The organism is Gordonia gummivorans (genome assembly GCF_022513585.1).
Taxonomy (GTDB): Bacteria; Actinomycetota; Actinomycetes; order Mycobacteriales; family Mycobacteriaceae; genus Gordonia.
Map to the genome: position 1 here is coordinate 57,672 of NZ_JAKWBF010000017.1, position 53,937 is coordinate 111,608.

Annotated in this window: 53 protein-coding genes (1 of these 53 cut by a window edge); 35 read left to right on the forward strand and 18 right to left on the reverse strand. The window is 66.3% G+C overall.

Going from position 1 to position 53,937, the window contains the following annotated elements; all coding sequences use genetic code 11:
* Both MKW15_RS13850 and MKW15_RS13855 read right to left on the reverse strand, forming a co-directional pair.
* A protein-coding gene (locus MKW15_RS13850) for a hypothetical protein (RefSeq protein WP_240859108.1) crosses the window boundary here: on the reverse strand, positions 1 to 796 show its 5' portion. The gene continues 65 nt to the left of window position 1, outside the view; only the first 796 of its 861 coding nucleotides appear in the window; it begins with the start codon at positions 794 to 796; the stop codon falls past the left edge of the window.
* A gap of 268 nt (positions 797 to 1,064) precedes the next feature.
* Positions 1,065 to 1,925, reverse strand: coding sequence for an Rv1157c family protein (locus MKW15_RS13855; RefSeq protein ID WP_374247150.1), 861 nt, complete (start codon positions 1,923 to 1,925; stop codon positions 1,065 to 1,067).
* Positions 1,926 to 2,416: 491 nt separating this feature from the next.
* On the opposite strand from MKW15_RS13855, the gene MKW15_RS13860 reads away from it, so the two are divergent.
* Genes MKW15_RS13860 through MKW15_RS13870 form a run of 3 tightly spaced genes read left to right on the forward strand, consistent with a single transcriptional unit; the run spans position 2,417 to position 6,114 of the window.
* Positions 2,417 to 3,472 (forward strand): thiamine ABC transporter substrate-binding protein, encoded by a 1,056-nt coding sequence (locus MKW15_RS13860; RefSeq protein ID WP_374247152.1) that lies wholly within the window; start codon positions 2,417 to 2,419, stop codon positions 3,470 to 3,472.
* A complete protein-coding gene (locus tag MKW15_RS13865) occupies positions 3,472 to 5,097 on the forward strand; it encodes an ABC transporter permease (RefSeq protein WP_240859227.1) in 1,626 nt (541 codons plus the stop codon). The genes MKW15_RS13860 and MKW15_RS13865 overlap by 1 nt, the downstream gene beginning before the upstream one ends.
* Positions 5,098 to 6,114, forward strand: coding sequence for an ABC transporter ATP-binding protein (locus MKW15_RS13870; RefSeq protein WP_240859110.1), 1,017 nt, complete (start codon positions 5,098 to 5,100; stop codon positions 6,112 to 6,114).
* Positions 6,115 to 6,743: 629 nt separating this feature from the next.
* Here the strand turns inward: MKW15_RS13870 and MKW15_RS13875 are convergent.
* A complete protein-coding gene (locus tag MKW15_RS13875) occupies positions 6,744 to 6,920 on the reverse strand; it encodes a hypothetical protein (RefSeq protein ID WP_240859112.1) in 177 nt (58 codons plus the stop codon).
* Positions 6,921 to 7,070: 150 nt separating this feature from the next.
* On the opposite strand from MKW15_RS13875, the gene typA reads away from it, so the two are divergent.
* The 7 genes from typA to cofG all read left to right on the forward strand — a co-directional run bounded on the left by typA (position 7,071) and on the right by cofG (position 16,173).
* Complete coding sequence (typA, locus tag MKW15_RS13880; RefSeq protein ID WP_240859117.1) at positions 7,071 to 8,981, forward strand: translational GTPase TypA; 1,911 nt, start codon at positions 7,071 to 7,073, stop codon at positions 8,979 to 8,981.
* A gap of 61 nt (positions 8,982 to 9,042) precedes the next feature.
* Positions 9,043 to 10,893 (forward strand): ABC transporter family substrate-binding protein, encoded by a 1,851-nt coding sequence (locus MKW15_RS13885; protein WP_240859119.1) that lies wholly within the window; start codon positions 9,043 to 9,045, stop codon positions 10,891 to 10,893.
* A gap of 36 nt (positions 10,894 to 10,929) precedes the next feature.
* The gene (gene mshB / locus MKW15_RS13890) at positions 10,930 to 11,814 is read left to right on the forward strand and encodes an N-acetyl-1-D-myo-inositol-2-amino-2-deoxy-alpha-D-glucopyranoside deacetylase (protein ID WP_240859120.1); all 885 of its coding nucleotides are present in this window, start codon (positions 10,930 to 10,932) and stop codon (positions 11,812 to 11,814) included.
* Positions 11,814 to 12,179, forward strand: a complete 366-nt coding sequence (locus MKW15_RS13895; protein WP_240859122.1) for a facilitated glucose transporter — start codon at positions 11,814 to 11,816, stop codon at positions 12,177 to 12,179. The genes mshB and MKW15_RS13895 overlap by 1 nt, the downstream gene beginning before the upstream one ends.
* Before the next feature lie 57 nt (positions 12,180 to 12,236).
* On the forward strand, positions 12,237 to 13,364 hold the full coding sequence (locus tag MKW15_RS13900; RefSeq protein WP_240859124.1) for an FO synthase: 1,128 nt from the start codon (positions 12,237 to 12,239) through the stop codon (positions 13,362 to 13,364).
* A 92-nt stretch (positions 13,365 to 13,456) separates the two neighbouring features.
* Positions 13,457 to 14,935: a flavin-containing monooxygenase gene (locus MKW15_RS13905; protein ID WP_240859229.1), complete on the forward strand. Its 1,479-nt coding sequence runs from the start codon at positions 13,457 to 13,459 to the stop codon at positions 14,933 to 14,935.
* Complete coding sequence (cofG, locus tag MKW15_RS13910) at positions 14,935 to 16,173, forward strand: 7,8-didemethyl-8-hydroxy-5-deazariboflavin synthase CofG (protein ID WP_240859126.1); 1,239 nt, start codon at positions 14,935 to 14,937, stop codon at positions 16,171 to 16,173. The genes MKW15_RS13905 and cofG overlap by 1 nt, the downstream gene beginning before the upstream one ends.
* 154 nt (positions 16,174 to 16,327) lie before the next feature.
* Here the strand turns inward: cofG and MKW15_RS13915 are convergent, their stop codons facing one another.
* On the reverse strand, positions 16,328 to 16,750 hold the full coding sequence (locus tag MKW15_RS13915) for a rhodanese-like domain-containing protein (RefSeq protein WP_240859128.1): 423 nt from the start codon (positions 16,748 to 16,750) through the stop codon (positions 16,328 to 16,330).
* Positions 16,747 to 17,379: a cysteine dioxygenase gene (locus tag MKW15_RS13920; RefSeq protein WP_240859129.1), complete on the reverse strand. Its 633-nt coding sequence runs from the start codon at positions 17,377 to 17,379 to the stop codon at positions 16,747 to 16,749. Before MKW15_RS13920 ends, MKW15_RS13915 begins: the two co-directional genes overlap by 4 nt.
* A 436-nt stretch (positions 17,380 to 17,815) precedes the next feature.
* Between MKW15_RS13920 and fdxA the strand changes: the two genes are divergently transcribed.
* Together fdxA and dapC are read left to right on the forward strand one after the other, a co-directional pair.
* The gene (gene fdxA / locus MKW15_RS13925) at positions 17,816 to 18,145 is read left to right on the forward strand and encodes a ferredoxin (RefSeq protein ID WP_240859131.1); all 330 of its coding nucleotides are present in this window, start codon (positions 17,816 to 17,818) and stop codon (positions 18,143 to 18,145) included.
* A 38-nt stretch (positions 18,146 to 18,183) separates the two neighbouring features.
* On the forward strand, positions 18,184 to 19,272 hold the full coding sequence (gene dapC / locus MKW15_RS13930; protein ID WP_240859140.1) for a succinyldiaminopimelate transaminase: 1,089 nt from the start codon (positions 18,184 to 18,186) through the stop codon (positions 19,270 to 19,272).
* 462 nt (positions 19,273 to 19,734) lie between these two features.
* Here the strand turns inward: dapC and MKW15_RS24665 are convergent, their stop codons facing one another.
* The 3 genes from MKW15_RS24665 to dapD form a co-directional block, all read right to left on the reverse strand.
* Positions 19,735 to 19,848: an RCC1 domain-containing protein gene (locus MKW15_RS24665; protein ID WP_355274702.1), complete on the reverse strand. Its 114-nt coding sequence runs from the start codon at positions 19,846 to 19,848 to the stop codon at positions 19,735 to 19,737.
* Positions 19,845 to 20,435 (reverse strand): serine/threonine-protein kinase, encoded by a 591-nt coding sequence (locus tag MKW15_RS13935; protein ID WP_240859142.1) that lies wholly within the window; start codon positions 20,433 to 20,435, stop codon positions 19,845 to 19,847. Before MKW15_RS13935 ends, MKW15_RS24665 begins: the two co-directional genes overlap by 4 nt.
* A gap of 106 nt (positions 20,436 to 20,541) precedes the next feature.
* Positions 20,542 to 21,510: a 2,3,4,5-tetrahydropyridine-2,6-dicarboxylate N-succinyltransferase gene (gene dapD / locus MKW15_RS13940; protein WP_240859144.1), complete on the reverse strand. Its 969-nt coding sequence runs from the start codon at positions 21,508 to 21,510 to the stop codon at positions 20,542 to 20,544.
* A 36-nt stretch (positions 21,511 to 21,546) separates the two neighbouring features.
* On the opposite strand from dapD, the gene MKW15_RS13945 reads away from it, so the two are divergent.
* On the forward strand, positions 21,547 to 22,269 hold the full coding sequence (locus MKW15_RS13945) for a helix-turn-helix domain-containing protein (RefSeq protein ID WP_240859146.1): 723 nt from the start codon (positions 21,547 to 21,549) through the stop codon (positions 22,267 to 22,269).
* Positions 22,270 to 22,427: 158 nt separating this feature from the next.
* On the opposite strand, the gene MKW15_RS13950 is transcribed toward MKW15_RS13945, so the two are convergent.
* Entirely contained in the window at positions 22,428 to 22,835 is a 408-nt protein-coding gene (locus MKW15_RS13950) for a VOC family protein (RefSeq protein ID WP_240859148.1), read from the reverse strand.
* A gap of 137 nt (positions 22,836 to 22,972) precedes the next feature.
* On the opposite strand from MKW15_RS13950, the gene MKW15_RS13955 reads away from it, so the two are divergent.
* The 10 genes from MKW15_RS13955 to MKW15_RS14000 all read left to right on the forward strand — a co-directional run bounded on the left by MKW15_RS13955 (position 22,973) and on the right by MKW15_RS14000 (position 31,903).
* Positions 22,973 to 23,542, forward strand: a complete 570-nt coding sequence (locus MKW15_RS13955) for a DM13 domain-containing protein (RefSeq protein ID WP_240859149.1) — start codon at positions 22,973 to 22,975, stop codon at positions 23,540 to 23,542.
* Between the two features lie 94 nt (positions 23,543 to 23,636).
* Positions 23,637 to 24,737: a succinyl-diaminopimelate desuccinylase gene (gene dapE / locus MKW15_RS13960; protein WP_240859152.1), complete on the forward strand. Its 1,101-nt coding sequence runs from the start codon at positions 23,637 to 23,639 to the stop codon at positions 24,735 to 24,737.
* 35 nt (positions 24,738 to 24,772) lie between these two features.
* Positions 24,773 to 25,597 carry an LOG family protein gene (locus MKW15_RS13965; protein ID WP_240859153.1) on the forward strand — a complete coding sequence of 275 codons (825 nt, stop codon included), beginning with the start codon at positions 24,773 to 24,775 and terminating at the stop codon, positions 25,595 to 25,597.
* The gene (locus tag MKW15_RS13970; protein ID WP_240859155.1) at positions 25,594 to 26,166 is read left to right on the forward strand and encodes an LOG family protein; all 573 of its coding nucleotides are present in this window, start codon (positions 25,594 to 25,596) and stop codon (positions 26,164 to 26,166) included. The genes MKW15_RS13965 and MKW15_RS13970 overlap by 4 nt, the downstream gene beginning before the upstream one ends.
* A gap of 74 nt (positions 26,167 to 26,240) precedes the next feature.
* Entirely contained in the window at positions 26,241 to 28,019 is a 1,779-nt protein-coding gene (locus MKW15_RS13975) for a long-chain-acyl-CoA synthetase (RefSeq protein WP_240859157.1), read from the forward strand.
* A gap of 194 nt (positions 28,020 to 28,213) precedes the next feature.
* A complete protein-coding gene (folP, locus tag MKW15_RS13980) occupies positions 28,214 to 29,095 on the forward strand; it encodes a dihydropteroate synthase (RefSeq protein WP_240859160.1) in 882 nt (293 codons plus the stop codon).
* Complete coding sequence (locus tag MKW15_RS13985) at positions 29,092 to 30,123, forward strand: glucosyl-3-phosphoglycerate synthase (RefSeq protein ID WP_240859161.1); 1,032 nt, start codon at positions 29,092 to 29,094, stop codon at positions 30,121 to 30,123. Before folP ends, MKW15_RS13985 begins: the two co-directional genes overlap by 4 nt.
* Before the next feature lie 106 nt (positions 30,124 to 30,229).
* Positions 30,230 to 30,697 (forward strand): DivIVA domain-containing protein, encoded by a 468-nt coding sequence (locus tag MKW15_RS13990; protein WP_240859163.1) that lies wholly within the window; start codon positions 30,230 to 30,232, stop codon positions 30,695 to 30,697.
* A gap of 86 nt (positions 30,698 to 30,783) precedes the next feature.
* Entirely contained in the window at positions 30,784 to 30,951 is a 168-nt protein-coding gene (locus MKW15_RS13995) for a DUF3117 domain-containing protein (RefSeq protein ID WP_004019232.1), read from the forward strand.
* A 40-nt stretch (positions 30,952 to 30,991) separates the two neighbouring features.
* The gene (locus tag MKW15_RS14000) at positions 30,992 to 31,903 is read left to right on the forward strand and encodes a putative RNA methyltransferase (protein WP_240859165.1); all 912 of its coding nucleotides are present in this window, start codon (positions 30,992 to 30,994) and stop codon (positions 31,901 to 31,903) included.
* A 27-nt stretch (positions 31,904 to 31,930) separates the two neighbouring features.
* On the opposite strand, the gene glgA is transcribed toward MKW15_RS14000, so the two are convergent.
* Positions 31,931 to 33,097: a glycogen synthase gene (gene glgA / locus MKW15_RS14005; RefSeq protein WP_240859167.1), complete on the reverse strand. Its 1,167-nt coding sequence runs from the start codon at positions 33,095 to 33,097 to the stop codon at positions 31,931 to 31,933.
* A gap of 120 nt (positions 33,098 to 33,217) precedes the next feature.
* On the opposite strand from glgA, the gene glgC reads away from it, so the two are divergent.
* A complete protein-coding gene (glgC, locus tag MKW15_RS14010) occupies positions 33,218 to 34,432 on the forward strand; it encodes a glucose-1-phosphate adenylyltransferase (protein ID WP_240859169.1) in 1,215 nt (404 codons plus the stop codon).
* An 85-nt stretch (positions 34,433 to 34,517) separates the two neighbouring features.
* Here glgC and MKW15_RS14015 read toward each other — a convergent pair whose 3' ends face one another.
* The 3 genes from MKW15_RS14015 to cofD are packed head-to-tail and all read right to left on the reverse strand — an operon-like array spanning position 34,518 to position 37,485.
* Positions 34,518 to 35,090: an NUDIX hydrolase gene (locus MKW15_RS14015; RefSeq protein ID WP_240859171.1), complete on the reverse strand. Its 573-nt coding sequence runs from the start codon at positions 35,088 to 35,090 to the stop codon at positions 34,518 to 34,520.
* Positions 35,087 to 36,457: a coenzyme F420-0:L-glutamate ligase gene (locus MKW15_RS14020; protein ID WP_240859173.1), complete on the reverse strand. Its 1,371-nt coding sequence runs from the start codon at positions 36,455 to 36,457 to the stop codon at positions 35,087 to 35,089. Before MKW15_RS14020 ends, MKW15_RS14015 begins: the two co-directional genes overlap by 4 nt.
* Complete coding sequence (gene cofD / locus MKW15_RS14025) at positions 36,454 to 37,485, reverse strand: 2-phospho-L-lactate transferase (RefSeq protein WP_240859175.1); 1,032 nt, start codon at positions 37,483 to 37,485, stop codon at positions 36,454 to 36,456. Before cofD ends, MKW15_RS14020 begins: the two co-directional genes overlap by 4 nt.
* Positions 37,486 to 38,083: 598 nt before the next feature.
* Between cofD and MKW15_RS14030 the strand changes: the two genes are divergently transcribed.
* Entirely contained in the window at positions 38,084 to 38,341 is a 258-nt protein-coding gene (locus tag MKW15_RS14030) for a WhiB family transcriptional regulator (RefSeq protein WP_240859231.1), read from the forward strand.
* Between the two features lie 211 nt (positions 38,342 to 38,552).
* Here the strand turns inward: MKW15_RS14030 and MKW15_RS14035 are convergent, their stop codons facing one another.
* Positions 38,553 to 39,062, reverse strand: coding sequence for a metallopeptidase family protein (locus MKW15_RS14035; protein ID WP_240859176.1), 510 nt, complete (start codon positions 39,060 to 39,062; stop codon positions 38,553 to 38,555).
* Positions 39,063 to 39,133: 71 nt separating this feature from the next.
* Here MKW15_RS14035 and MKW15_RS14040 point away from each other — a divergent pair, with 71 nt between their 5' ends.
* The 3 genes from MKW15_RS14040 (at position 39,134) to manA (ending at position 42,174) form a co-directional block, all read left to right on the forward strand.
* Entirely contained in the window at positions 39,134 to 39,646 is a 513-nt protein-coding gene (locus tag MKW15_RS14040; RefSeq protein WP_240859178.1) for a DUF3499 domain-containing protein, read from the forward strand.
* Between the two features lie 93 nt (positions 39,647 to 39,739).
* The gene (locus MKW15_RS14045; RefSeq protein ID WP_240859180.1) at positions 39,740 to 40,897 is read left to right on the forward strand and encodes a hypothetical protein; all 1,158 of its coding nucleotides are present in this window, start codon (positions 39,740 to 39,742) and stop codon (positions 40,895 to 40,897) included.
* Positions 40,894 to 42,174: a mannose-6-phosphate isomerase, class I gene (gene manA, locus MKW15_RS14050; protein ID WP_240859182.1), complete on the forward strand. Its 1,281-nt coding sequence runs from the start codon at positions 40,894 to 40,896 to the stop codon at positions 42,172 to 42,174. Before MKW15_RS14045 ends, manA begins: the two co-directional genes overlap by 4 nt.
* 16 nt (positions 42,175 to 42,190) lie before the next feature.
* Here manA and eccE read toward each other — a convergent pair whose 3' ends face one another.
* On the reverse strand, positions 42,191 to 43,948 hold the full coding sequence (gene eccE, locus MKW15_RS14055; RefSeq protein WP_240859187.1) for a type VII secretion protein EccE: 1,758 nt from the start codon (positions 43,946 to 43,948) through the stop codon (positions 42,191 to 42,193).
* Positions 43,949 to 44,119: 171 nt separating this feature from the next.
* On the opposite strand from eccE, the gene eccB reads away from it, so the two are divergent.
* On the forward strand, positions 44,120 to 45,610 hold the full coding sequence (eccB, locus tag MKW15_RS14060; protein ID WP_240859233.1) for a type VII secretion protein EccB: 1,491 nt from the start codon (positions 44,120 to 44,122) through the stop codon (positions 45,608 to 45,610).
* A gap of 45 nt (positions 45,611 to 45,655) precedes the next feature.
* Here eccB and hpxO read toward each other — a convergent pair whose 3' ends face one another.
* Together hpxO and MKW15_RS14070 are read right to left on the reverse strand one after the other, a co-directional pair.
* The gene (gene hpxO, locus MKW15_RS14065; RefSeq protein WP_240859194.1) at positions 45,656 to 46,816 is read right to left on the reverse strand and encodes an FAD-dependent urate hydroxylase HpxO; all 1,161 of its coding nucleotides are present in this window, start codon (positions 46,814 to 46,816) and stop codon (positions 45,656 to 45,658) included.
* A gap of 87 nt (positions 46,817 to 46,903) precedes the next feature.
* Positions 46,904 to 47,509 carry a TetR/AcrR family transcriptional regulator gene (locus tag MKW15_RS14070; protein WP_276614992.1) on the reverse strand — a complete coding sequence of 202 codons (606 nt, stop codon included), beginning with the start codon at positions 47,507 to 47,509 and terminating at the stop codon, positions 46,904 to 46,906.
* Between the two features lie 106 nt (positions 47,510 to 47,615).
* Here MKW15_RS14070 and MKW15_RS14075 point away from each other — a divergent pair, with 106 nt between their 5' ends.
* From MKW15_RS14075 to nrdF, 6 genes are all read left to right on the forward strand, one after another.
* The gene (locus tag MKW15_RS14075) at positions 47,616 to 48,185 is read left to right on the forward strand and encodes an NAD(P)H-dependent oxidoreductase (RefSeq protein WP_240859198.1); all 570 of its coding nucleotides are present in this window, start codon (positions 47,616 to 47,618) and stop codon (positions 48,183 to 48,185) included.
* A 420-nt stretch (positions 48,186 to 48,605) separates the two neighbouring features.
* Positions 48,606 to 48,839 carry a redoxin NrdH gene (locus tag MKW15_RS14080; RefSeq protein WP_240859200.1) on the forward strand — a complete coding sequence of 78 codons (234 nt, stop codon included), beginning with the start codon at positions 48,606 to 48,608 and terminating at the stop codon, positions 48,837 to 48,839.
* A gap of 157 nt (positions 48,840 to 48,996) precedes the next feature.
* A complete protein-coding gene (gene nrdI, locus MKW15_RS14085) occupies positions 48,997 to 49,470 on the forward strand; it encodes a class Ib ribonucleoside-diphosphate reductase assembly flavoprotein NrdI (RefSeq protein WP_240859241.1) in 474 nt (157 codons plus the stop codon).
* Between the two features lie 101 nt (positions 49,471 to 49,571).
* Positions 49,572 to 51,722 carry a class 1b ribonucleoside-diphosphate reductase subunit alpha gene (nrdE, locus tag MKW15_RS14090; protein ID WP_276614993.1) on the forward strand — a complete coding sequence of 717 codons (2,151 nt, stop codon included), beginning with the start codon at positions 49,572 to 49,574 and terminating at the stop codon, positions 51,720 to 51,722.
* 13 nt (positions 51,723 to 51,735) lie between these two features.
* Positions 51,736 to 52,479: a maleylpyruvate isomerase family mycothiol-dependent enzyme gene (locus tag MKW15_RS14095; RefSeq protein ID WP_240859206.1), complete on the forward strand. Its 744-nt coding sequence runs from the start codon at positions 51,736 to 51,738 to the stop codon at positions 52,477 to 52,479.
* A gap of 48 nt (positions 52,480 to 52,527) precedes the next feature.
* On the forward strand, positions 52,528 to 53,529 hold the full coding sequence (nrdF, locus tag MKW15_RS14100) for a class 1b ribonucleoside-diphosphate reductase subunit beta (RefSeq protein ID WP_240859210.1): 1,002 nt from the start codon (positions 52,528 to 52,530) through the stop codon (positions 53,527 to 53,529).
* On the opposite strand, the gene MKW15_RS14105 is transcribed toward nrdF, so the two are convergent.
* On the reverse strand, positions 53,526 to 53,937 hold a 412-nt coding region (locus tag MKW15_RS14105; RefSeq protein WP_240859216.1), incomplete at its 5' end, for a transposase. The two genes, nrdF and MKW15_RS14105, sit on opposite strands and share 4 nt — an antisense overlap.

Below are 53,937 nucleotides of genomic sequence, written 5' to 3' on the forward strand. Positions count from 1 at the left end.
CGAAGACTGCGGAGAGGATGGTGCCCTTACCCGTCTTGACCGGCGCCAGGCGCACACCGGACAGCATCCGCACCAGGGCCAGCGTGGCTGGGTCGGTCACCGGGCTCAGGTCGGCGAACCCGCCCTGGAACGTCGTGGTGTTGAACCACGCCACCTGCATCTTGCCGCCGGGACCGGAGTTGGTGGTCGCCGGCACGAAGGCGTAGGCGGTCTCGCCCTCGCCGACCAGGTTGAGCTTCTCGGGGACCTTGACGCCGGGGATCATGCGGATGATGGGTGCCAACGGTTGCAGCGGGTCCTGTTTCAACGGCCACGGTCCGGCGACCGCACCGGCTCCGGCAGTCACCAGGCCGAGTGGGTTGTCGGCGGTGGGTGTGGCGCAGAACGGGGCGACCGACGGGGTGAGAGTCTGGATACCCAGGGCCTTGAGCAGTGCGGTGGGATCCATGTCGGCAACCGGCCGCGCCTGCGCTGCCTGTGTCTTGTCGCCGGTCAGGGACAGGGCACCCGCGCGACTGAGGATGTCCTCGGGTGACAGTTTGCCGACCGCGCCGAGGACGGCCTGTGCGGCCTGCATCGCCATCTGGTCAACGCCTGCGGCCTTGAGCATGCGGACAGCGGACGCGAGTTCACCGTCGAAGGGGATTGCTTCCAGCGACAGCGAGTTGGGCGGGATCAGCGGTTCGGCCGCGGCTGAGGGAACGGTCGCCGTGACCGATGTGCCGACGACTGCTGCGGCGACGGCAGCACCGACGAGACCTGCACGCAGGGGCGTGAACCAACGACGAGAAACCATGACGCTCCTTCAACCGAGCAATCCGCCCCATGTGTCTCGTGGGGCGGATGTGACAGATGTTGTTCAAGTTAAAAGGGTGCACGGGGTTGGTGGATGCTGCAAGTGGCGAAGCCGAGCTGTGACTTCGGCGCGATCGGCGAGTGATGAATGTGGCGTGCTCCTGCTGTTCGGACGCTTGCTGTAGACAACGACACCCCGACCGTGCGGCCGGGGTGTCGCGATGGGGGATACGTCGTGGGTCTGCGACCGGGTCGTCGCAGGCTGGGCGTCAGATGATGGCCAGGCCGATCGTCGGCACGATGCCGCAGGTGTAGATGCGTCCCTTGGTCTTGGTGGTCACATCGCCATAGATGGTGGAGATGATGCGTCCCTTGCCGGTACGAGCGATGGCGGTGAAGGTGCCCGGGCCTTCCTTCACGTTGATCTTCGGATTGCGCTTGAGCTGTGTCTGACCGGTGCGGCCGGTGTCGATGTTGAGCCAGGTCACCCAGAGTTTGCGCGACGTCGGATTGTTGATGGCCGGGCCGGTGCCGAGGCTCGTGTACACATAGCCGGCCTCGCCGCGTCGAGGACCCGGTGCCGGGGCCTTCTGCGGGCCGGCGGTGACGAGTGCTCGGCCGAGCGAGTTACCACCCGGACCCATGCATCCGAAACCGAGTGTCGGATAAAGGAATTCCTGGATCTTGGGCTTGTTCGGGCCCTGGGGGATCTCCGGGTCACCGGGTTTGCGCTCGGCAGCCCGCATCTGGCGGACCACCGCCTGACGACCCGGTTCGCCGAGGAAGTCGATGACAGACTGCCAGATCGCCGACACCTGGGGTGGCAGTCCGGGCGCGGCGGCGAGGGTCTTGGCCTGGCGGAGTAGATCGGCGTTGATTCGACCGTCCGGTCCCGGCGTGGCGACCGAACCGATGATCGCCGGTGCAAAGGCGCCCAAGGAGTCCAAGACTCGCTGATCCACCTTGGGGGCCTGTGGCGTCGGTGCTGCGTGTGCGGCAACGGGCAGGGCCAGCGAGATGGCTGCGGCAACTGCGGCGGTTGCGGTCAGGACACGTGCCGAGGCAAACCGCCCCGGTTGACGTCCACTGAAACGGCGGGATCGCGGGGTCAGTGGCCCGGGGAAACGCACTGGTGGTGTCCTATCGATCGGGGCCTGAGAGCGGGAGTGACGGTCGCAGGCCGAACGTTTCGGGTGCCGCCTCGTGGTCTGCGACGGTGTGCAGAGGGTCGAGGCGGGTCGGTTGTCGCGGGTCATTCTATGCACCAGTTCACCGGCGATGTCCAGGTAGCCCGGTCGTTGTTGCTGTGATTACTGAGGTTATTGATGCAATTGTTACTAAAGTGGCGGTGCGTGGCGGTAGTCGTGCAGGTGGGGCGACAGCTGGTTAGATCGGTAGCAAATCCATCGACCGTGGCGCCGGGAGCGAAGCGAGCGGGCCACATGATGACCGTGGCGCCGGGAGCGAAGCGAGCGGGCCACATGATGACCGTGGCGCCGGGAGCGAAGCGAGCGGGCCACATGACGACCGTGGCGCCGGGAGCGAAGCGAGCGGGCCACATGATGACCGTGGCGCCGGGAGCGAAGCGAGCGGGCCACATGACATGTTCACGAGGAGCATGATGAGTGTTCGGCGACGTGGTGGACGGCTTCGCACGTGGTGGCGGCATGGCTTCGCGATGGTCGCGACGGCAGCACTCGCCACGTCGGTGCTGGCCGCGTGTGCCGACGATGCCCAGTCCGGTGCCGAGGTCACGCTGCTGACCCACGACTCCTTCGTGCTGCCGCAGTCGGTCTTCGACGCGTTCCGCCAGCAGACCGGGCTGACCCTCAAGATCATCAAGGCCGGCGATGCCGGGCAACTGGCCTCGACGGTGGCGCTGACGCCGGGAGCGCCGAAGGCCGACGCCGTGTACGGCATCGACAACACCCTCGCATCGCGTCCGATCAAGGCCGGCGCATTCGACGCCTACACGCCACCGGCCGCGGCCGACGGCGCCGCCGAGTATGCGGTGCCCGGTGCCGCCGACCAATTGACCGCCGTCGACCGTGGCGACGTGTGTCTCAACATCGACGACACGTGGTACACCGAGAATCGGGTGGCGCCTCCCGACAGTTTCCGAGATCTCACCGATCCGCGTTACGCGGGTCAGTCGGTGTTGATCGATCCCCGCACGTCGTCGCCCGGCATGGCATTTCTGCTCACCACGATCGGTGTGCTCGGCGGGGGGTGGCAGAACTACTGGAAGACCGTTGTGGCGGGCGGTGCGACGATCGTCGGTGATTGGGAGACCGCCTACAACGGACAGTTCACCGCGGGCACAGAGAACGGCACAAAGCCGATCGTGGTGTCCTACGCGTCGTCGCCGGCCGCAACCCCCGGAACGAAAGCTCTGCTCGACAGTTGCTTCGGCCAGGTTGAGTACGTCGGCATCCTCAAAGGCACCCGCAATCCCGACGGGGCCCGCAAGCTCGTCGACTTCATGTTGAGTCAGACTGTGCAGAAAGAACTTCCGGGGTCGATGTATGTGTACCCGGTGCAGAAGGGCACACCGCTGCCCGACGGCTGGGAGCAGAGTGCCCCGGTGCCCGCGTGGCGGGTGAGCCTGCCGCCCGAGTACATCGCCGCCAACCTCGAAAAGTGGCAGGACCAGTGGCGCACCGCCGTCGGGCGGTGATGGCCACCCGTTTCGGTGATGCGCTCGCGCGGCTGGCGCTGCGGCTGATACCAGCTGTCTTCATCGCCGTCCTCTTCGTGTGGCCGGTGCTCGCCCTGGTGCGGCGAGGGATGTCCGACGCGGGTGACGCCGAGGGCGGGATCTCGGGCATTCTCGAGCGCACCCACGCATGGCATCTGCTCGCGGTGACGGTGGGGCAGGCGGCCGCCTCGACCCTGCTTGCGCTCGTGGTCTCGATCCCGATCGTCTGGCTGTACGCGCGCGTGGGTGGCGCCGCTGCGCTCGTGCTCGCCGTCGTGGTCACCGTGCCCTTCGTCTTGCCGACGGTCGTGGTCGGAATCACCTTCCGCGCCGTGCTTTCCGGGCCTTTGGATTTCTTGGGAATCGGCTCGGGACTGGGTGCTGTGCTGATGGCGCATGCATTTCTGAACGTGGCGGTGGTGGTGCGGGTGGTCGGAGCCTCGTGGCGATCGCTCGATCCGCGGGTGGCCGACGTGGCCCGCACGCTGGGTGCGAGCCGCGTGCGTGCCTTCACCTCGGTGGTCCTGCCCCGACTGCTGCCGGCGGTCGCGGGGTCGGCGGGTTTGGTCTTCCTGTTCTGCTCCACCAGTTTCGGCGTGATCATCATCCTGGGTGCGGGTCAGTTGCAGACTCTGGAGACCGAGATCTACAGCCAGGCCATCGGGTACTTCAGGATTCCCGAGGCCGTCGTGCTGTCGATGGTGCAGATCGCGGTGGTGGTCGCGGCCCTGATACTCGCGCGGATGTTCACGAACCCGGCGGGTTCGGGAGCCGGTGGCATTTCCGGCAGATATCGAAACCGGGCCGAGGGCAGGTGGATTCGGGTGGCAACGGTGGGCGCGGCGCTGTGGACCGGGCTGCTGTTGCTCGGCCCCATCGTGGTCCTCGCCATCCGTTCGGTCTGTCCAGAGTCCGGTGGGGCCTGGACCTTCGACGGCTATCGCGCGCTGGGTCGTCCTGTCAACGGGATCACACCGCTGGACACGCTGCGGTATTCGCTCACGACGGCGCTGCTCGCGATGGTGATCGCGTTGGTGGTGGGGGTGCTCGCGGCTCTCGCCTTGCATTCGTCGCGCGGTGCCGTCGGTGCGATCGCGAACGTGATCGCCATGATTCCTCTCGGGATCAGTGCCGTGACATTGGGATTCGGCTATCTCATCGTGCTGGCCACCATGCCGTATGAGATCGCCGCGTCACCCGCTGTCATCCCATGTGTGCAGGCGCTGATCGCGATACCGCTGGTGATCCGGGTGATGGTGCCGGCTCTCGAGTCCATACCGCCACGACTCCGGGACGCCGCGGCGTCGCTGGGCGCCCGGCCGGTACGGGTCTTCGTCGACGTCGACCTGCCGGTCATCGGCAGATCACTGACTGCCGCAGGAGGTTTCGCGTTCGTGATGGCCCTTGGGGAATTCGGGGCGGCATCGTTTCTGCGCCGTGCCGACACCACCACGCTGCCGGTCCTCATCGGATCCGAATTGAGCCGACCGGGTGCCGACAACCTCGCCACCGCGATGGCGGCGTCGATGATCCTGGTGGCGGCCACCACGATCGCGGTGGTCGGAGTGGAAGTGTTCCGGCCGCGCGACGGGGTGCTGATCTAGATGCTCGAAATCACCGACGTCGCCGTGGGTTACGGCTCCGAGATGGTCATCGACGGACTGACCTGGACAGTCGGGGCGCAAGGCGGTGTCCTCACCGCTCTGCTGGGACCGTCCGGATGCGGGAAGTCCACCCTGTTGCGCGCGATCGCCGGTCTGGAACCGTTGGCGCGGGGCGACATTCGCTTCGACGGCGACGACCTCGCCGATGTGGCCGTGCATCGGCGCGATTTCGGTGTCGTGTTCCAGGACGGCCAGTTGTTCGGTGGTCGGACTGTGACGTCGAATGTTGCTTATGGTTTGCGGATGCGGCGCTGGCCACGCGCGCAGATCGGCGAGCGCGTGGCGCAGATGCTGGAGTTGGTGGATCTGCCCGGGTTTGCCGACCGTCGGGTGGGCGAACTGTCCGGCGGTCAGGCGCAGCGGGTTGCCTTGGCGAGGGCTCTGGCTCCGCAGCCACGGTTGCTGTTGCTCGACGAGCCGTTGGCAGCGCTGGATCGGGGGCTGCGAGATCAGCTCGCGGTCGACATCGCGGAGATCGTCCGCGAAGCTGCGACGCCCACCATCGTCGTGACCCACGACCACACCGAGGCGGCGCTGATGGCCGATTCGATCTCGGTGATGCGCGCGGGCGCGATCGTGCAGACCGCCCCGCCCGGCGAACTCTGGCGTCGACCGGCGGATGAATGGACCGCAGGCTTCCTCGGGTGTCGAACGATCGTCGACGCGCGGGTGAGTGGCGGTGTCGCCTCGTGCTCACTCGGGAGCGTGCGGCTGAATCTGCCGGACGGCGACCGGCGAATCGGACTGCGTGCGGATTCGGTGGTGGCGGTGCCGGAGGTGGACGGCACGGCATCAACCGCGACGGTGCTGCGCGCGATCGACCTGCCCACCGGGCGGCAGGTCCGCGTCGGCACCGACGTCGGGGAGATCGACGCGATGGCATCCGACGACGTCATGACCGGTGATCGAGTCGCTTTGCGGCTGGTGGGCGAGAGAGTGGCGGTGATCGGGGAGTGACCTTGTGGGCGTGAGTAGCTGCTCCGCCCTGCTATGTCGGGATGCGCCCCAACGCCGGCTGGGCGGTGAGCACGTGCTGAACCGCATGCTGGACGGGAGGGTGCCCCGCGGCTCGCACGATTTCCGGTGTGCGGCGGGCGGGGTCGCAGAGCGCGGAGTGTCACGCAGACGTCAATGCCGTAGATCCGTGCCACATATTGGCTGAAACCTACGGCGCAACTCGCGTTCGGCCACACGCGGACGCGAGTCGTCGTGGATCTGTAGCAATAGGACGCGCTGGGCGCGATCAATTCCTCAGGTCAGCGAGTGGTCACCGAACTCTTCGAGTATCCGCGGCAACCCACGGCGAGGTTGACGTCGACTGCCCGCAGGTCGTTCGGTTCGATCGCGGCGATGTCAGCAAGCGGTTCGAGGGTGCGATTGGACGCGAGGACGGCGATGCCGTGGAGGGCGGCCCAAAGAGTCGCAGTGCGTATCCACGAGTCTGGCCCGCGTGTCGCTGGTGGTCGGGCGGCCGCTGAGTGTAGATGCGCTTGTCGGTCAACAGCGTTCGGCGACCGATCGGTTGATGCATCATATTTCGGTGCTCGCGGGGCGTCCGTATGTCAGCGAGTACGCACCACGTCGGATCAGCGCGCCCGCGCCTTCTTGAGAGCTTTGCCGAGCTGCTTCTTGGACATGTCGGACGTGTCGAGTTTGCCCATTCGGTGGATCACGACGGGGCAGCGCATGCAACGCTTTGACGAGCGGCAACACTTCTTCTTGGGGCGCATCGAGCCCAGTTTCGCCGGATCGATCTTGCCCATGTGCGGAGGTTAGCACGGTGTTCACGTGCCTGTGATCGCGCTCTCACCGACCCAGCAGATACCCTGAGTGGTTGAGAATGCACAGGCGATCTCGGCGTTGGCCCGATGTCGTGGATCCCGGCTGCCGATTTCCACCATGAAAGAGAACCAGTGACTGCTGCCCCCAACTTCCGCAACGTCGCGATCGTCGCGCACGTCGACCACGGGAAGACCACCCTCGTCGACGCGATGCTCCGGCAGTCCGGTGTCTTCGGCGAGCGCGCCGAACTCGTCGACCGCGTGATGGACTCCGGTGACCTCGAACGCGAGAAGGGCATCACCATCCTCGCCAAGAACACTGCCGTGCACCGTCGTCAGCCCGACGGCACCGAGGTCGTCATCAACGTGATCGACACCCCCGGGCACGCCGACTTCGGCGGCGAGGTGGAGCGCGGCCTGTCGATGGTCGACGGTGTGGTGCTGCTCGTCGACGCGTCGGAGGGTCCGCTGCCGCAGACGCGATTCGTGATGCGCAAGGCGCTCGCGGCGTCGCTGCCGGTCATCTTGGTGGTCAACAAGACCGACCGCCCCGATGCGCGCATTCAAGAGGTCGTCGACGAGAGCCAGGATCTGCTGCTCGACCTCGCGTCGGACCTCGACGACGAGGCCGCGCAGGCCGCCGAGCTGGCTCTGGAACTGCCGGTGCTCTATGCCTCCGGTCGAGCCGGTGTGGCCAGCACCGAGCAGCCCGCCGACGGCGAGGTGCCCACGGGCGACAACCTCGATCCCTTCTTCGACGTCCTGCTCGAGCATGTCCCGCCGCCCAAGGGCGACCCGGCAGCGCCGCTGCAGGCGCACGTCACCAACCTCGACGCGTCGGCCTTCCTCGGTCGCCTCGCGCTCGTGCGTATCCACAACGGCACAATCCGCAAGGGACAGCAGATCTCCTGGTGCCGCGAGGTTGATGGCGAACCCGTCGTCGAGCGCGCCAAGATCACCGAACTCCTCGCCACCGTCGGCGTCGATCGTGCGCCCGCCGAGTCCGCCGTCGCCGGTGACATCGTCGCCGTCGCGGGTATGCCGGAGATCATGATCGGCGACACGCTCGCCGACCTCGACAACCCGGTTGCGTTGCCGCGCATCCACGTCGATGAGCCCGCCATCTCGGTGACGATCGGCACCAACTCGTCCCCGCTGGCCGGCAAGGTGTCGGGGCACAAACTGACCGCACGCATGGTCAAGTCGCGCCTGGACACCGAACTGATCGGCAACGTGTCGCTGCGCGTCCTCGACATCGGGCGCCCCGACGCGTGGGAGGTGCAGGGCCGCGGTGAGCTGGCGCTGGCCATCCTGGTCGAACAGATGCGTCGCGAAGGGTTCGAACTGACCGTCGGCAAGCCGCAGGTGGTGACCCGCAAGGTCGACGGCAAGGTGCAGGAGCCGTTCGAGCACCTCACGATCGACGTGCCCGAGGAATACCTGGGTGCGGTCACCCAGTTGCTCGCTGCCCGCAAGGGCCGCATGGAGCAGATGAACAACCATGGCACCGGCTGGGTGCGAATGGAGTTCATCGTGCCCTCGCGTGGCCTGATCGGCTTCCGCACCGACTTCCTCACCGAGACCCGTGGCACCGGGATCGCGAACGCGGTCTTCGACGGTTACGACGGTTGGGCAGGCGAGATCCGCGCCCGTCACACCGGCTCGCTCGTCAGTGATCGTCAGGGTTCGGTCACGCCGTTCGCAATGATCCAGCTCGCCGACCGCGGCACCTTCTTCGTCGACCCCGGCGACGCGACCTACGAGGGTCATGTGGTGGGTATCAACCCGCGCCAGGAGGACCTCGACATCAACGTGACGCGCGAGAAGAAGCTGACCAACATGCGTCAGTCGTCGGCCGACGTGATGGAAACCCTGGCCAAGCCGATGCAGCTCGATCTCGAGGGCGCGATGGAGTTCTGTGCCGCCGACGAATGTGTCGAGGTGACTCCGGAGGTGGTCCGGGTGCGTAAGGTTCACCTCGATGCGACGACCCGTGCCCGCGAACGTTCGCGCGCCAAGACGCGCGACGCGGCGGTGAGCTGATCGCCGGGCGGGTGTGTGTTGCCGGGTCCGCAACGGGCCCGGCATGTGCAGGGCTGGCTGTATGGGGGTAAGCGACGTGAGTGCTGCGGCGACAACACGTAGGGCGACAACGCGTGGGGCGACGACACGTGGACGCGGTCGAATCTGGCTGTTGCTGGTGCTGCCGATGGTGGCGATCACGGTGCTGGTGTCGGGATGCCAGGCCGATCCGCCGCCACCGGTGCGGGACACCGGCCCGTTGCCGACGCCGACGGAGTACCCGAACGCGAAGACCGTCTACATCGCGACCGATTCCGTGGGTGCCGGCTTCAACCCGCACATCGCGTCCGACCAGAGCCCGGTGACCACTGCGATCGCCGCCATGACATTGCCGAGCGTGTTCGCGCCGGTTCAGACCCCCGCGGGTGTGCAGTGGCAGCTGCAAAAGGCCTTCGTCACGTCGGCCGAGGTCACCTCGCAGAAGCCCTTCACGGTCACCTATCACATCCACACCGACGCACAGTGGTCCGACGGTCTGCCCGTCACCGGCGACGACTTCAGCTACCTGTGGCAGCAGATGTCGCGTCAACCCAACGTCGTTGCGCCCGCAGGTTACCGGCTGATCGACTCGGTGCAGACCCGTGAGGGCGGCAAGGTCGTCAATGTCACCTTCGCGCAACCGTATCCGGCCTGGCGTGAGCTGTTCACCAACCTGCTCCCGAGTCACGTTCTCAAGGGGGCACCGGCCGGTTTCCAGACGGGCATGGACACCGGCAAGCCGGTGTCGGCGGGACCGTTCGCGATCGTCGGCATCGACACGACCCGCGACGAGGTGCGCCTGGCCCGCAACGATCGCTACTGGATGGAACCGTCGCGTCTGGACCAGATCGTGCTTCGCCGAGCCGGCAACACGTCGCAGATGCTCGACTCGGTGCGTTCGGGCGACTCGTCGATCGTCGCGCTGGGTGCCGGCGTCTCGACGCAGGCTCAGTTGGAAGCGGTCCCGGGACTCACCCTTGATCGGAGCCTGACCGCCCGCTCGCTGGGTATCAGCGTCAATGCGCGTACCACGACCATGAATTCACCCCAGGTGCGTCGGGCGATCCTGGGTCTCGTCGACCCCACCCTGACCACGTTCGCCGGCGCCGGCGACTGGACGGTCCAGCGCTACGCCAACACGGTGTTCGCCCCGTCCGATCGCGGGTACACGCCGGTGAACCGTGCCCGGCCGACGCCGGCTCAGGTCACCGCGCTGCTGGCCGAGGCCGGATATCGGCGTGGAGCGCCGACGCCCGGCCAGGCCGCCGACGACGGGGATGTCCGTCCGCTGCCGGTCGGCGTCGCGCCGTACCAGAAGGACGGTCGGGACCTGGTGGTTCGCATCGGTGCGGTCGGCGGTGATCCGCGGTCGACGTCGGCTGCCGCCAGCATCGTCGACCAGTTGCGGGGCGCGGGTATCCGGTCGCAGGTGCTCACCATGCCCAACAGCGAGCTCTACGGTGCCGCCCTGACCCGGCAGCGGGTCGATCTCGTGGTCGGCTGGAGTGGTCTCGGCGTACCCCCGGCGGCGTCGTTGGCCTCACAGGTGGATTGCGATCAGCCCAAGCCCGGGACCGAACCGTCGCTGAGTACACCGCCGACACCGACCAGCGTCGCGCCCAGCGACACCGATGCCGACAACAGCTACACCAGCAACATCTCCGGGCTCTGCGACGCCCGGCTGATCGGTCTGGCCCGGGAGGCGCTGTCGGAGGTGGATCCGATCCCGACGCTCAACACCGCCGAGCCGTTGCTGGCCGACGCCGCGATCTACCTACCGCTCTACCAGGACAGCATGATGGTGGGGGTCACCGAGAGCGTGGTCAACGTGCCCGTGACCGGTCCGATCCAGGTCTCCATCTTCGGGACCGCCGGCGTCTGGGACCTGGCGTGACCGGCATGCGCGGCCGCCGGTGAGCGAGGTTGCGTCATGAGCGCACCCGGTGGTCGGCGCCTGCTGCTCGTCCATGCGCATCCCGACGACGAGACCATCATGACCGGCGGCACCATTGCGCGATACCTCGCCGAGGGTGTCGACGTCCGGGTCCTCACCTTCACGCTCGGGGAAGAGGGCGAGGTCATCGGTGATCGGTGGGCGCAACTGGTGGCCGACGGTGGAGCCGACCAGTTGGGCGGCTTTCGCATCGGCGAGTTGAGCGCTGCGCTTGCGGCGCTGAGTCCGGCGGGTCGCGCGGCCCTGACCCCGTCGTTCCTCGGTGGCGCCGGCCGCTGGCGGGATTCCGGGATGGCGGGTTCGCCGTCGGCTCGGCATCCGCGTGCGTTGGTGCAAGCGCCGTTCGACGAGCCGGTGGCAGCACTCGTGGACGTTCTCGAATCCTTTGCGCCGCAGGTCGTCGTCACCTACGACTCGGCGGGCACGTACGGGCATCCCGACCACAAACTGGTGCACGAAGTCACGGCGGCAGCGTTGGCAGCGGTATCTGGTGCTGCGGGGTCGGGATCGTGGTCGCCGAAGGTGTACGAGTCGGTGACCGAGTACAGCGCGCTGCGGGCGGGACTGGCGGCCGCGGCGACGCGTGTCCCGGATGGTTGGCGGATGCCCGAACCCGGTGAATTGCCCAGCTATGCAGACGAATTCATCACCGCTGCCGTCGATGTCAGCGCCGTTCTCGACCGCAAGGTGGCGGCACTGGCCGCGCATGCGACGCAAGTGACGGTCGCGCCGTCGGGTACGGAATACGCGTTGTCGAACAACATCGTGCAGCCGATCTTCGATGAAGAGCATTTCATTCGCGTCGATGCGCATGCGCCGCTTGATGCGCGTGAGACCGACCTGTTCGCCGGGATCGACTGATGCGTGCGATCGACCGGGTGATGGTGGCTCTGCTCGCCGTCGACGGTGTGGTGGTCGGCCTGCTGTCACTGGCGTTCGCGTATGTGCGTTTCGGCGGGGTCGCGGTGCCCGTCGCCGCAGTGATCGCCGGTCTGGTGAACTGTGTACTGCTCTGGCTCGCCGCCGGATACACGACGACGCTGTGGCGGTTCGCCCCACTGATCGGGTGGGCGGTCGGCGTGTTCGTGGGTGCCTTCCCGGGCCCGGGCGGGGACGTGCTGCTGGCCTCCGACACCGGATTGGCCATTCCGACGATGTTGCTCCTGTTGTTCGGCGCCGGCCTACCCACTGCCCTCGTGTGGTCGGGACGACTGCCGGGACATTGACCAGGGCGTGTCTCAGCCGTCGGCAGGGGCTTCGAGGCGCGGCGTTACAGTGTGGGTATGGTGCTGCGCGCGTGGGCCGAGGACATCCGCGCTCCGATCGGCGATGTCCGGAATGCCCTGCGTCGGGTGCGGAACGACCCGTCGGCTGCGAGTGACGCGGACTGGGCCGAGCTCCTCGGGGCGGCCGGCGACGAACTCGACGAATTGTGTGATCTCGCCGATGCCGCGCGTGTAAGTGCAGTGGGCGCAGATGCGCTGACGTTCGTGGTGAACCGCAATTTCGACACCGCAACGGTCGCGGCCCTCGGCCGGTCCGGGGTCACGCTCGAAGATCTCGTGACCGAGGCACATGATCTGGGTGCGACCGAGATCTGCATGCAGGGTCCGCTACCCGCGGCTGCGCCTGCCGATGGATACCTGCGGCTCGTCGACACCATCACGGCCACCGCGCCGGACCTCCACCTGCATGCGTTCCGTCCGGCGGAGGTACGCGACGGCGCGGCGCGCATGGGAATCGGCCTCGACGAGTACCTGGCGCGGCTACGCGACGCCGGCCTGGGTTCGGTGCCGGGCACCGCAGCGCAGATCCTCGACGACGACGTCCGCCGCGCGCTGGCCGGCAATGCTCCGGTGCTCACCGTCGCCGAATGGGTCGAAACGATCGAGGCGGCCCACCGAGCGGGAATGTTCTCGACCGCGACCATGCTGTACGGACATGTGGAAACGCCGCGACAGCAGGTTGCCCATCTGCGCACGCTCAATGGCATCGCCGAACGAACCCACGGGTTCCACGAACTGATCCTGATGCCCATGCTGCCGGTGAATGCCGGACCCCACCTCGCTTCGATCGCTGTCGCGGCGCCCGGTGAACGCGAGACGCGCGCCGTCCACGCAGTGGCGCGACTGATGACTCTCGGACACATCGATCATCTTCAGGTTGCCTGGACCAAGCTCGACGCACCGGTCGTGGACCGTCTCCTGCGGGGCGGAGCCGACGACATCGGCGGGCTGCTGCTCGACGGTCAGTTGATGCCCGACGCGGGACCCGAGGCCGGTCGCGTTCTCACCGCTGAGGGGTTGACCGCGATCGCCGAGCGCGCCGGACGCACGCTGCGTCAGCGAACCACCGGCTACGGCGAACCGGCAGCCGATCGGCTGACTGTGCTGGGCGGGGTTTCTCGGTGAACGGCGCGAATCCGGTGGCGGGCATCGGCCGTGACCGCGCGGGCGTCGATGTGGACGTGGCGATCATCGGAGCGGGATTCGCCGGTCTGGGCATGGCGACGCTACTCGCCAGGCGCGGCACCGAATCCTTCGTCGTGCTCGAGCGGGCCGACGCGGTCGGCGGAACATGGCGTGACAACACCTATCCCGGCATCGCCTGCGACATCCCGGCGCACCTGTACTCGTTCTCCTTCCGGCCGCCCGGGGATTGGGCGTCGGTGTACCCCAGTGGAGCCGAGATCCGCGGCTATCTCGAGCGCACGGTCGCCGAGGAGGGCATCGGCGGCCACATCCATTTCGGCCGGGAGCTCGAACACGCGAGATGGGATGCGGTGCAACGGCGCTGGGAGATCACCACGACCGTCGACGCGGTACGGTCGGGACCCGATCGCCTGACCGGGAGCGCCGCTCGGCCGATCCGCGCACGGACACTGGTGATGGCGGTCGGGCGCCTGTCGGAGCCGAGGCTGCCGGACATCGATGGGCTCGAGGCGTTCCCCGGCGAGGTGGTGCACACCGCCGCGTGGCACCAAGGACTCGACCTCGACGGAGCACGCATCGGCGTGGTCGGGACCGGGGCGTCGGCGGTCCAGGTGATCCCTCACCTCGCTCGCGCGGCAGAGGAACTCGTCGTGTTCAGCCGCACCGCGCCCTACGTGGTGCCGCGTGATGACCGCTCGTACACGAGCGCCGAACGTCACGAAATGCTCGACCCGGTGGTCGCGAATGCGGTGCGCGACAAGATGCTTCGTGATGCCGACCAGGCGTTTCGACAGCGGCTCGGATTGCACCCCGACATCGATGAGATCCGGGAGCGTGCACGCAACCACCTGCACCGACAGGTGGCCGACGGCGAACTCCGCAGGGCGCTGACACCCGACTACGAAATCGGTTGCAAGCGAATACTGCTGAGCGACGATTTCTATCCGACGCTGCAGCAGCCGAACGTGACGTTCGAGCCGAGTGCGCTGGTGTCGGTCACCGAGAGCAAGGCGACGGCCCGCAGTGGTCGTCGCTACGATCTCGACGTCCTGGTCATGGCAACAGGTTTCGAAGCCGCCCGACCGCCCGCAGCGCGTCGCATCACCGGTCGCGGCGGACGACTGTTGAGCGACCACTGGGCCGATGGCATGGTCTCGTACGCGTCTACGGTGGTCAGCGGGTTTCCCAATCTGTTCGTCATCGACGGCCCCAACGCCGCACTCGGTCACAACTCGGCCATCTACATGATCGAGACACAACTCGACTACGTGCTCGGGGCACTCGACCATCTTGCCGCCACCGGCACCGGATGGCTGGAGGTGACCGCCGACGCGGAGGAGGCCTACACCCGCGAGATCGACGAACGCAGTGCGGCCACCGTGTGGCTGACCGGTTGTGACAGTTGGTATGTCGACCCACGTAGTGGTCGGCTCACGCTGCTGTGGCCGGGGACCGCCGAGTCGTTCCGGGAACGCAACGGTACGTTCGACGCAGGGCCGTTCCTGCCGGGGCCGCCCCGATCGGCGGGTATGCACGAGGGGAGTGTGTGATGACGAGTGTCGTCCAGGCGCTGGACGCGGCGCGGGCGGGCGAACCGATCGGCCTCGACCGTGCGGTCGCCCTGTTGTCTTGTGCGGGAGAGGATCTCGTCGCATTGCAAGCCATCGCAGGCCAGATCCGTGACGCCGGGCTGGCCGCGGTTGGGCGCGCCGGTCAGATCACATACTCGCGCAAGGTGTTCGTTCCTCTGACGCGACTGTGCCGCGACCGTTGCCATTACTGCACCTTCGTCACGGTGCCGGGCAAGTTGGCACGCGCCGGCGAGGGGATGTACCTCGAACTCGATCAGGTGGTCGACCTTGCACGGCGAGGAGCGCAACTCGGTTGCAAGGAAGCACTTTTCACGCTCGGGGATCGCCCGGAGGATCGGTGGAAGCAAGCCGGGGAGTGGTTGTCAGCGCGCGGCTACTCGTCGACCCTCGAGTACGTGCGGGCGGCGGCGGTCGCCGTACTCGAAGAGACCGGCCTGCTCCCGCATCTGAATCCGGGTGTGATGAGCGCCGCGGAGATGCGCCGGTTACGGCCGGTGGCCCCGTCGATGGGGATGATGCTCGAGACCACGTCTCGCCGCCTGTTCACCGAGAAGGGGCAGCCGCATTACGGCAGCCCCGACAAGGACCCGCTGGTGCGTCTGCAGGTACTCGAGGACGCCGGCGCGGTCGGGGTGCCGTTCACCACCGGCATCCTCGTCGGGATCGGCGAAACCCTCACGGAACGAGCCGAATCCCTGCTCGCGATCGCCGACGTCCATCGTGCGCACGGACACATCCAAGAGGTCATCGTGCAGAACTTCCGCGCCAAGCCCGACACCGCCATGCGCGGCACACCGGATGCGGAGATGACCGAGTTCCTGGCCACCGTCGCGGTGGCGCGGATCGTTCTCGGATCACAGATGAGAGTGCAGGCACCACCGAATCTGGTGTCGTCGGCCGAATGTGCCGCACTCATCGCGTCGGGCGTCGACGATTGGGGTGGGGTCTCTCCGCTCACTCCCGACCACGTCAACCCCGAACGTCCGTGGCCCAACCTCGATGTGCTCGCCCGCATCACCGCCGAGTCGGAGTTCACGCTCACCGAGCGCATCACCGCTCAGCCGCCCTACGTCCTCGACGCCGACCGGTGGATCGATCCATCGCTCACCGAACATGTTGCGGCGCTGACAGATCCGACGACCGGGCTGGCGGCCGACACCCGCCCCACCGGTCATCCGTGGCCCGCAGTAGCCTGACCGGACCGCCGTTGACTGTGCCTCCCAAACCGTTGACCGTGCGTCCCAAAGCGTTGATCGTGCACTACGTTCCGTTTCGCGGTGCACAGTGAACGATTTTCGACGCCCACTCAACGATTTTCGACGCACGGTCAACGAGGGTGGAGTACTCGTCTCAGGCGAGTCGGGCGAGCGCCTGGTATCCGCCGATCACGTCCGTGGCGCGATGTAGGCCGAGATCTTGCAGTGCTGCCGCAGCCAGACTCGAGGTGTAGCCCTCCGAGCAGATGACGATCCAGCGGACGTCGTGGTCGACCGCGGCATGGATGCGTGCGTCGCTGGCCGGATCGCATCGCCACTCGAGGACGTTGCGTTCGATGACGATCGCTCCGGGCGCCTCACCCTCGGCGGCCCGCTGAGCAGCCGGCCGGATGTCGACGAGGATCGCACCGTCGGCCAGTTCGGCGGCGACCTGGCGTGCGTCGAGCCGCTCAAGACGCGCGCGAGCCGCAGCGAGGATCTCGTCGATGGTCGGAGGCGCTGGTGATTTCCCCGTCGCTTCGCTCGCCCCGGTCGCCACGGACAGGCGCCGCGTCATTCCGGTTTGTCCGTCAGCTCGGTCCGGGTGCGACGAAGGGCGCCGTCCTCGGTGACGTCGTAATAGGACATCGCCGTCAGCGGGGGAGAGTAGGCGTGCACGCTCAGGGTCGGCCCGGACACCTCGATCGCCGGGGCTTCGACCGGGCCGGACGCGTCAGGGGACCGAGGCGGGTTCTGCATCACATCGTGCACCCAGCCCAGTGGAAAGGCAGCCTGATCGCCGGCGTCGAGAATGCGCACCGCCAGATCATCGCCGGTCCAGTGGTACTCGCGCAACGAACCCGACAACACGGTGAGCGCACCGAGGGAGCCGGCGTGGTCGTGCAGTTCTGTCGCCTCGCCCGGCGTCCAGCTGATGAGCCAGACGTCGACGTCGTCGTCGGCGTGGATGCGGGTGGCCCAGCGATGCACCGGATCCCACGTGCTGGGCAGGAGGTCGTCGTGCGCGCCGTCGAGGACGTCGGCAACGCCCTGGTCGGTGATGCGCAGGAGATCGGCCGGTCGGAGCCGCGTGGGTAGATGTGTTCTCCGGCGGCCGGACTGGAGGGATGGGACGGAACCGTCGGACGTGACACCGGTTGACACGGTTCGGCGGACACGGGGTGTGCGGGCGAGGGTGGAGGTCATCGGCGCTCCTTGGATGTGCGATGGATGGGTGTGGTCGGCGACGTTCACCGACAACAGCGCACATCCATCGACGCCTGCATGCCCCGACTCCCGTAAGCGGTCATGAGACGACGATGACGGGTCGGCGAGCACTGGTCCAGGGTTGGCGGCACGCTGAGCAGAAGGCCGCTGAGCGCGGACGATCTCGCGAAAAATGTGATCCACGTTACGGCCCGTAGGCGTTTGTGCTGGTGGGGCGGGGCCGATTTCTCGGGGACGGGCCTCAGGGCGGATACTGTGGGATGGCGGATAGTCATGTGTATCGCCCTGATCGCTCAGCGGTGCTGACCATGGCTGTTCGTGATGCGGTGCAACCAGCCCTTGCGCCGTCTTGGATCGGCTTTGCGGCTGGTGCACAAAGCCGGTCTGGGGTGAAGTTTTTTCAGCGAAGGAGAGTGTGGTGACGTACATCATCGCCGAGCCTTGCGTCGATGTCATGGACAAGGCTTGTGTGGAGGAGTGCCCGGTCGACTGCATCTACGAGGGCGCACGGATGCTCTACATCCAGCCCGATGAATGCGTCGACTGCGGTGCCTGCGAGCCGGTGTGTCCGGTCGAGGCGATCTTCTATGAGGATGATGTTCCCGACGAATGGGAACCGTACGTCAGTGCCAACGCCGACTTCTTCGACGACCTCGGTTCTCCCGGCGGCGCCAGCAAGGTCGGCCACACCGACGCCGACGCGCCGTTCATCAAGGGTCTTCCGCCGATGAACGAAGAAGACTGAGCGAAGCTGTGGTCCCACCCGCAACCGGGCGTCGCCGTGTGAGTGCGTCTCTGCCGGACTTCCCGTGGGACACGCTGGCGAGTGCAAAGGCGAAGGCGACTGCGCATCCCGACGGCATCGTCGACCTGTCGGTCGGCACGCCGGTCGATCCGGTGCCCGAGGTGATCCGCGACGCGCTCGCTGCGGGCTCTGCGTTCCCCGGGTATCCGACGACCGTGGGTACTGTCGCCCTGCGGCAGGCTGCTGCGTCGTCGTTGGCGCGGCGCCACGCTGTCACCGAACTCGACGAGTCGAGTGTGCTCCCGGTGATCGGCACCAAAGAAGCGATCGCCGGACTCACGTCGTTGCTGGGTGTCGGCGCAGGAGACGTCGTCGTCATCCCCGAGGTTGCCTACCCGACCTATGAGGTCAGTGCGCTGCTGGCGGGTGCGACACCGGTCCGTGCAGATTCGACGGTGCAACTGGGCCCGACGACGCCCGCGCTCATGTTCATCAATTCGCCGTCGAATCCGACCGGCAAGGTCCTCGGCGTGGATCACCTGCGAAAGGTGGTCGATTGGGCACGCGAACGCGGCACCGTGCTGGTGTCCGACGAGTGTTATCTCGGGCTGTGCTGGGACGACGACGCGCTCTCGATCCTCGACCCGCGCATCTGCGACGGTGACCACACGGGCTTGCTCGCAGTGCACTCGTTGTCGAAGATCTCGAATCTCGCCTCGTACCGCGCCGGCTTCCTCGCCGGTGACCGTGCCCTGATCGCCGAACTGTTGGCGGTCCGCAAACATGCCGGGCTGATGGTGCCGTACCCCGTTCAGGTCGCGATGACCGCGGCGCTCGACGACGACGAGCACGTCGACGCCCAGCGCGAACGCTATCGGGCCCGACGCGACGTCTTGCGCAATGCGGTGCGGGAGGCCGGTTTCCGGGTCGATCACTCCGAAGCGGGGCTGTACCTGTGGGCCACACGCGACGAGCCGTGCCGGGAGACGGTGGACTGGCTGGCCGATCGTGGCATCCTGGCCGCGCCGGGTGACTTCTACGGTCCGGCGGGCGAACGGCATGTCCGGATGGCGCTGACCGCGACCGACGAACGCATCGACGCCGCGCGGGAGCGCTTGTCGGCCTGAGGGTTTCGCGGCCCAATTGGACGGCGCCCTTTTCGTCGGGTGCCGCTCCCGGGGCTGACGTGCGAGGAGCACCTGTTTCGTCCATATCGACGGTCAGGAACTGAGGGGAGGACTCCAAGGGTAGGGGAAGAAGTTTCTTCCCCTACTTTTGTGGCGCCGGTTCGCGCCGCCGACGAAAATGCCGCCGCTGCGCACTCATGGCAACCGCGTAGTCGGCCGGCCATTGATCCGTTTGAAGTTGAGCCCGGGATCCGGGCTCAACTTCAAACGGATCGTGCGTTCATGCTCGACGACGACACTCTTCCCACCTCCACGATTGCCGACGACGTCCGCGGGTGGGTCGCTGACTCGTCGGCACACCCCCGCCGGGCGCGAGTCCGAGCCTCGGGGACCTGGTGAGAGGACACTATCGACTCACCAGCAGTACTCTTCGGATCGGCGATGTAGTCCGCTGTCTACCTGTCACGTGGCCGGGGTGCCCACGCGCACAGGGGAAGTCCGGTCGGTCGTCGTACCGTCGCCGAGTTGACCCGAAGTGCCCAACCCCCAGCAGTAGGCGGACCCGTTGGAAGTCACACAGGTCGTCTTCGCGTCGGTGCTGATGCTCGTGGCAGTGGTGAGGCCGGAGACGCGCGTCGGAGTGGGCCGACTGGTTTCGGTGGCGTCGCCGATCTGGCCTCAGCGAGCTTGGCGATCCCGAAGTCGAGAACGACGACGCGTTCGATGGTGCCGGTGTCAGGGTTGCGCGTGGTCATGATGTTGGCGGGCTTGATGTCTCGATGGATGACACCATTGCGGTGGGCGAAGTCGAGGGCCGCAGCGACGTCGGTGATGACCCGCAACACCTCGGCCTTCGACAGACCCTGTCCGGAAAGGTCTTGTCCGGCAAGGTATTCCATCGTGAACCAGGGCGTCGACTCAGTGATGCCGAAGTCGTGGATGGTGATGATGCCCGGGTGGCTCAGCGCCGCAGCGGTCTGGGCTTCGGTGGTGAACCGCCGTTCGAAATCCGGGTTACCCTGACCGGCACCGGATATCGCCTTCAGTGCCTGCCGTCGCTTGAGGTGCGGATGCTCGACCAGGAACACCTGGCCCATGCCGCCGCTTCCGAGCAGGGTCAGGATCTGATATCCCGCGAAGGTCGATCCGGGCTGTAGCGGCACGTTTCCTCCTGGGGAGTCGTCGCCGAGGCATCCGGATCGAAGGTAGCGCAGGCGTCGTCCGACCGTCAGTCGATCGGCCGGACGACTCTGTGGCGCGCGTTGGCGCTCAGTTGTGCTTGTGGAGCATCTCGTTCAATGCGATGCCGTCGCCCTTCCACGGCACCACCTCGACGGCGCCGGTAAGGCTGTTGCGGCGGAACAGGAGGTTCGACTGACCGGCGAGTTCGCGCGCCTTGATGCTGGTGCCGTCGGGACCCGTGACCTTGGTGCCCGCCGTGAGGTAGAGGCCCGCTTCGATGACGCAATCGTCGCCGAGTGGAATACCGCAACCCGAGTTGGCACCGAGCAGGCACCGCTTGCCCAGCGAGATGATCTCCTTGCCGCCGCCGGACAGCGTGCCCATCGTCGACGCACCGCCGCCCACGTCGGACCCGTCACCGACGACGACACCCGCGGAGATTCGGCCCTCGACCATCGACGATCCCAGCGTTCCCGCGTTGAAGTTGACGAAACCCTCGTGCATCACGGTGGTGCCTGCCGCGAGGTGCGCCCCGAGACGGACGCGGTCGGCGTCGCCGATGCGCACGCCGCCGGGCAGCACGTAGTCGACCATGCGCGGGAACTTGTCGATCGAGTAGACGGTGACGGGACCCCGCAGTTTCAGCTTGGCGCGCACCGACTCGAAGTTGCCGACGGCGCATGGGCCGTGATTGGTCCACACCACGTTGGAGAGCAGGCCGAACTGCCCGTCGAGGCTGGCACCGTGCGGCTCGACGAGCCGATGGGAGAGCAGATGCAGCCGCAGATAGACGTCGTAGGCGTCGATTGGAGCCGACGACAGATCGCTGATGGTGGTGCGGATCGCCACAACCTTGACCCCACGCGCCTCGTCGACCCCGACCAATTCGGCCAGGTGCGCCGGCGTGCTGTCGGCGTCGAGGATGACGGTTTCCGATGCCTGCACGGTGTCGAGTTCGGGTTCGGGGAACCATGCGTCGAGAACAACGCCCGGATCGGCCGATCCGCCGTTGGTCACGGTCGCGATACCTGTTGCGATTGCGCCAGTTGTAGTCACGGGAGGTCAGTCTACCGGTGCGTCATACTGGAATCCGTGACGGCCGAATCACCTGGCTCATATGGCGAGTGGCGTTGTGCCACGCTTCCGGCAGTCGTGTGGCAGGCGAAGCGTTCTGCGGGACCGGTGCGTATCGACCCCGACGGGTGCATGGACGTGATCTGGACGGGGGATTCGGTGCTGGTTGCCGGACCGGACCGCTCGTCGACCGTTTCGGTCGTCCGCTCCGCCACCACGATGACCGGCATACGGTTCGACCCCGGTCACGCCCCCGGCCTTCTCGGCGTATCCGCTGCCGAACTGGTCGGTTCGCGGGTGGCGGGCTCCGACATTTGGTCGCGAAGTGACGTGGAGCGACTCGAGGACCGGCTGCGTGCATCCGTCGCACCCGATCGTGATCTCGAACTGTGGTGCGCGCAGCGACGTCGGCCACCGCCGAACTGGGTACCGCGGGTCGTCGACGCGCTCGCGAGCGGTCGGACGGTCTCCGAATGTGCGGACGATGCCGCGCTGTCGGAGCGCTCGCTTCACCGACAGGCGTTGCGGTACTTCGGTTATGGTCCCAAGACGTTGGCACGCATCCTGCGGATGCGGCGCGCGACGACCATGATGTCCGTGAGGTCTGCGCGATTCGGTGACGTCGAACTCAGCGATATCGCGGCCGCCTGCGGGTACTCCGACTATGCACACATGTATCGCGACTTCGTCGGCTTCACGGGTTGTGCGCCAACGCAGTTCATACTCTCGACTCGGACTTAGTGGTCCTGTCCAGAAATTCGTCGGGGGTCTTCGGCGTTCGATGAACGACTGGCTGCGTTGTCGTCGGTCACGATAGCGCCGCTATCGCTCCCTCCTCCGCCTTGCCAGTCGTCCATCGCTCCACCGAATACCCCGGACGGATTTATGAACAGCACCACTCAGGTGCCGAGCGCGCAGTAGAAGTCGACGACATTACCGTCCGGATCGTGGACTGCCGCATAGCGCTGGCCCCAAACGGCGTCGAACGGTGCGAGAGACGATCGGTGGCCCGCACCGATCAGCGCCGCGTGCATGCGGTCGACCCCGTCCGGTTCGTCACATTCGAATGCCAGCGCCATCTTGTGTCCGCCGTGACCGGGTTCCCATCCAGGTAGCAGGGTCCTCACGACGTCGTGGGTGTCGAACATGATGCGAAAGCCGCCGATCGCCGCCTCTGCGTGTGGTGCGGCCTCGGCGCCCTCGGCGATGTCGAGTCCGCACATGCGATAGAAGTCGAGGGCGGCGGCCATGTCCTCGACCACCACTGACAGCGCGTTCGCGGTGGGCTTGCGATCGATTGCACTCATGGCATCGACGCTAGCGTCGTCCACGGCGTGCGGTCATGAACGTTTCGGACACAGGAGCGGCGCCCGAAAGACGGCTGCTGTCATGCATTCGGGCGAACCATCTGGTGGAGCGGAACCTCGCGCCCTAATCTCGGCATATGTCCGATTTGGCTTCTCCTCAGGCTCCGCCACGTCGCAAGCGGCGCTGGCCGTGGATTCTCGGCTTCCTCGGCGTATTTCTCGTCATCGCGCTTGCCGTGGGCGCCTTCCTGTTTCAGCCCTGGCTGATCTTCGTCGACAACGAGGTCGACGACGAGATCCCGGTGGCGGTGACCGCGCCGCCCAACGCGTCGGGAACACCGCAACCCGGCGCCTCCGTGATCTTGTCCACCGGCACCCTCATCAGCCACGAGCACGACACCTCGGGCAAGGTGTCGGTCATCAAGAAGCCCGACGGCACAAGGGTTCTCGCGATCGAGAATCTCGACACCACAACCGGTCCCGACGTGCACGTATGGTTGTCCGACGGAGAGGTGAAAGAAGGCGTCGGCGGCTGGCGGACCGCGGCCGACGCGAACAACGTCGACCTCGGACCGATCAAGGGGAACAAGGGAAATCAGGTGTACACCATCCCCGCCACCGTCGACCTGGCAGATTATTCGGCCGTCTTCCTCTGGTGCGTTCGCTTCAGCGTCTCGTTTGGGGCAGCCACGCTCGCGGCACCCTGAGGAGTGCCTGCACAGTTGCGTCTTGGCGCGGCGAAGCTCGCTGCGCCTTGAGGGGAGTCGACCACACCCAGGTCCCGGCGGCTACGGTGAACCCATGCCGAGCGTCGAACTCGATCTCACCGCCGACCCCATCGATCTGACCGCCGCGCTGGTCGATATCGAGAGCGAGTCGCGCAACGAGGCGAGCATCGCCGACGCGGTCGAGGCTGCTCTGCGCGCACAGGCGCCGGGATTCGAGGTGCTGCGGCATGGGAACCGCGTGCTCGCGCGGACGAATCGTGGACGCGACCGACGGGTGATCCTGGCCGGCCACCTCGACACCGTCCCGGTTGCGGGAAACCTGCCGCATCGCCGGGAGCGCGACGGGGCCGAGGGGGATGTCCTGCACGGATGCGGCACGGTCGACATGAAATCGGGCGATGCGGTGTTCCTGCATCTGGCCGCGACCTTGCGCGATCCCGAACCCGACCTGACCCTCATCTTCTACGACTGCGAGGAGATCGCCGCACGTTACAACGGGCTGGGTTTCCTCGAGCGTGAACTGCCGGAGTGGTTGGCCGGTGATGTCGCGATCCTGGGGGAGCCGACCGCCGGACAGATCGAGGCCGGCTGTCAGGGCACCGTCCGAGTTCGCTTGTCGACCGCCGGGACCCGCGCTCATTCCGCGCGATCGTGGATGGGGGACAACGCGATTCACAAACTCGGTGGAGTGCTCACCACCCTGGCGTCGTACTCGCCGCGGCGGGTCGACATCGACGGCTGCGAGTATCGCGAGGGGCTGTCGGCGGTCGGGGTCGGCGGCGGTGTGGCGGGCAACGTGATCCCCGACGAGGCCTACGTCGACGTCAACTTCCGATTCGCGCCGGACCGGTCCGAGGAACAGGCCGTCGAGCACATCCGTGAGGTCTTCACCGCCGACCTCGCCGCCGGGACAGTGCAATTGGCGGTGACCGACTCGGCTCCGGGCGCCCTGCCCGGCTTGAGTAATCCGGCCGCCGCCGAACTGGTCGCTGCCGCAGACGGACGTTTTCGCGCCAAATACGGCTGGACAGACGTCGCCCGGTTCTCGGCGCGCGGCATCCCGGCGGTGAATCTCGGACCCGGCGACCCCAATCTCGCGCACCGCGTCGACGAACGTGTCCCGGTCGGTCAGATCACCGAGGTCGCCGAGATCCTGCGCACCTACCTGTCCTGATCGTGCCCCGGCCCCGCATGCCTTACCGTGACGGCATGGCGCCCAGCACCGGAAACCAGCCGACCTCCTCGCCCGAGGACGACCCGACCCCTGAGACCTGCTACATCGGGCCGATGCGGGTGCGACGCGACGACGGCCGCCGCAGTCAGACCACCGACCGCCGTCTCCTCGAATGGATCGATCCCCGCGACAGCACGTTGCGCGCCGAACGGACCATGCGTGACTCGTGGCGCGTGCTGAGAATCCAGTCGGAGTTCGTCGCAGGGTTCGACGCGATGAGCGAGGTCGCCGAGGCCGTCACCGTGTTCGGTTCGGCGCGGGTCGCTCCGGGAACTGCCGACTACGACCTGTCGGTGGCGGTCGGCCGCGCGCTGGGGGAGGCGGGCTATGCGGTGATCACCGGTGGCGGACCGGGAGCGATGCAGGCCGCCAATCAAGGCGCCTTCCATACCGGCGCCCAGTCCATCGGACTCAACATCGAGCTGCCCTTCGAACAGCACCTCAATCCGTGGGTCGACCTGGGCATGAACTTTCGCTACTTCTTTGTGCGCAAGACGATGTTCGTCAAGTACGCGCAGGCCTTCGTGTGCCTGCCGGGTGGATTCGGCACCCTCGACGAGATGTTCGAGGCACTCACGCTCGTGCAGACCAAGAAGGTCGTGCGGTTCCCGATCGTGCTGGTCGGACGCGACCACTGGTCCGGTCTGGTGGACTGGATGCGCGACGTGCTGCTCGCCAAGCAGATGATCTCCGCCGACGACCTCGACCTCCTGTATCTGGTCGACGAGCCGGCCGAGGCGGTCGAGATCATCGACGCAGCGCGAGCCGGACGATCGACGAGCGGGTCGGTCAAGCCATGAGTGCGGTCTGTGTCTACTGCGCGTCGGGGCGCGTCGAGCAGCGCTATCTCGACCTGGCTGCCGAGGTGGGCGGTGCGCTGGCCCGCGCCGGCCACGTGACCGTCTCCGGCGGCGGCAACATCTCGATGATGGGTGCGCTGGCCGAGGCGGCTCGCGCTGCGGGCGGCACGACGATCGGCATCATCCCGCGGGCACTCATGGAACGCGAGGTCGCCGATCTGGGCGCCGACGAACTCGTCATCACCGAGACCATGCGCGAACGCAAACGCATGATGGATGAGCGGTCGGATGCGTTCATCACGCTGCCCGGCGGCATCGGGACACTCGAGGAACTGTTCGAGACGTGGACGGCCGGATACCTCGGAATGCACGACAAACCGGTGATCCTGCTCGATCCCTTCGATTTCTATGCGCCGTTGCGCACCTGGCTGGAAGACTTGGCCGGGCAGGGGTTTGTCGCGCGTCGATCGCTCGATCGGCTCCTGGTCACCGACTCGGTGGCGGGGGCGCTCGCACTTGTGGCGGGTCGAGGGGATGTTGTCGCGGAGCCTCTTGCTACTGACCGGTAAGGTGTGTTGACATCGTCAACGCGCGTTGTCGTCGTCCACTGTCGTCATCCATTACCGGAGAGCGAGACCTGCAAATGCCCTCTCACGACACCAAGTCTGTCGTTGGAATAAAGGACCTGGTCAGAGGTGTCGTGAAGATGGCGCCACAGGCCCATCACATGATCAAGCACGCGCCGGGACTGATCCGTCGTCCCGCCGATGCCAAACGCACCATCGGGTCGATCTTCCAGAGGCATGCGCAAGCGCATCCGGATCGGCCGTTCGTGCGGTTCGAGGGCAAGACCACCACCTACGGTGAGGCCAATCGCCGGGTGAATCGCTACGCCGCGGTGCTGGCCGAGAACGGGGTGGCCAAGGGTGATGTGGTCGCGATCCTGTCCAAGAACTGTCCGACCGACCTGTTCCTCATGCTCGCGACGGTCAAGCTGGGCGCGATCGCCGGCATGCTGAACTACAACCAGCGTGGCAGCGTCATCGAGCACAGCATGACGTTGCTCGGCGCTCGCGTGCTGGTGCACGACCCGCAGTGCGCCGAGGCCTTCGAGTCGATTCCGTCGGAGGCACTGCCCGAGCATGTCTTCGACTTCACCGAGTTCGACGCCGAGGCCGACGGGAAGCCGGAGACCGACCCCTCGGTCACCGAGACACTGCCGGCGGCGACGGAAGCCTTCTACATCTTCACCTCGGGAACCACCGGACTCCCCAAGGCCAGCGTGATGAGCCACAACCGCTGGCTGGCGAGCATGTCGGGTATCGGCGGGCTGGCCGTACGGCTGCGGCACAGCGACACCATGTACGTGCCGCTGCCGCTATACCACAACAACGCACTATCGGTGTCGCTGTCGTCGGTCCTCGCGGCCGGTGCCTGCATCGCCATCGGCAAGCAGTTCTCGGCGTCGAAGTTCTGGGACGACGTCATCCTCAACCGGGCGACTGCGTTCTGCTATATCGGCGAGTTGTGCCGCTACCTGCTGGCCCAGCCCGAGAAGCCCACCGACCGGCAGCATTCGGTGCGACTCTGCGTCGGCAACGGTATGCGACCTGACATCTGGGACGAGTTTCGGGAGCGGTTCGGCATCGACCGCATCGTCGAGTTCTATGGCGCCAGCGAACTCAATCTGGTGTTCGTGAATGCGTTCAGCGCCAGCCGCACCGCGGGCTTCTGTCCGCTGCCGTACGCGATTGTCGAGTACGACGAGGACGGCGCGCCCAAGCGTGACTCCGACGGCCGGCTGACCAAGGTCGGTCGTGGTGGCACCGGTCTGCTCATCTCCGGGATCAACGATCGCGTGCCGGTCGACGGCTACACCGATCCGGAGGAGACCGAGAAGAAGATCATCCGCGACGCGTTCAAGGACGGCGACTCCTGGTTCAACTCGGGTGACCTGGTCCGCGATCAGGGTTTCTCGCACATCGCGTTCGTCGACCGACTGGGCGATACGTTCCGCTGGAAGGGCGAGAACGTGGCGACCACCGAGGTCGAGGCCGGACTCGACGGCATCGACGCCATTTCGCAGTCCGTGGTGTTCGGGGTGGAGATCCCCGGCACCGACGGCAAGGCCGGTATGGCCGCGGTGACCGTGCGTGACGGCGCCGATCTGGACGGCAAGAAGATCGCCGACCACCTCTACGACGTACTGCCGGGTTATGCCGTGCCGTTGTTCATCCGCGTCGTCGACCAGCTCGAGCAGACCTCGACCTTCAAGAGTCGCAAGGTCGAACTGCGCGAGGAGGCCTACGAGAAGACCGGCGACGACACGTTGTTCGCACTGGCCGGCCGGTCCGATGGGTACGTGAAGTATTACGACTCCTATCCCGACGATGTGGCAGCCGCGAAGGCGCCCAAGAACTGATCTGCAGAGTCGGGTCTCAGGTGCACAAACCGCCAACCGCTCCCTGAGGTGCGAGGAGCCCTGGCGACGAGCCTCGAAGGGCGTGGTGAGGCGACAATGTCAGCTCACCAGGGGCTTCGAGGCTCGCAGGCTCGCGCCTCAGCCGGCGGGACTGGCGCGACGGGTTGCCCGGCCGCATCACTACTGTGGGCGACATGATCTCGACGCCGGCTCTGTCGCCGACGCTGTGTGGACGCCCGGTCCCAACCGACCGCGCTCTCGTGATGGCGATCGTCAACCGCACCCCGGACTCCTTCTACGACAAGGGTGCGAGCTTCGCCGACGACGCCGCGCAGGCCCGCATTGCCCGTGTGGTCGACGAAGGCGCCGACATCGTCGACGTGGGCGGTGTGAAGGCGGGACCGGGCGAGCATGTGGACGCCGCCACCGAAGCCGCACGCGTCGTACCGATGATCGCGTGGATTCGTGAGACGCACCCCGACCTGCTCATCAGCGTCGACACCTGGCGTTCGGACGTGGCCGATGCCGCATGCGCGGCCGGTGCGGATCTCATCAACGACACCTGGGCCGGCTCCGACCCAGACCTCGTGCACGTGGCCGCGACCCGCGGTGCGGGCATCGTCTGCTCTCATACCGGTGGCGCCACGGTCCGCACCCGTCCACACCGCGTCGGCTACCAGGACATCGTCGGCGAAGTGGTCGCCGAACTCACCACGGCCGCTGCCCGTGCAGCCGACGCCGGAGTTGCCCGAGACTCGATCGTTATCGATCCGACGCACGATTTTGGCAAGAACACCCACCACGGTTTGGCCTTGTTACGCCACGTAAAAGATCTTGTTAATACGGGCTGGCCTGTGTTGATGGCGCTCAGCAACAAAGACTTTGTGGGGGAGACTCTGGGTGTGGATCTCGAACAACGGTTGGAGGGCACCCTCGCTGCGACCGCTCTGAGTGCCGAACACGGCGCCCGGATCTTTCGTGTGCATGAGGTGGCTGCCACTCGTCGCGTGGTCGACATGGTCGCTGCCATAGCGGGAACAAGACCTCCCGCCCGAACAGTCAGGGGACTCGCATGACCAAACAGGTAAGACGAACCCATCCGAGCGCCGTCAACAACCGGGACCGGACAGCGATCTGGCCCACTCCCGCCGAGACCGCGACCAGCAAGCAGCGCTGGTCGTCGACTCACACGTGGGAACAGCCCGATTGGACGATCGACGAACTCGTCGCAGCCAAGGACGGACGCACCGTGTCGGTGGTCCTGCCCGCGCTCGACGAGGAGGAGACCGTCGCCGACGTGATCGCCACGATCCGTCCGCTGCTGGGCACGCTCGTCGACGAACTCATCGTCCTCGACTCCGGCTCGACGGATGCGACCGCCGAACGGGCCCGCGCCGCGGGTGCCGAGGTGATCTCGCGTGAGGAGGCCGTGCCCGAACTCGACCCCATCAAGGGGAAGGGCGAGGTGCTGTGGCGGTCGATCGCGGTGACGACCGGCGACCTCATCGCCTTTGTCGATTCCGACCTCATCGACCCAGACCCCATGTTCGTACCCAAGATGCTGGGCCCGCTGCTCGTGAACCCCGACATCCATCTGGTCAAGGGCTACTACCGGCGCCCGTTGCGGACCGGCGGCACCCAGGATGCCAACGGCGGTGGCCGGGTCACCGAACTCGTTGCCCGCCCGCTACTGGCGTCGCAGAAGCCGGACCTCACGGCGGTGCTGCAGCCGCTGGGTGGCGAATACGCCGGCACTCGCGAACTGCTGTCGTCGGTGCCTTTCGCGCCCGGCTACGGCGTGGAGATCGGCCTGCTGATCGACACCTACGACAAGTACGGCCTCACCGGTATCGGCCAGGTCAACCTCGGTGTGCGGACACATCGCAATCGTCCGCTCATCGAGCTCGGCGTCATGAGCCGACAGATTGTGGGGACGCTGATGCGCCGCTGCAAGCTCGACGACTCCGGGGTGGGCCTCACCCAGTTCACCGCCGAACCCGACGGTTCGTTCACGCCGCACACCACCGAGGTCTATCTCGAAGACCGACCGCCGATGAACACCATCCGCCCCGCGGAGATCGACGACGAGGAGATGGCTTCCTGACGACGGCCTGACCCTACCGGTGTGCCGGGGCCGACGACAGTGTCGATGATGCCAAGTTCCCCGGCGCCCAACGGTGCCGCCACGGCCGTCTGCCAAGATTGAACGCATGCAGACGATACTGCTGTATTTGCTGATCATGGCGATCGTCGTCGCGGCTGTCTTCGCTGTGGTGTGGTTTGCGTTCGGTCGGGGCGAGGATCTGCCGCCGATCGAACGGGGCACGACGCTGACCACGTTGCCGCCTTCGGGGATCACGAGCGACGACGTCCGTGCACTGCGCTTCGCACAGACCCTGCGTGGCTACAAGCAGTCCGAGGTCGATTGGGCGCTGGCCCGCCTGGCCGCAGAGATCGACGAACTCCGTGGCTCACTCGCCGATCTGCACGCACGCAACGAGCGTGTCTGCCCGTCCGATGCCACCGCGGATGTCGGTGCCGCCGAGCCGGCGTTCCAGACGTGGGAACCCGATGACGATGACGCGGACGTATCTCAGGACTCGTCCGACGCGGCCGTCGGAAACGTGGATTCGGCCACGTCCGGACCGGTCGACGTCGCCGATCCTGCGCAGACCTGATCGGCGCACGCAGCATGCCTGGCAGGATCGGAGGACCTCGGCACGTATCATGTCTCTAGCAGGTCGTCGTTGAAGGGAGCTTGAGAATGGCGGCAATGAAGCCACGTACTGGGGACGGGCCCCTCGAAGCGGCCAAGGAAGGACGTGGGATCGTTGTCCGGATTCCGATTGAAGGCGGCGGACGCCTGGTCGTCGAGCTGACGGCCGACGAGGCTGCCGCGCTCGGGGAGGAATTGCGCGGGGTCACCGGCTGACCCCGCAACACTGACCGCCCATACGTCGCCCACCGATCCGGTGCCGCACTCACGCGACGCGCGACCGGGTCGTCTCGACGGGATCGCGCAGGCGCTCGATGTCCTGCGCTGCCCGGTGTGTGGTGAACCCTTCGATGTCGTCGGCGGCTCGTTGCGATGCGGTGCGGCACATTCTTTCGACGTCGCCCGCCAGGGGTACGTCTCGCTGCTCGACGGACGATCTGGTGCTCTTCGCGCCGACACCGCCGACATGGTTGCCGCACGTGACCGTGTCCACAGCGCCGGCGTGTTCGATCCCGTGGTGGACGCAGCCGCGCAAGTGGGTGCGGTGGCCATCGTCGGCGCGCATCCAGGGCGGCGCCCGTTGGTTCTCGACGCCGGTGCAGGTGGCGGGCATTACCTGCGGGCCGTGTTACGGGAGGCGGCCGATCGAGGTGCCGACGCACGTGGTCTGGGGATAGACCTGTCGCGGCAATGCGCGCGAGCACTGGTGCGTGGTGAACCCGCGGTGACCGCGGTGACCGCCGACATCTGGCGTGGCCTGCCGGTCGCCGACGACTGTGTCGCAGTACTGCTGTCGATCTTCTCGCCCCGCAACGCAGCCGAGTTCGCCCGCGTGCTGAGCCCCGACGGCCGGCTGATCGTGGTTCGCCCGCTACCCGGGCACCTCGGTGAGATCATCGCGCCGATGCACATGTTGTCGGTGGACGACGCCAAGACCGCACGCGTGCACGCCGCTCTGGACGATCACGTCGAGGTTCTCGTCGAAAATGAGCTGACGTACTCGGTCCGGATTCCGGCGCCCGTGGTGGCCGACCTGGCCGGGATGGGTCCGTCGGCATTCCATCTCGATGCCGGCCAGATCGATGCGCTCGCACATGCTCTCGCCGGCGACGGCGTCGTCGAGGTCACGGTGTCGGTGGCCATCACCGTGTGCGGCAGATCGGCGTGAACCGATCTGCTGATCGTCAGTGCATCTTCAGTGCATGACGGACTGGTAGACCTCGAGTGTCTGTGCCGCGATCGTGTCCCAGGAGAATTCGGATTCGGCACGCTCTCGGCCCGCGATGCCCATGGCCTCCGCAGTCTGCGGGTCGGTCACGACCGCGTTGACGGCGTCGGCGAGACCTGCTTCGAACCCGCGCGGGTCCACCGGGTCATACCGGACGAGGCGACCGGTGACGTTGTCGCGCACGACCTCAGGTATGCCGCCGACCTCGGATGCGACCACGGCTGTGCTGCAAGCCATCGCTTCCAAATTCACGATGCCGAGCGGCTCGTACACCGATGGGCACACAAAGACCGTTGCTGCGGTGAGGATTTCGCGGATGCGTGGATGGGGCAGCATTTCCCGCACCCAAAAGACACCCGGTCGGGATTCGGAAAGCGCGGCCACCGCCGACTCCACCTCGGCGCCGATCTCCGGAGTGTCCGGTGCGCCCGCGCACAGCACCAATTGGATGGACGGATCGAAATGGTGCGCCGCGGCGACGAGATGGGCGACGCCTTTCTGGCGGGTGATCCGCCCGACGAAGGCGACGATCGGTCGAGTGGGGTCGACGCCGAGGGACACGAGCGTCGACTCCGGGCCGAACGGGTCGTCGACCGGGTACCAGGATGTCGTGTCGATCCCGTTGCGCACCACGTGGACTCGATCGGGGTCGAGTCGGGGATAGGTGTGGCAGACGTCGTTGCGCATACCCGAACTCACCGCGATGACGGCGTCGGCGTATTCGACGGCGTTGCGCTCCACCCAACTCGATACGCGATAGCCGCCACCGAGTTGTTCTGCCTTCCAGGGGCGCATCGGCTCGAGCGAGTGAGCGGTGAGCACGTGCGGAACGCCGTAGAGCTCGCCGGCCAGGTGCCCCGCCAGCCCGGCGTACCAGGTGTGCGAATGCACCACGTCGGCACCGGCAGCGCCGACGACCATCCGCAGGTCGGTCGACAGTGTGGTGATGGCCGCGTTGGCTCCGGCGAGCCCCGGATCCGGTTCGTAGACATGCGCGGTCTCTCGGGGCGCTCCCATGCAGTGCACGTCGACGGTGGCGAGGCTTCGGAGGTGGCGCACCAGCTCGGTCACGTGTACGCCGGCGCCGCCGTACACCTCGGGTGGGTACTCACGCGTCATCATGGCCACCCTCATGGTGACGACGCTAGTGCCAACGAGCCGAGTTCGCCAACGGTGTCGCGAAACACGTAAGAGGCTGCGACCTGCCGGTCGATTCGTATGGCCTCGAGCATCGATCGCGGTTAAGTTTGACGTGTGAGATCACAGCCGCACGTGCTCGGAATCGTTCTCGCAGGCGGTGAGGGTAAACGCCTGTACCCATTGACGATGGACCGTGCGAAGCCTGCGGTGCCCTTCGGGGGTGCGTACCGCCTGATCGACTTCGTCCTGTCCAATCTGGTGAACGCCGGCTATGAGCGGATTTGCGTGCTGACGCAATACAAGTCGCATTCACTCGACCGTCATATCTCGCAGACCTGGTGGACATCGGGATTTCACGGTGAGTACATCACGCCGGTGCCGGCGCAGCAGCGCTTGGGCCCGCGGTGGTACACCGGCAGTGCGGATGCGATCTTCCAGTCGATGAACCTGATCACCGACGAGCAACCCGAGTACATCGTGGTGTTCGGAGCCGATCACGTCTATCGCATGGATCCGTCGCAGATGGTCGAGGCGCACATCCAGGCAGGCGCAGACGTGACGGTCGCCGGGATCCGGGTGCCACGCTCGGAGGCATTTGCCTTCGGGTGCATCGACTCCGACGAATCGGGACTGATCACCCGGTTCCTCGAGAAGCCCAAAGATCCGCCGGGGACGCCCGACGACCCGGATGCGACGTTCGCGTCGATGGGCAACTATGTGTTCACGACCGAGGCGTTGGTGGAGGCGATTCGTGCCGATGCCGCCAACCCCGACTCCGACCACGACATGGGTGGGGACATCATCCCGGCCTTCGTGAACCGCAATGCGGCCTACGTCTACGACTTCAAGAACAACGAGGTGCCCGGAGCCACCGAGCGCGACAAGGGGTACTGGCGCGACGTCGGCACCCTGGACGCGTTCTACGACGCGCACATGGATCTGGTGTCGGTGCACCCGATCTTCAACCTGTACAACCGTCGCTGGCCGATCCGCGGCGAGACGCACAACCTGCCGCCGGCCAAGTTCGTCCAGGGTGGCATCGCGCAGGACTCGGTCGTAGGGGCGGGTTGCATCGTTTCCGCTGCCACAGTGCGGGATTCGGTGCTCTCCTCGAATGTGATCATCGAGGACGGAGCCATTGTCGAGGGCAGCGTGCTGATGCCTGGCGCGCGTGTCTGCAAGGGCGCGGTGGTCCGCCACGCGATCCTCGACAAGAACGTCATCGTGGGCGAGGGCGAGCACCTCGGCGTCGACGCCGACCACGATCGCGACCGGTTCTCGGTGAGCGCCGGCGGTGTGGTCACCGTCGGCAAGGGAATTCGCGTCTGATCCACCGCAGCCAGGTCCGAAGAGTCCCATCCGCCCCCTGAGGTGCGAGCGGTGCGAGCCTCGAAGGGCCTGGTGACAGTTGAGACTATGCCACTCGGCGTGCGCGGCCCCGAGTGATCAGCGTCCACATGTCACCGGTGCGTGCGGTCTCCGGAAGCGCAGCCACCGGCCACCAGCGCAGATCCACCGATTCGTCGCTGCACTCGATGTCCGGCAGGCTGCCGTCGTGGGTCGGTGGAGCCACTGCTCGGTAGCGCACGTCGAGGTGCCGTGTCGGAACACCGAGCGAGCAGGTGATCGGATGGGTGTGCAGGGTGACGATGCCACCCGACAGTGCCAGGTCGGCGATCCCGGATTCTTCGCGCGCCTCGCGCAACGCGGCGTCGGCGAGGCGGTCGTCGGTCTCCTCGCAGTGCCCGCCCAATTGAATCCACTTGCCGACGCGGGGATGTAGCGTCAACAGCACGTGGTCGAGGGTGGCGTCGAAGACCACCGCCGACGCCGTGAGGTGACCGGCGACGCAGCGGCGCAGGCACGCATCCGGCGCGGACGCGAGGAAGGCGAGATACGCGTGCCGCAGGGCGTCCTGCTCGACGTCGGGTGCGTTCCACGCGGTCAGCGCCTCGACGGCGGAGGTGTGCAGTGACTCTCTGCTCACAACTCGATCACCCAGTCGGTGGTCGGCGCCGACGGGCGTAGCCCCGCGGGTGCGGCAGGGTAGCCGATGGCGATGGCGCCCAATGGTTCCCAATCGTCGGAAATTTCGAGTGCCGCTCGCACCGTCGGGGCAGCGAAGATCGTGGAACCGACCCAGCAGCTTCCGAGATCGCGCACGGCAAGGGCGATCAACAGAGTTGCGACCGCGCCGCCGGCCGCGACGGTGAACATGGTGTGTTCGGCGGCGTTGCGGCGGATGTCGGGATACTGGTGTGCTCCGTCGGGAACCAGGAACGGAATCACCAATTCCGGAGCGTCGTAGAGGATCTGGCCGCGCCGGAGTCGGCGGGTGATCGAATCCTCGCTCTTGCCATCGGATTCGAGGTCGCCGCGCCATGCCGCCGTCATGGCGTCGAGGAGTTGCTGTCTTCGGGTGCGCGACCGCAGCCACACGAAGCGGACCGGATGGGTGTGATGCGGTGCCGGAGCCGTCAGTGCCTCGGCGAGTGCGGCACGGAGGTCGTCCGCGGGTACGGGCTCGGGTGCGAAGTTGCGCACCGAACGTCGTGCGCGCACCGCTTCACGACGGCCCTGCTCGATCGCCTCGGCAGTGCCGAGCCGGAACAGATCCTCATCGGCCGGCCGGATCAGATCCGCTGCGGTGGTGCCGTTGTCGACGGGAGCGAGTCCCCGTACCACCGCGACCGGCACGCCGGCCAGCTTCCCCTTCACGAGATCTGCTGCGGCAGCGACCTCGTCGGCGACCGCGATGTCGGTGACGATCAGTTCGTTGCCGTGTGCGTCTTCGCCGCCGGCGTACGGGTGGGAGACCGACATCCCGGCCGCCCCGATGGCGACGTCGGTCTGTCCATTGCGCCAGGCCCGGCCCATGGTGTCGGTGATGAGCACGGCGACGTCCACGCCGTGGCATCGCGCCAGTGCCTCGCGCAGTTGCGCCGCACTGAGGTCGGGGTCGACCGGCAGCAGCGCGAGTTGGTCGGCGGGGACGTTGGAACCGTCGACGCCCGCGGCAGCCTGGACCAGCCCGATTCGGTTCTCGGTGATCAGCGTCCGGTTCTTGCGGGCCAACACGCGGACCGACTCGTCGTCGACCAGCTTGCGGCGCAACGTGTCCCGCTCGTCGGGGTCGGTGGGGGCGGGCACCATCCGGCCCTCGACCTTGGAGATGATCTTGCTCGTCACCACCAGCACGTCGCCTGAGCGGAGCCACGGTGCGGCGCGAACGATTTCAGCTGCGAGGTCGGAGTCGCCGGAGAACTCGGGCAGGTCGGCGACAGGCAGGATCTCGATGCTGCCCGGTGCGCGATGGTCGGGTCGGAGGTCGACTTGACGGGGTACGTCACTCACCGGAGGTTCGCCTCCGGGGTGGGCACACCGACCAGTGCGCATGCGGCCCGCACCATCTGTGCGGTCGTCGGCGGGTCGGTCATCAACAGCGGGGCCGAACCGACGGTCATACCGTCGACCTGGGCGTGGTCGCCATCGGCGATCAGCCACCCGTCGAGAATCCCGTTGCCCTTGCGCGGGCCGTAGTGCTCGGCGATGCCCTGGGCGGAGGACTCCACGCCGAGCACCGACAGGCATTCGTCGGCCATACCGCGGAGCGGGCGATTGTCGATGACCGGGGAGATGCCGACCACCGGCGCAGACGTGTTACGCAGGGCTGCACGCAGTCCCGGAACGCTCACGATGGCGCCGATGCTGACGACCGGATTGCTCGGCGCGAGGAGCACCACATCGGCCTCGGCGATCGCCTCGGTCACCCCCGGAGCAGCGGTGGTGTCGTCCGACCCCACCTGGGCGAATCCGAACGTGTCGATCTGGGCACGATGCCGAACCCACCACTCCTGGAAGTGGATTGCGACTCGCTCACCTTCCGCGCCACTGGGTTTCGCGACGACCACATGTGTCTCGTGCCGGTCGTCGGTGGCCGGAAGCAGTCGGACGCCGGGCTGCCAGCGGCGGCACAGCGCCGCCGTGACGTCCGACAGGCGGTAGCCGGCGTCGAGCATCTGAGTGCGGATGAGATGGGTGGCCAGGTCGCGGTCACCGAGTCCGAACCAGTCCGGATCGGCGCCGTAGGCGGCCAGTTCCTCTTTGGCGTGCCAGCTTTCGTCGATGCGGCCCCAACCGCGTTCGGGATCGATACCGCCGCCGAGGGTGTACATGCAGGTATCGAGGTCGGGACAGATCCGAACGCCGTGCATCCAGGCGTCGTCACCGACGTTGACGATCGCGGTGATCTCGTGTTCGGCCACGGCGTCGGATCCCGAATCATCCGGTGGCGGCGGAAAGGGTGTCGATCCCAGCATCTCGCGCACGCCGATCAGGAATCGTGCGCCACCGACGCCTCCGACAAGAACGGTCACCTTCACACGGCCACTCTACTGAGGGGCAAAATGGGTGAGGTACGCGGTCAGAAACGCCGACCGTCGTGTCGATCCCTCCAATGACGGATCGCGATGGTATTAAGGAATTTTCTCGTTCGGCTTGACCGCGACCGCCCCGGGCGTGTGTAATCACATCAGTGTCATTCCTGGTTTGATATCGAGAACCGCTGAAGGGCAACGGTTTCGCTCGGGTGTTCGAATCCGGATGATGGGTTGGCGCCCGGCGAGGTCTCGGCGGCGAAGGCCCTCGGCACATGGTGAAGATCGAGAATTGGTGTGGCAGGGGTGGTGAGTGCGGCGCTGATTGTGCGGGGCAAGGGCGCCGGAACGACGAGCAACAAGACAGACTACGACTTCCCAGAGCTAGGAGGCGCCGACGATGGCTTTCGACAACGCGATCGGCAATCCTTTTGAATCCCAAGATCCTTCGTCGTCTTCCGAAACCACGGACGGCTACGCCGGTAACGATGGCTTGTTCAACAGCCTTGGCCCGGTTGATGATTCGATGATCGGTGGCACCGCTGTGCGCACCGCGCCGACGGTCGGCGAGCCTTGTGAGGCTTCCCAGCGTCGGCATCTCTCGCTGGTGCCCAACGATTTCGACGATCTCTTCGACGCTGTCGAAGATCAATGGCAAGACCGCGCGCTGTGTGCCCAGACCGATCCGGAGGCGTTCTTTCCGGAGAAGGGTGGCTCCACCCGCGAGGCCAAGCGCATCTGCCAGGGCTGCGAGGTCAAGGCCGAGTGCCTTGAGTACGCACTGCACAACGACGAACGCTTCGGCATCTGGGGCGGATTGTCCGAGCGCGAGCGTCGCCGCCTGAAGCGCGGCATCATCTGAGTCTCTCCAGATCTCCGGCGACCCTCGACCGCTGATCGAGCCCTACCGCTGATCGAGCCGGTACCGAGCGGAGCGAGGCACCGTGTCGAGATCACTGGTGATCCGTCACGTGGTCTCGACACGCTTCCTCGCCTGGCGGCTCGGTAGCGGCTCGACCAGCGGAAGGGTCCGCAATCCAACGAAACGCTGGCCGCGCTCGGGAACGTATTGATCACTCCGGCCCGCGATCAACCGTGTCCTCGTCGACGCCGAGGTGGGTGGCGACTTGCTGAACCAACACTTCGTGGACGAGTTCGAGGAGATCTGCGCCGCGTTTGGCGCGGCTTTCGAGGGGTCGACGGAACAAGATGATCTGCGCGCGGGTGGGGGCGCCGTGTACGTCGATACCGGCCGGGATGAGTCGGGCCAGCGGCACGGCCCCGTCGGCGGTGACCTCGTCGGGCCATTGCACGGTTTCGGGGTCGCGGGGGAGGAGTCGGGGGATGTCGTCGACGGCGACGTCGAGCCCGGAGATCTGGTCGTGCCAGCGGGCGTCGATCTCGGCGAAGGCCTCGAGTGCCACGGCGTCGAACTCGTCGGATCTGCTGTTCCAGGCCGGGACGGACTGTGGCAGAAGGGGGGCTCGCAGGCCGCGCCCGCGCCGGTCCCGGTGGCTGCGCCGGCGCCGGCGGGGTGAGCGGCGGGAAGCTCGGTCGCGTGCGGGTGACGGCTCGAATCGCATGGCGTGAGTCTAGTGGTGTGCGGCCGCGTGTCGTGGCGGCCGTGCGCGGTATGCCGGGATAATCTCGTCACGTGAAGCTTCCCCGACAGTGCTGCAGGCCTGGCTGCGCCCGGTCCGCGGTGGCGACGTTGACCTTCGTGTACGCAGAGTCGACCGCCGTCATCGGGCCACTGTCGACCACCGATGAACCTCATTCGTGGGATCTGTGTGACGAGCATGCCCGGCGAATCACCGTGCCGCGCGGCTGGGAGATGCTGCGTAGCGAGCGGGGTTTCTCGGCGCCGCTGGCCGAGGATCACGAACTGACGGCCCTTGCCGAGGCTGTCCGCGAGGTCGGTGTCGCCGGTGGTGGTCGGAGCGGGGGTTTCCTCGATCGCGACCATTCATCGCAGACCTATGTCGACCAGTTCGGCTATCCACGCCGCACGTCGCAGCCGGTGGACGGCATGGAAGACGTGCGTCCCGGGCGGCATCGAGCGTCCGGTCCGGTGGACGGTTCAGCCCTGATGCCGCCGAGTTCGGTGCACAAGCCACGCCCGGGGCGCCGCGGACACCTGCGGGTCCTGCCCGATCCCGTCGACTGATCCGTCGAGGCCGAATCAGTCCGTGGGCGGACGTGCAAACGATCTGTGCCCGGTCTGTGCGCGCCGACCCGGATGCCTGGCTACGCTGGTCTCATGCGCACCGGTACACCCGATCTCGACGATCCCGAGGAGTTGCTCTCCGCGGACATCGACCGGCTGCTCCCGAGCGCCGCGCTCGCCGGCGCGCAGGTGCGTGCCATTGCCGAGGCGGCCCGTGAGGGTGTGCTGGCGCCGCTCTCCGACGTACGGCCGCGCAGTGTGGTGATCGTGTACGGCGGTGGTGGCGCAGCTGCCCGTGCCGCTGGTCTCGTCGTGGCCACCGTGGCAGCGAGAATCGACGTCCCGGTGGTGACGGGGCCTGCGTTGCCCGGGTGGATCGGACCACTCGACGTGGTGGTGGTTGCCGGCGACGACGCGGGAGACATGACTCTCGCCGACGCCGCTGCGCGTGCGCTCCGGCGCCGCGCCGAGGTCGTGGTGGCCGCGCCGATCGCCGGGCCCCTGCGGGATGCCCTGGGCGGCAATGGCATCGACCTCTCTCCACGCGTGGACGTCGAGCCGAGCCTGCGGTTTGTGGGTTTTGTGGCGGCGTTGCTCGCCGTGCTCACGGCTTTGACGCAGATCCGGTTCGGCGGCGGGGTGCCGGTGCTCGACGAGGTGGCCGACGCCCTCGATGCGGAGGCGTCGTCGGCCCACCCGGCTCGTGAGAGTTTTCACAATCGCGCGAAATCGCTGGCCATCACCGTTGCGGCGAGACCGACCGTGTGGACCGGTGACAGTCCGGCCGGGGTGGTGGTCGCGGCCCATGCGGCCACCAGTTTCGCCGGGATCGCCGGTATCGTCAGTGCCGCAACCGATCTCGGCGACGCGGCGCGGCTGTCCGCAGTGGTCGCCGACCGCCGCACGGGTGACGCATCAGCGGATTCCATTTTCTACGATCCCGAGATCGACGGTCCGATGGAGGTGTCACCACGCATCCTTGTTGCCACGACGGCAGCCCGCGAGTGGTACACACGCCAGCGCATCGGCGGTATCGGCGATGTCGTCCTGGTGGTCGGCGACGACACCGAAACGCTTGGCCAGGCGGTGAATCCGGGGGCCGACGCGCCGCCCCGGCAGCCGTATCCGGTGCCGATGGCCGAGGATGTTGCCTCCGACAGTCCGGGTGACCTGTTGTCGTACTTGGTGTTGGTGTTGCGGGTCGAGATGGCGGCGGTGTACCTCCGCCTGGTGGGGAACGCGGTGAGATGAAGCGGCTCGAAGGTGTCGTACGTCCGTATGCCTGGGGGTCTCGGACGGCGATTGCGGCGATGCAGGGCCGCTCGGTGCCCTCGGCTCATCCCGAGGCCGAACTCTGGTTCGGTTCGCACCCCGCGGGTTCCGCGCGGTGTCTGGGGCCCGACGATTCGGTCGAGTCCGATCCGCCGACCGACCTACTGACGGCAATCAGCGCCAATCCCGTTGCGGCGCTGGGTGAGTCAAGTGTGGCCGCGTTCGGAGACCGGCTGCCATTCCTTCTGAAGGTACTCGCGGCCGACGAGCCGTTGTCACTGCAGGCGCACCCATCCGCAGAGCAGGCTCGGGAAGGATTCGAGCACGAGAACGCACGTGGACTGGGCCTCGACGCGCGCGATCGCAATTATCGTGACCCCTGGCACAAGCCGGAACTGATCGTCGCGGTCACACCCTTTGACGCGCTCGCCGGCTTTCGGGATCCGCACCACACCATTCGGTTGCTGCGTGAGCTACAGGTCAGCGAACTCGATCCCTACCTGGGTATGCTTGTCGGTCAACCGGATTCGGAAGGTCTGCGCGCGCTCTTCACCACGTGGCTGACCCTGCCGGAATCCGCGATCAAGCTCCTCATCCCGGCGGTGCTGGCCGGTGCGATCGCCCAGCTGGGTAACAAGTCGACGGATTTCTCCGCCGAGTTGCGCACGGTGCTGGAACTCGGTGAGTCCTATCCGCTCGATCCTGGCGTGCTGGCGTCGTTGTTGCTCAATCGGGTTCACCTGGAGCCGGGTGAGGGCGTGTACCTGCCCGCCGGCAACCTGCACGCCTATCTGAGCGGCACCGGTGTGGAGATCATGGCGAACTCCGACAACGTGCTGCGCGGAGGCCTGACGCCCAAACACATCGACGTACCGGAATTGCTGCGGGTGCTCGACTTCACGCCGGTGGACATCGGTGACCTGTCGCCGAGTATCCGAACCGTCGGCGCCGAACGCGTCTATCTCACACCGGCCGACGAGTTTCGGTTGTCTCGTGTGGAGTTGGACGGAACCGGTCTGCATCGTGCGTCGTCGATCTCCTTCGACATGCCGGGACCGCAGATCCTGGCGGTCCTGAGCGGGACGGTCGAGGTGCGGCCACCCGAGGGCCCGGCCCTGACCATTCCCGCGGGGCAGGCGGCATGGATTTCCGACGCCGACCCGGACGTCGTGGTCCGGGCGGCCTCGTCGCGGGCAGTCTTCTTCCGCGCGTTGGTACCCGTCGCGGTCAACGCCCAAGCGGTGGTGACGACTTAAAGGTCCGGTGGCCCGGTCAGTGCGCCACCGGTGCGATCGGCCCGGGGTGGGCGCCGATCAACCTCCACTCGTCCGGTGTCGCGACCATCGTGATGTCCAACTCAGACGTGGGTGTCGTCAACGTTATGCAATGGGGTGCACGGGGATTCTGCTGCAGGGTGAGTGTTGCGTCGCCGACGGGAGGAACACCGACACCGGGCGGTAGCGCGGTGACGACGGTGACACCTGGAGGCGTCTGTGGCCGTGGCACCCCGTCGACGACGACCATGATCGCCGGCCCCCGTGGCCGAGACTGGTCGGACGCCAGGCCGAAGGCACTCCGATCTCCGACTGCCGCCATCGCGGGTGCCCATCGGTGCGCACGATCGGTGTAGACGACCACCGAGACCCCGATTGCGACCGCTCGCAGCAGAACCTGGACGAGGAACGTGAGATCGGCGGCGATGATCACCGACGGAATATCCGGTCCGGCAACGCGCATCGCGACGGCTCGCCCAGATCGGTCGGCGCCGATGAGCTGTCCGCAGCCGGTCACGGACAGCTTCAGTGACCGCAGCGCGGCGAGGGCTGCGTCACCGTGCAGGGTCGCGATGTTTCGGTCCAGATGAGCGGGTTTGGCGATGGGGAGGCTGAGTGCCAGCGCATCGAATTGCCTGCCGTCGAGCGGGCGCAGTGCGTGGGGCCACGGTGTATGAGGCCACTGTGCGCTGTTGGCGCCGGTCTCGCCGACCCGCGCGAAGCCCGCGACCTCGACCTCGTCGCCGCTGCGGCGCATCCGTACCGTCACCGTCGTCGATACCGCGGATGCGACCCAGAAGTCACGCAGTCCGGCGAGCATGGCGGGGTCGATGGCGCCGGTCCGCATTCGCAGCGCGCCGAGGGACACCGAACGCCAGTCCTCGGCGGCCGATTCCAGCGGCGCGCCATCCAGTAGTTGGCTGCCGGCCGCGGTGATCTCGGCGGCCGAGAGCACCGTTGCGTGCAGGCCGTGTTCGGTGAGACGAGCGGCGACGCGTCGGGTGGCGGTCGTCGCAGTGCGAAGTGCGCCGATCGCGCCCCCGCCTCGACGGGCAACGGCATCGGGACAGTCCAGCGGATCGAGCCGCAGGACGACGAAGGTCGATCGTCGTGCGATCGCCGGCAGGGGGCCCAGGGTGCGTAGGTAGGTGGCGGTGACCGGGCCGGTGCCATGGGCACGCATGCTGTGGCTGATCACATCGATCGACCGCAGTCGGATGTCGTAGGTCTGTACGCATGCCGCCAGGACGTCGAAGGGGATCAGTTGACCGGTCTCGGTGCGCGGGTCGGCCCCGTTCGGGGTGAGGAAGGTGGGCTCGTGGCCCCCCGGCTCGACCCTGATCATCGTCACCAATGTCCTTGCGACCCAGCGGGCACCGATGACGTCGGCTGTCGGTGCCGTCGGCTTCGCCCGGCCGGAGGAGGCCGGGATGTCGAACGGTGCCGGGGCCAGGTCGGCAATTGTCCGACGCCACCGAGACCAGCGAAATGACAGCCTGCGGTGCAGCCGCTGCGCGATCGAGCCGTCGGTTCCCACGGGAACCACGCCCAGCGATGCGACGAGAGCGAGCGCCATCGCCGCGATTCCCCAGGGATTGCCGATGACCGCCCACACGATGAGGCCGCCGGCGAGAACGGCTTCGATCAGCACGACGGACGCCAGACCCATACGCGGACCCGTGCCGGACTCACGGCGCCGGACCGTGTCCACGGTCGGGGAGCGTCGCGTCCCGATGTCGGTCTGCCGTGTGAGCATCACAGCCCCCTTTGATGTCGCGATAGATGCCGCCCGATCCGGTGACGCGATTGCCGGCCGGTGGAGACTCGCCGAGTGCGCGTGAATCTTTCGGTTACGCTACTACCGCTGGAGCGGTCCGGATCTTCTGTGATCACAGCGGGGATCGAGTTCGTGGGAATCGGGGGATCGATGGCGCGTCAGCTGACGACAAAGGCCCAAGTCAACGGGTACCGCTTTCTGCTGAGGCGGCTCGAGCACGCGCTCGTCCGACGCGACGTCCGGATGCTGCACGATCCGATGCGCTCCCAGTTGCAGGCATTGGTGGTCGGGACGGTCCTGGGCCTGCTGTTGCTCGGAGGCTGCGGAATCTGGGGATTGATTCGTCCGCAGGGTTCGGTCGGTGATGCCAAGATCGTGATGAGCAAGAGCGCCGGCGCCATGTACGTCATCGTCGATGACACTCTGCATCCCGTGCTCAATCTGGCCTCGGCGCGCCTCATCGCCGGCACAAACGCATCGCCGACGTCGGTGAGCGACAAGAAACTCGCCGACTATCCGCGTGGCCCACTGCTGGGCATTCCAGGGGCACCGGACGCACTTCCCGGTCCCGCCGGGGCCGACTCGACGTGGACGGTGTGTGACTCCTCGACGTCCTCGCGATACTCGGTCGGCGAATCCGTCGATCTCACCGTCATCGGCACGCGGCCCGAGCTGGGCGACGCGAGCCGGCAGGTCACCGCCGACGACGCTGTCCTGGTGTCGTCTGGCGGTGCGACGTACCTGGTGTACCAGATCGAGCGGGACGGCCAATGGATGCCGGTGCGTGCATCCGTCGACACCGCGAGTGTTCCCGTCATGCGTGCGCTCGGACTCGAGGGTGCGACCCCACGTCAGATGAGTGCCGGGCTCCTGAACACCTTCCCGCTGGCGGAACCGATCACCGTGCCGGTCATCCCGAATTCGGGCCGCCCCGGCGCCGTGGACATTCCCGGTGCGATGGTGGGTTCGGTCGTCAAATCGGTTGGGCTCGATGATGATACGACCTATCACGTCGTTCTCTCCGATGGCATACAGAAGATCAGCGAGGCGACGGCCGAGATCGTTCGGCTTGCCGACCGAGATGGGACGACGCCGGTGATCGCGGTGGCACCGGGCCGACTCGCCAGCATGCCGACCTCGAATACACTCGCGGTACAAGACTTTCCGCGTCGAGCGCCGAATCTTCTTGGTGTCGCCACCAATCCGACGCTGTGCCGGTCGTGGTCACGAGACACCGATGAGCCACACGCGACAACGGCGCTGCTCGCCGGCCACGGATTGCCGCTCGCATCGAACGCGACGCCGGTGCGGCTGACCACCGCCGACGGGCCGGGCCCGGGCGTCGATCAGGTGTATCTGCGTCCCGGTAGTGGCGCCTACATTCGTGTCACCGGCAACGAAATCGACAGCGTACGAGCCGAATCGGCCTTCTACGTCAGCGACGCCGGGGTGCGCTTCGGCGTGGCAGACGCGGCGACCGGCGCGGTTCTGGGGCTTGGCGACAAGCCGCGTCCGGCGCCGTGGGCAGTGGTGTCGTTACTGACGCCAGGGCCGACGCTGTCGCGTCAGGCTGCCTTGGTCTCGCACGACGGCATCGCTCCCGACCCCGACGCCGCCGTGGTGAACCCGCCCGAGAATTGACGGGGCCGCGACTCATGCGCCGCCCTGGCCTCAGGGAGGTCACGATCAGGAGGTGAGCGGTCCGCCCACGATGTTGCCGACGATGCCGCGGATGATGTTGGTGCCGTCTTCGGTGCGGAGTTCGTCGTACCAGGCCGCAGTCTTTTCCGGGTCCTTGCCGTGCGTGACGTCGCATCGCTTGCGGGCGCGCAGCACGAGTTCCCCTGCACGCTCGGTCCGTCCGGCTTCGTACGCGGCGAGTGCCGCATAGACGTCGTCGGGATTGTCGCGGAACGAGAACTGCAGGGCCACGGCATCTTCCATTGCCGAGCAGCCACCTTGGCCGATGTCCGGTGTGGTGTTGTGCGCGGCGTCGCCGAGGACCGCCACCCGTCCCTTGACCCAGGTGTGGAACGGGTCGAGATCCAAGATCTCGACGCGATTGGTGGTGGCCGGGTCGAGGGTGGCGATCAGCTTCTGTACGCCCGGGGCCCAGTCGCCGAACTCCTCGGCGAGAACCTCCCGAGCGGTGCCCCTTTCGAACGGGGTGCCTTCGGGCATCGGTACGTCGAAGAAGAAGTAGAAACGGTTGTCGGCGATCGGCATGACGGACACGCGTTTGTGGTCGCCGACATAGGTGGTCCACTCGGTGGCCGGGCCGATCTCGTCGTCGACGGTGACCAGACCGTTGAAGTTGACGTAGCCGGCATACCGGCGATCGACGGGACCGCCGAGCACATACTCGCGGGTCAGCGACTTGGCGCCGTCGGCGCCGATGACGATGTCGCCGGAATCGGTGGTGCCATCGGCGAATTCGACGGTCGCGGCGTCCTGTCCGTCACTGACCGACACCATCTTCTTACCGAATCGGATGTCATCGAGACCGTAGGCCTCCATCAGCATCAGCTGCAGTTCGGCGCGTGCCACGGGGTACGGGCGCTGCCCGACCTCGTCGATGAGGGGCTGCATGCTGAAGCGGCACATCGTGTCACCGGTGAAGGCGTCGACGTAGCTCATGGTGTCGACGATGCCCCCAAGTGCCGCGGTCTCGGCTTCGAGGCCGAGGTGATTGAGGCATTTGACGCCGTTGGACCACACCGAGATCGCGGCGCCGACCGGCTTGTTCTCGGTGACCTGTTCGTAGACGACGACATCGATCCCGAGTTGTTTGAGTCCGATGGCGGCACTCAGACCGCCCATACCGGCACCGATGATCACAGCCTTCACGGGTCGATCCTCTCTGCACGTACTTTCGCCGACCTGTTGTTCAGGCTAGGACCGATCGGGCGTCGGCGCGCGTCGAGCGATGGTGGCTCAAGCGGGCCCGACGCCGGAGACGAGCGTCACGACCATGCGTTGCCATTGTGCGGCAATGGTGTTCACGTCGATTCCGAGGTCGTGCATGAGATGTTTGACGGCACTCGCCGCGAGGGGCGCCTGTACTGCCACCGACAAGACGTCGACCTGATCGGTGAAGCCCAGCTGCCGGAGCAGGATCTGTACGTGCTGGGTCGACGCGCGCCACACCGGGTGGCTCATGAAGTCATCGCTTGCCGCACCTGCTTCGAGGAGGATGTCGAGGTGGTCGGCGGTCATCTTGAGTCGGGCGCGACCGTAGGCGAGAAGGCGCTCGAGTGGGGGCGCGCCGGGGCCGAGGGGTTCGGGTCCGGACAGAAATGCCTGCTGGATCTCCGATTCGGAATGGTCGAGGAGCGCGAGCATCAGCCCTGTCCGGCTGCCGAATCTGCGGAACACGGTGCCCTTGCCCACGCCCGCCTCGCGCGCGACCGCGTCCATCGTCACCGCGGCAGCGCCGTGGTTGTCGATGAGGTTCTTCGCGGCAGCAAGCAATAGCCGGCGGTTCCGGGCGGCATCGGCACGCTCGGTCTCACGGCCGGTGAGACGAATGGGGATGGGCATGCCCTCAGGGCTGTTCGACACGTGTCGAGCCTAACTCTTGACGCTGAGAGGAAATTAATCGGACCCTGGTCCGGTTGATGTACGCGTGTCGAACGAGAGGATTGTGATGTCGGATCGAGTGGTCGAATTGGTGGCGCTGGTGGGAAGTCTCCGCGAAGCGTCGATCAATCGGCGGCTGGCGCAGCTGGCCGCGGAGAACGCTCCGGGTGGGGTCCATGTCACGGTGGTCGACGATCTGGGAACGCTGCCGTTCTACAGCGAAGACGTCGACCCCGCGTCGGCCGACGATACCGAGCTTGATGCGGGTGTCGCCCGTCTGCGCGGCGTGGTCGGTGGGGCCGACGGCGTGTTGATCGTCACACCGGAGTACAACGGGACGATCCCCGCCGCGCTGAAGAACGCCATCGACTGGTTGTCGAGGCCCTACGGCAGTGGCGCACTCCAGGGGAAGCCGGTCGGCGTGATCGGCGCAGCGCTGGGTCGGTACGCCGGGACCTGGTCGCGCGAGGACACCCGCAAGTCCGTCGGCATCGCCGGCGGCCGGGTGATCGAGGATGTGGAGCTCGGAGTCCAGACGTCGGCGCTGCCCGACGCGGGTGTCGAGGATCCGGCGCTCGTCGAGCAGGTTGTCGTCGCCGTCAACCGCCTCGTGGACGAGGTCGCTGTCAGAGCGTGACTTGATTTGGTCTCACCGCCCCCGAACGCGAGTGCGCTCGGGGGCGGTTTCCGTTGCGGGCTGTGGATGGATCGGGTCGGATCTGTGGACTGTCGGTGCCATGTTGTGGACTGGCATGGGACAGCGTTGTGGACGACACGCCGGACACGCCGGACTTCACGATCGTGCATGCCCTGCGACCTGCGACTTTCATGAATGTTATTCACAAGTTATTGTGGTTGGCGGAAATGTCAGCCACTAGGTGTAGTGTTTGGAACACCAGAGAGGCAGACGACGAGACGCTCGAAAATGGCTCGGAGACCACCTCAAAGATGGTGATCCAGATCACTATCTTCACGCTGGGAAAGTGCACGTCACTGGCAGTTTTCCGACCACGAGATTCCACCGACAGCGAATACCGATATGAGGGAGAAGCTCCGAATGGCCATCACCGTCTACACCAAGCCCGCCTGTGTCCAGTGCAACGCGACCTACAAGGCCCTCGACAAGCAGGGGCTGTCCTACGAGGTGGTCGACATCAGCCAGGATCCCGAGGCGCGTGACTATGTGATGGCGCTGGGCTACCTGCAGGCGCCGGTCGTCGTCGTCGGTGACGAGCACTGGTCGGGATTCCGCCCGGACCGCATCAAGGCACTCGCCACCAACGCCGCCTGAGGTCGTTTGCTCGAACCGAGGTTCGCGACGACGGGACGGTCCGATTGGGGAAGTCGGAGTCATCCAAGCGCGTTGAACCTCTTGTCGTCACGGTTTGGGCCGCGGCGGCCCAGCTCGAAACGGATAGTTGGCCAGAGATGGGGATGGGAGGGTGATGATGTCGGCAGCGCAGGCGCCGTTGGTCGTCTACTTCTCCTCGGTCTCGGAAAACACCCACCGCTTTGTCGTCAAACTCGGCCTGCGCGCCGAGCGCATCCCGTTGACCGATCGGGCCGGTGGGTTCACCGTCGACGAACCCTTCGTTCTGATCTGCCCGACCTACGGCGGACACAAGGCCACGGGCAAGCCGAGTGGTTTTGTGCCCAAGCAGGTCATCCGCTTTCTGAACGACCCACACAACAGGTCGTTGATCCGTGGCGTGATCGCCGCGGGTAACACCAACTTCGGTGCCGAGTTCTGTCATGCCGGCGACATCATCTCGCGTAAATGCATGGTGCCCTACCTGTACCGATTCGAATTGATGGGCACGGCCGACGACGTCGATCGTGTCCGGGCCGGACTGGCTGAGTTCGCCGCTTCCGCGGCCTTCGCCGATCCGACGAGCGCGCAGCTGACCGGCATGCCGGCCTGAGTGTCAGACCCCATACCTATTCTTCTTCACACATAACGACCAAGCCCAGGAGTCTCTTCGTGTCGCCAACCGCCGCCGTATCGGACACCACGTCAGCCAGCATGTCGGGAGTGCACGCCGGTCCCGCCGGACACGAACCCGGTGAGCTCGACTACCACGCGCTCAACGCGATGCTGAATCTGTACGATGCCGACGGCAAGATCCAGTTCGAGAAGGACAAGGAAGCCGCACACCAATACTTCCTGCAGCACGTCAACCAGAACACGGTGTTCTTCCACGATCTCGACGAGAAGCTCGACTACCTCGTCGAGGAGAACTACTACGAGCCCGAGGTGCTCGCACGCTACGACCGCGAGTTCGTGAAGCTGCTGTTCGGCCATGCCTACGCCAAGAAGTTCCGGTTCCCGACCTTCCTCGGTGCTTTCAAGTACTACACGAGCTACACGCTCAAGACCTTCGACGGCAAGCGCTACCTCGAGCGGTTCGAGGATCGGGTGTGCATGGTCGCGCTGACGCTGGCCGACGGCGACACCGCGCTCGCGCGCAACCTGGTCGACGAGATCATCGAGGGGCGCTTCCAGCCGGCGACTCCGACGTTTCTGAATTCGGGTAAGAAGCAGCGCGGTGAGCCAGTTAGCTGTTTTCTCCTGCGCATCGAAGACAATATGGAATCCATTGGGAGATCGATCAATTCGGCTCTCCAGCTGTCCAAGCGCGGCGGCGGTGTCGCGCTGTTGCTGAGCAATGTTCGCGAGCACGGCGCACCGATCAAGAAGATCGAGAACCAGAGCTCCGGCGTCATCCCGATCATGAAGCTGCTCGAGGATTCCTTCTCCTACGCCAACCAGCTCGGTGCCCGGCAGGGTGCGGGCGCGGTGTACCTGCATGCGCATCACCCCGACATCTACCGCTTCCTCGACACCAAGCGGGAGAACGCCGACGAGAAGATCCGCATCAAGACGCTGAGCCTGGGCGTCGTGATCCCCGACATCACGTTCGCGCTGGCCAAGGCCAACGACGACATGTACCTGTTCAGCCCGTACGACGTCGAGCGCGTCTACGGGGTGCCGTTTGCCGACATCAACGTGACCGACAAGTATCACGAGATGGTGGAGGACAAGCGGATTCGCAAGACCAAGATCAAGGCCCGCGAGTTCTTCCAGACGCTCGCCGAGCTGCAGTTCGAGTCGGGATACCCGTACATCATGTACGAGGACACGGTGAATCGAGCCAACCCGGTGGCCGGCAAGATCACCCACTCCAACCTGTGCTCGGAGATCCTGCAGGTCTCGACGCCGTCGACCTTCAACGACGACCTGTCCTATTCCCATGTGGGCAAGGACATCTCGTGCAACCTCGGGTCCCTCAACATCGCCAAGACGATGGATTCACCCGACATCGGCCACACCATCGACACCGCGATCCGGGGCCTGACCGCGGTGAGCGATCAGACCGCGATCACGTCTGTGCCGTCGATCGAGAAGGGCAACAACGACTCTCACGCGATCGGCCTCGGGCAGATGAACCTGCACGGGTACCTCGCACGCGAGCGCATCTTCTACGGCAGCGAGGAGGGTGTGGACTTCACCAACATCTACTTCTACACGGTGCTGTATCACGCGCTGCGCGCGTCGAACCGGATCGCGCGCGAGCGTGGTCGTGCGTTTGTCGGCTTCGAGAACTCGAAGTACGCGTCGGGCGAGTTCTTCGACCGCTACACCGAGAAGGTGTGGGAGCCGGCGACCGACAAGGTGCGGGATCTGTTCGGGCAGGCTGGAATTCACATCCCGAACCAGGACGACTGGCGCGAGCTGAAGGCCGACGTGCAACGCGACGGCATCTACAACCAGAACCTGCAGGCAGTGCCGCCCACCGGCTCGATCTCTTACATCAACCATTCGACGAGTTCCATCCACCCGGTGGCGGCGAAGGTGGAGATCCGCAAGGAAGGCAAGATCGGGCGCGTCTACTACCCGGCGCCGTTCATGACCAACGACAACCTGGAGTACTACCAGGACGCCTACGAGATCGGGTACGAGAAGGTCATCGACACCTACGCGGCGGCCACCCAGCACGTCGACCAGGGTCTGAGCCTGACCCTGTTCTTCAAGGACACCGCCACCACCCGCGATGTGAACAAGGCGCAGATCTACGCGTGGCGCAAGGGCATCAAGACGCTCTACTACATCCGGCTGCGTCAGCTGGCGCTCGAGGGGACCGAGGTCGAGGGTTGCGTCAGCTGCATGCTGTGAGGAGTGTTCGGATATGACTCCCGAATTGTGGCTCGCCGCCATCAACGAGGAGAGCGAGATCCTCGCGAGTACGCCCGCGGACGACATGGATCTTGCCGTGCCGGCCTGCCCGGGCTGGACGGTCCACGACCTGCTGGGTCACGTTGGTGCCGTCCACCTCTGGGTAGCCGATCGACTCAACGGCACCCGGCAGTACCGCGGCTACGACGGCATCGCCTTTCCTGACGGTGCAGAGGTCGTCGGGTGGTATGCGGACACGCGCGATCAGTTGGTTGCGGCGTTGACCTCTCGTGAACCCGATGAGCCAGTCTCGACGTTCGTCGGTGAGCGCACCGTGCGCTTCTGGTATCGCCGTCAGGCACACGAACTGGAAGTGCACCGCTACGACCTGGAGTCGGCACTGCGGCCGGGCAAGCAAAGTCCCATAAAGGCCAACCTTGCGGCCGACGGTGTCGACGAGTGGCTGGAGGTGTTCGCGCCGCGCTTCATCGGAAAGAGCACGGGCGTGCCGGACGAACTCGTCGGGCGGTCGCTACACCTGCACAGCACCGACGACCCGGACGCGGAGTGGTACCTCGAACTGACGCCCGAGGGAATCGTGCACCGCCGCGAACACGCGAAGGCCGACGCCGCGCTCCGCGGGCCGACGTCGGATCTGCTTCTCGCCCTGTGGCATCGGCGCTCGTACAAGGATCTCGACATCGTCGGCGACGAGTCCGTCGTCGAGCCGACGCTCGGACTCGTCCACGTCACCTGACACCCACCAACTTCCAAGACCGACACCATGCCGCAGGAGGCGACCACCATGACCGCAGGTACCCATAGCCCCGCCGATGGCGCACCGATCAAACTGGTGAGCCGGGTTTCGGCGATCAACTGGAACCGTGTGCCCGACGAGAAGGATGCCGAGGTGTGGGATCGCCTCACCGGCAACTTCTGGCTGCCGGAGAAGGTGCCGGTGTCCAACGACATCCCGTCGTGGCACACGCTGACCGAGTACGAGAAGCAGCTGACCATGCGGGTGTTCACCGGCCTGACGCTGCTCGACACGATCCAGGGGACTGTCGGCGCGGTATCGCTGATCCCGGATGCGACCACCCCGCACGAGGAGGCGGTGCTCACCAACATCGCGTTCATGGAGTCGGTGCACGCCAAGTCCTACAGCTCGATCTTCTCGACGCTGTGCTCCACCAAGGAGATCGACGAGGCGTTCCGCTGGTCGGAGGAGAACGATCAGCTGCAGCGCAAGGCGCAGATCGTCATGGACTACTACCGCGGCGACGATCCGCTCAAGCGCAAGGTCGCCTCGACGCTGCTCGAGTCGTTCCTCTTCTACTCCGGCTTCTATCTGCCGATGTACTGGTCGTCGCGCGCGAAGCTCACCAACACCGCCGACCTGATCCGCCTGATCATCCGCGACGAGGCTGTGCACGGCTACTACATCGGCTACAAGTACCAGCGGGCGCTGGAGGTGCAGAGCCCGGACCGTCGGCAGGAGCTCAAGGACTACACCTTCGAGTTGCTCTTCGAGCTCTACGACAACGAATCCGACTACACCGAGGCGCTCTACGACGAGGTCGGTCTGTCCGAGGACGTCAAGAAGTTCCTGCGCTACAACGCGAACAAGGCTCTGATGAACCTTGGCTACGAGGCGATGTTCCCGAAGGACGAGACCGACGTGAACCCGGCGATCCTGTCGGCGCTGTCGCCGAACGCCGACGAGAATCACGACTTCTTCTCCGGCTCGGGCTCGAGTTACGTGATCGGCAAGGCCGTCAACACCGAGGACGAGGACTGGGACTTCTAGGGCGTGTCTCCTATATGGAGTAGCCAGTTCAGGATGGCATTGAGGGTGACGCCGGCTCGGTAGGTGATCGCGAGTTTGTCGTAGCGGGTGGCCAGTCCACGCCATTGCTTTGACCAGGCAAAAGATCGTTCGACGACGTTGCGGTTCTTGTAGAGTTCGGCGTCGAATGCCGGTGGTCGACCACCCTTGCTACCGCGCTTCTTGCGAGAGTTGATCTGAGTGGACTTCTCCGGGATCACCGTTGCGATCCCCTTGTCCCGCAAGAGGGTCCGGTTGACTCCGGTGGCGTAGGCCTTGTCGGCGAGGACCGAGTCCGGACGAGTCCGCGCGCGACCGGCGCCGATACGTGGAACGTAGATATCGGAGAGGACCTCGGCGAGCATCGCGCCGTCGTTGCGTTGACCGCCG

What these genes read in the sequence shown, in the direction of transcription:
- nrdI (WP_240859241.1), top strand. Translation starts at nt 48,997, where the DNA reads ATGTCGGCAGCGCAGGCGCCGTTGGTCGTCTACTTCTCCTCGGTCTCG.
- MKW15_RS14080 (WP_240859200.1), top strand. Translation starts at nt 48,606, where the DNA reads ATGGCCATCACCGTCTACACCAAGCCCGCCTGTGTCCAGTGCAACGCG.
- MKW15_RS13950 (WP_240859148.1), bottom strand. Translation starts at nt 22,835, where the DNA reads ATGAGTGCAATCGATCGCAAGCCCACCGCGAACGCGCTGTCAGTGGTG.
- cofG (WP_240859126.1), top strand. Translation starts at nt 14,935, where the DNA reads ATGACGAGTGTCGTCCAGGCGCTGGACGCGGCGCGGGCGGGCGAACCG.
- MKW15_RS13965 (WP_240859153.1), top strand. Translation starts at nt 24,773, where the DNA reads ATGGCGCCCAGCACCGGAAACCAGCCGACCTCCTCGCCCGAGGACGAC.
- MKW15_RS13990 (WP_240859163.1), top strand. Translation starts at nt 30,230, where the DNA reads ATGCAGACGATACTGCTGTATTTGCTGATCATGGCGATCGTCGTCGCG.
- nrdE (WP_276614993.1), top strand. Translation starts at nt 49,572, where the DNA reads ATGTCGGGAGTGCACGCCGGTCCCGCCGGACACGAACCCGGTGAGCTC.
- eccE (WP_240859187.1), bottom strand. Translation starts at nt 43,948, where the DNA reads ATGCTCACACGGCAGACCGACATCGGGACGCGACGCTCCCCGACCGTG.
- MKW15_RS13875 (WP_240859112.1), bottom strand. Translation starts at nt 6,920, where the DNA reads ATGGGCAAGATCGATCCGGCGAAACTGGGCTCGATGCGCCCCAAGAAG.
- MKW15_RS13885 (WP_240859119.1), top strand. Translation starts at nt 9,043, where the DNA reads ATGGGGGTAAGCGACGTGAGTGCTGCGGCGACAACACGTAGGGCGACA.
- MKW15_RS13905 (WP_240859229.1), top strand. Translation starts at nt 13,457, where the DNA reads ATGGCGACGCTACTCGCCAGGCGCGGCACCGAATCCTTCGTCGTGCTC.
- MKW15_RS13870 (WP_240859110.1), top strand. Translation starts at nt 5,098, where the DNA reads ATGCTCGAAATCACCGACGTCGCCGTGGGTTACGGCTCCGAGATGGTC.
- MKW15_RS14075 (WP_240859198.1), top strand. Translation starts at nt 47,616, where the DNA reads ATGTCGGATCGAGTGGTCGAATTGGTGGCGCTGGTGGGAAGTCTCCGC.
- MKW15_RS14035 (WP_240859176.1), bottom strand. Translation starts at nt 39,062, where the DNA reads ATGCGATTCGAGCCGTCACCCGCACGCGACCGAGCTTCCCGCCGCTCA.
- mshB (WP_240859120.1), top strand. Translation starts at nt 10,930, where the DNA reads ATGAGCGCACCCGGTGGTCGGCGCCTGCTGCTCGTCCATGCGCATCCC.
- glgA (WP_240859167.1), bottom strand. Translation starts at nt 33,097, where the DNA reads ATGAGGGTGGCCATGATGACGCGTGAGTACCCACCCGAGGTGTACGGC.
- MKW15_RS13920 (WP_240859129.1), bottom strand. Translation starts at nt 17,379, where the DNA reads ATGACCTCCACCCTCGCCCGCACACCCCGTGTCCGCCGAACCGTGTCA.
- MKW15_RS13895 (WP_240859122.1), top strand. Translation starts at nt 11,814, where the DNA reads ATGCGTGCGATCGACCGGGTGATGGTGGCTCTGCTCGCCGTCGACGGT.
- nrdF (WP_240859210.1), top strand. Translation starts at nt 52,528, where the DNA reads ATGACCGCAGGTACCCATAGCCCCGCCGATGGCGCACCGATCAAACTG.
- MKW15_RS13970 (WP_240859155.1), top strand. Translation starts at nt 25,594, where the DNA reads ATGAGTGCGGTCTGTGTCTACTGCGCGTCGGGGCGCGTCGAGCAGCGC.
- MKW15_RS13995 (WP_004019232.1), top strand. Translation starts at nt 30,784, where the DNA reads ATGGCGGCAATGAAGCCACGTACTGGGGACGGGCCCCTCGAAGCGGCC.
- eccB (WP_240859233.1), top strand. Translation starts at nt 44,120, where the DNA reads ATGGCGCGTCAGCTGACGACAAAGGCCCAAGTCAACGGGTACCGCTTT.
- MKW15_RS13985 (WP_240859161.1), top strand. Translation starts at nt 29,092, where the DNA reads ATGACCAAACAGGTAAGACGAACCCATCCGAGCGCCGTCAACAACCGG.
- MKW15_RS14070 (WP_276614992.1), bottom strand. Translation starts at nt 47,509, where the DNA reads ATGCCCATCCCCATTCGTCTCACCGGCCGTGAGACCGAGCGTGCCGAT.
- MKW15_RS13915 (WP_240859128.1), bottom strand. Translation starts at nt 16,750, where the DNA reads ATGACGCGGCGCCTGTCCGTGGCGACCGGGGCGAGCGAAGCGACGGGG.
- dapE (WP_240859152.1), top strand. Translation starts at nt 23,637, where the DNA reads ATGCCGAGCGTCGAACTCGATCTCACCGCCGACCCCATCGATCTGACC.
- MKW15_RS13900 (WP_240859124.1), top strand. Translation starts at nt 12,237, where the DNA reads ATGGTGCTGCGCGCGTGGGCCGAGGACATCCGCGCTCCGATCGGCGAT.
- manA (WP_240859182.1), top strand. Translation starts at nt 40,894, where the DNA reads ATGAAGCGGCTCGAAGGTGTCGTACGTCCGTATGCCTGGGGGTCTCGG.
- folP (WP_240859160.1), top strand. Translation starts at nt 28,214, where the DNA reads ATGATCTCGACGCCGGCTCTGTCGCCGACGCTGTGTGGACGCCCGGTC.
- MKW15_RS13955 (WP_240859149.1), top strand. Translation starts at nt 22,973, where the DNA reads ATGTCCGATTTGGCTTCTCCTCAGGCTCCGCCACGTCGCAAGCGGCGC.
- MKW15_RS13865 (WP_240859227.1), top strand. Translation starts at nt 3,472, where the DNA reads ATGGCCACCCGTTTCGGTGATGCGCTCGCGCGGCTGGCGCTGCGGCTG.
- MKW15_RS13860 (WP_374247152.1), top strand. Translation starts at nt 2,417, where the DNA reads ATGAGTGTTCGGCGACGTGGTGGACGGCTTCGCACGTGGTGGCGGCAT.
- MKW15_RS14095 (WP_240859206.1), top strand. Translation starts at nt 51,736, where the DNA reads ATGACTCCCGAATTGTGGCTCGCCGCCATCAACGAGGAGAGCGAGATC.
- MKW15_RS14045 (WP_240859180.1), top strand. Translation starts at nt 39,740, where the DNA reads ATGCGCACCGGTACACCCGATCTCGACGATCCCGAGGAGTTGCTCTCC.
- MKW15_RS13975 (WP_240859157.1), top strand. Translation starts at nt 26,241, where the DNA reads ATGCCCTCTCACGACACCAAGTCTGTCGTTGGAATAAAGGACCTGGTC.